The sequence below is a fragment of the Rickettsia endosymbiont of Urophora cardui genome, from assembly GCF_964030725.1.
GTDB lineage: Bacteria > Pseudomonadota > Alphaproteobacteria > Rickettsiales > Rickettsiaceae > Rickettsia.
On the sequence record NZ_CAXIPY010000007.1, the window covers coordinates 461,371 to 519,041 of the forward strand.

The window sequence follows — 57,671 nt, forward strand, 5'->3', positions numbered from 1 at the left end:
AAATTAGACCAACACAGAAATGTATCAGTAAAAATTAACATAACTTATTAATTTTTATTGAAAATCTTAGCAATTTGTTGTCAAAACTCTATCCCATTACAAATGATCAGGATTTGAAGTGTTTTTGGCGGATAGACTAAATACTGCGTCATCATTTGGAAAGATGCGTTTATTCTTAGTAACTTTTCTCAATTGGCTATTCAGCGATTCTATCGCATTTGTAGTGTAAATAATCTTACGAATCTCCTTTGGATATTGCAAGAAAATTATCAAATTATCCCAATTATTATACCAAGATTTAGCTATATGCGGATATTGCTTACTCCATTTTTGATCAAATGACTCAAGAGCTAATTCTGCTTCTTTTTCAGTAGCAGAAGTATAGATTAGTTTCAAATCCGCTGCTAATTGCTTTCTATCTTTATATGATACATATTTGAGGCTATTCCTGATCTGATGGACAATACAAATTTGATGTTCAGTTTTCGGATATACTGATGCAATAGCATCAGACATACCAGTTAGATTATCACTACAAGCAATTAAGATATCTTTTACTCCTCGATTCTTCATTTCAGTAAAATTACCAAGCCAAAATTTAGCTCCTTCATTCTCACTTATCCATAAGCCTAAAATATCCTTTCTGCCAGATAAATCTATTCCTAAAGCTACATATACTGATTTATTAATAATAAGTTTATCTTGTCTTACTTTCACTACTAAACAGTCAAAATATACTATAGGGTATACTGATTCAAGAGGTCTACTCTGCCAAATCTTGACCTCATCTATTACTTCATCTGTAATCCTGCTGATTAGGCTCTCACTGATCTCAGCTCCATATAATTCTTGCAATTGTGTTTTAATCTCTCAGGGTTTAATTCCCCGAAGCTCTGCTTCGTGATATCATAAGAAACAACTAAAACTTTTTTAGATACCTCGTAGCTCTGCTGCGAGGAGCATCATTATCAGACACACTCATACCCTTCGCATATAAGGATATTATCTTTTGGTCTAAGCCATCTATTCTTGTTTGTTTCTTTGAGACTATTATAGGTTCAAATTTACCTTGTCTGTCTCTTGGAACATTTATCTCTATAGTACCATTCTCACTAATCAGATTCTTACTAAAACTACCATTCCTCGCATTCTCAGTTTCAGCTCTATCATACTTGCTATAACCTAAATGTTCTGACATCTCAGCATGCAGTGCTCGCTCTAAAATACCCTTGGTTAATTCCTTAATTAATCCATTCTGACTTAGTACTGTTTTTAAATCTACTCCGCCTTCTATCAGCAAATCTATTGCTTCATTTATTTTTTTATTCTTCTCTATTTGCATTTCTGTTACCTATATTTTTAATTACTTCTAATATAGGCTCAACAAAAATTTACACAATCATTGCAAAAGACTCCTCTTGGAACATTTATCTCTATAGTACCATTCTCACTAATCAGATTCTTACTAAAACTACCATTCCTCGCATTCTCAGTTTCAGCTCTATCATACTTGCTATAACCTAAATGTTCTGACATCTCAGCATGCAGTGCTCGCTCTAAAATACCCTTGGTTAATTCCTTAATTAATCCATTCTGACTTAGTACTGTTTTTAAATCTACTCCACCTTCTATCAGCAAATCTATTGCTTCATTTATTTTTTTATTCTTCTCTATTTGCATTTCTGTTACCTATATTTTTAATTACTTCTAATATGGCTCAACAAAAATTTACACAATCATTGCAAAAGACTCAGTTTAGTACGTAAACCTGGAGCATTTGTTCAATATCAATATTATGAAGCTTTATTCCCACGTGCTATATTTCGTCAGGTATATGACCAGCTTATCTCTATATATCCATATAAAGGGCATAAAATATATCTTAAAATATTACAATTAGCAAAAATGTATGGAGAATTGAATGTAGTTACTGCATTAGAAGTGCTATTAGAAAAGAAGATTGAGCCAATAATTGATCATATTACAGATTTACTAAATAGCCAGACTCAAACTGTTTGTTCAGTAAAAATTAATCAACCAATACTGTCTGAATATGATCAATTACATTGCTTTAAAACAATGGAGGTTGCATGAGTAAACAGATAATAACTCCGCAACCGCTAAATAATTTACTCAAGAACCTTTGCTTACCTACTTTTGCATCGTGCTATAAATCAGTTGCAGAAAGCTTTGAGCAAGAAAAGAAAACATATATAGATTATCTACAGGAGTTAGCCATACGTGAGTTAGAACATAGACAACAACAACGTATTGCCAGATTGCTGAAGCAAGCAAAACTCTCTCGAGATAAGTTATTAAGCAACTTTGATATTAAGCGTATCCCAGGATTATCGCCAACTAAGATCCAATATCTTGCACAAGGAGAATTTATGGATCGCTATGAAAATATACTTATTTTTGGTAATCCTGGCACTGGCAAAAGTCATCTTAGTATAGGTTTAGCACGTGAGTGGTGTCTTGCTGGTAGACGTGTATTATATACAACAGCAGCTAATTTGGTTCAACAATTACTAGAAGCAAAGCTTAGTTTAAAACTTAAGCAAATTATTAAAAAATTCGATTATTTTGAAATATTGATAATTGATGATATATCATATGTACCATATAATCGTGAAGAAACTGATGTTTTATTTACCTTATTAGCTGAACGTTATGAAATGCGTAGTGTATTAATTACTAGCAATTTAGTTTTTGCAAAATGGAATACTATTTTTAAAGATGAAATGACTACGTCAGCAGTTATTGACAGATTGGTTCACCATTCTTCAATTCTTGAACTCAATACTGAAAGTTATAGAATCGCTACAGCTAAAGGCAAAAAATTAACTATAAAATCGGAGGTGTAGAAGTCAAGATTTGATCTTACAGACACTATAAATTTCGTACCTGATTGTCAGTTAAATTTTGACTGTCAGATACATATTCAAGATACAAGATTTCATTATTCTTTTCAACAGCTAATTTCTTACTATCCTTAAAAGTTTGCATAGGAGTTTTACCATAACAATATTTACCAGAATGAGGTCTTTCATTATTGAAATACTCTAGCCAGATATCAAGATCTAATTGTAGGTCATCAAGATTTGTATAAATCTTTTTCCGCATAGCTGTATCAAAGAATTCTTGTTTCATTGTTTTATTAAAACGCTCACACATACCGTTTGTTTGAGGAGAATATGCTTTAGTAGTAGTATGCTCTATACCTTCGATACTTAGAAATAATTCAAAAGCATGATGCTCTATATTCCCCTTATATTCTGACCCACGATCTGTAAGAATACGAAGTATTGGTATCCCTTGAGTCTCATACCATGGTAACACTCGGTCATTAAGCATATCAGCAGCAGTTAAAGCTGTTTTATCAGTATATAGTTTAACATCAGCTACTCTGCTGTAGCTATCAATAAATACCTGAGAATAAACCTTACCTATACCCTTAAAGTTGCCTACATAATATGTATCTTGGCATCCTAGATACCCTGGATGCTGTGTCTCAATTTCTCCATGAGCTTCTTTTTCATTACGACGCTTCTCTAGCACTTGTAATTGTGCCTCAGTAAGCACAATACCATCTTGAGCCATTTTTGCTTCTAATGCTTTAAGTCTTTTACTGATGTTGTTTAAATCATTACGTAACCAAATTGATCTTACTCCCCCAGGTGATACAAGTACACCAGTTTTTTTAAGCTCATTTGATACTCTTAGCTGACCATATGCTGGATATTCTATTGCCATATCTAGTACTGCTTTCTCTACAGCAGGATCAACTCTATTCGCTATTATTGGCTTTCTTCGACTAATTTCATACAACGCTTCTTCGCCACCAGTTTCATACAGTTCTTTAAATCTGTAATAACTATCTCTACTATATCCCATCGCTTTACATGCTGATGATATACTACCAAGGCTCTTAGCTAATTCAAGTAAACCTAATTTTGGTTTTATTATTTTTTGATTTAAGTTCATTCTTTATCTCCATTTAATAATTAATTTATTTTACTAAATGTAAGATATAATCTTGTATCTTAGTATTGTCTTTAGTAAACAACTATAAGATACTTAAGGGCACTTAAGTAAGAAGACTAATATGCCGTATTAAATCTTAGGGCTATGTAACCCTGTAGTTGAGATCAAACAATTAGTCTTCACATACTCATTAAAGATCGGACGGTATTCTTAGGTCTTGAAATTAATCAATGAACCTGTATTTACAAGGTTGATCTTTGGGTATTCTACTTATTATTAACATAGAAGGTCAAATATGAGTAGCATTATTTTGGGTATAGATATTTCTAAAGCAACATTTGACGTAGCTTTATTAAATGATAATAAAATCAAAACCAAAAAGTTTAATAATACTGCAAAAGGCTTTGCTGCACTAAAACAATGGTTAGAAAAAAAGGGAATAGATACTGCTCACGCTTGTATGGAATCAACAGGTGGTTACGAAGTTAGGTTAGCTCAATATCTTTATGATAATACATTTAAAGTTAGTGTCGTAAATCCAGCTCGCATCAAGGGCTTTGCAATGAGCAAGCTTTCAAGAGTTAAAACTGACAAATCTGATTGTGAATTGATAGCTTCTTTTTGCAAGGCTATGCAACCTGATCTTTGGCAACCAACCCCTATACATATTAAAGAATTACAACAATGGGTAAGACGCTTGGATAGTTTGATTGCTAATAAAAATCAAGAAAATAATAGATTGAGCGGAGCAAGTAAAGCAGTTGCCATTAACATTATGATTCATATTGAATTTCTGGATAAGCAAATTAAGGAAGTAGAAGAACTTATCTCTAATCATATTAAAGGACACAAAGACTTACATGATAAAAGTAAACTTCTTGATTCAATCCCTGGTATAGGAGAAAAAACAATAGGAGTGATACTTGCTTTTCTTGTTGTAGAAAATTTTAATTCTGCAAAACAACTAGCTGCGTTTGTTGGTCTTAACCCAAAGCCAAAACAATCAGGCACTTCTGTCCATGGAATAGGAAAAATATCAAAAACAGGAGATGCTAATTTACGTAAAGCTTTTTATATGCCTGCCATAGTTGCTATAAAACATAATCCGATTATTAAGGATTTTAGTCAACGTTTGAGCAATGTTGGAAAATCTAAAATGGTTATAGTGATTGCTGCTATGCGTAAGTTGCTTCACATAATTTATGGTGTTCTTAATAACAAAACATCTTTTAGTGCAAATATAAAAACCCTGTAAAATAAAATTGAGGTAAAATAATGAAAAAGTTGTTGACACTCAAGACGGTATCTCAACTATTACATCGGAGGATAATAATGTAACACTTTAGACAATATTTTTTACTCAAAAATGGGTAATTTTAATATTCGTCATGGGTAATTCTAATGTTCGTTCATCATATATTTTACAAAAATTATCTACTAAATAATATACAGTTATGATACATCTTTTCATGTTGAGTTACTGATCTTTTATTAAAAAAATCTATCATAACTCAACATTAATCTCCTTTAAACCCTTTATCTATAAGCTTTCTATCTATCCCTTATCCTAAATTAGCGTTAATAGAGTATATCTCTGCAGTCTCTTTTATTGTTTTACCATCTGTTAAACTTTTTATTACTCGTATTCTTAAATCGTATGAATATGCCTTTGCCATAAGTTTTTCATTTAGTATAATCCAACTCATACTATAAGTCACTACCTTATCGCATTAAGCTATATATCAAATAATTTACTTTAAATTGTAGAAATATCGCTTTTAAGCTGATAAAAGCCCCAAATATTTAACTTTAAATATAAATTTTTACTTTAGTCAGAAAAATTAGAATTTTTGTCAAAACTTCAGTTGATACCAACGATTGGCATAGATATAGAAGTTTTTAAACAAGCGTTAGTTGGGTATAAAATAGATTAAATTCGTCTTATTTTTCAAGGACCGTTTAATGAAAAAATAAAGATAGGTACTATATATTTATAGGTATAATATGCAAGAGTTAGACCTAGAGCCGTACCAATAACTATAATACGAAATTTTGCAGGGCTAAAAATTAAAGCAACAATTCCGAGAACGATCGCTATTTTTACTATATCTGATGTCGTATAAGCTCTATTATTTATGGCATCAACATTAAAACTTATACTTAAAATCGTTATTATAAATAATAAATTTTTAAACATATTATACCTCAATAGGACCAGTAGTTAAGCCGTTTATAAACTGCTTTAAGTAAGGATTATTACTATTACGCATTTCATCTTTGCTACCATACCACTTAATTTTTCCTTGATAAATCATAGCTATTTCTTTAGCTATTTTTTCAGCACTGATCATATCGTGAGTTATAGTGATTGTAGTTGCACCTAACTCCTCTTGAATTTTTATAATCAGCTCATTAATAACATTCGCCATTATAGGATCAAGCCCAGTTGTTGGCTCATCAAGAAATAAAATTGATGGAGTGCTACAAATTGCGCGTGCAAGTGCTACTCTTTTTTGCATACCTCCTGATAATTCTGATGGATATAGGTCAAGGATTCTAGGGGATAAACCTACTGAGTCAAGTTTCGCTCCAGCAAGATCGTTCTTCTCTTTTTTAGATAATTTGTTAGTATCAAAAGTAATATTATCACGTACATTTAAAGAATCAAAAAGAGCTCCGCCTTGGAATAAAAATCCGATATCTTTCATAATCTCAAATCTTTTTTTGCTTGAGATATTTTGAATTTCTGCACCATCAATAAAGATTTGACCTTGATCAGGTTTAATTAACCCTACTATATTTTTAATTAGGACCGACTTACCGCTACCTGAACCGCCTAAAATAACTAAAGAACTACCTTTTTTTACATCTAAATCTATTCCATCTAATACTTTATGACTATTGAAAGATTTATATAATGACCGAATTTTAATTTTTATTTCTTCTACACTCATATCTTTTTTATACTTTAAAAAATAATTCGGTTATTAAATAGTTACTAATTAGGATTAAAATGGAAGAATTTACTACCGCAGAAGTAGTAGCTCGTCCAACACCTTTAGCTCCTTTACCTGAATAATAACCACTATAGCAGCTTATTATAGAAATAATAAAGCCAAAAACGCCAGCTTTAACAAGACCAGATATTACATCTATTGGCTCTAAATATTGAAAAGTGCTAGTTAAATAAGTGCTACTGTTGAAGTCAAGCTTATACACGCCAACTAAGTGACCTCCCATAACCCCCATTACATCGCCGATTAGAACTAGACAAGGCATAGTAATAATAGCTGCAATTACTCTTGGAAAAACGAGATATTTAATAGAATCAGTAGATAAGGTATATAAAGCATCTACTTGTTCGGTAACTCTCATAGTACCTATTTCCGCTGCAATTGATGCTCCTACTCTTCCTGCTACCATTAACCCCGCAAGCACTGGTCCTAGTTCCCTAGTTAAGGATAGCACCACTACAGTTGCGATAGAACTTTCGGCAGAAAAGCGAGAAAATCCTGTATAACTCTGTAATGCCAATACTGCACCTGAGAAAAAGGTAGTCATGGCGACAACAGGCAAAGAATAAAAGCCGATAAATAATAATTGTTTAATAATTAAATTAAAATATAAAGGTGGTCTTATAATGCTAGTAATGGCAGCTAAGCTAAATATAGAAAATTTGCCGATACTTTGTGCTAGTCTTATGGTACGTTTACCAATAGAATTAGCTATATTTAATAACATCTGTATTATTCTTTTTATATTTTAAATTATTAAGGTTATCTTAGCTGTCATCTCGAGGACAAGCAGGCATTGTTGCATGGCTCGGAAAATGTCCTATATGTCATTCATGCGAAGGCGGGAATCCAGCATAAAGTGAGATAACCTACGCTTTTAATCTCTCAGGGTTTAATTCCCCGAAGCTCTGCTTCGTGATATCATAAGAAACAACTAAAACTTTTTTAGATACCTCGTAGCTCTGCTGCGAGGAGCATCATTTTTAAAAACTCGTTGTATTTATGCTTTTTTTTCTGGATTCCCGCCTCCGCGGGAATGACATTGAAGCCATGCAACAACATCGGACAAGCAATTAGATGACAATAAGGTTATAACATTATCAAGTATAAATTCTCTTATATCTATTACCAAGGCTAGTTAATATCTCATATCCTATAGTACCTATAATATCTGCGATTTTATCAGGAGTGCAATTATTTCCAATAATTTCTACTTCTTGTCCTAGAAAAATATCTGAGGGTGGTAGATCGGTAACATCAATATTGACTAAATCCATTGATATTCGTCCTATTATTGGGACGCTGCGACTATTAATAAATACGGTACCTTGATTACTAAAATTACGACTAAACCCATCAGCATAGCCAAAAGGCAGAGTTGCAATTAAGCTATCACGTTTGGTTGTAAAAGTCATATTATAGCCGATACGACTCCCATATGTCAAATGTTGTAAGTGAATTATAGGTGCTTTTAAGGTTACAGGGTTTTGCATCGGATTGGGTTTGTTACTGCCTAAAGGATTTAAACCATATAAAGCAGCACCAGGTCTTACTAAATTAAAATGATAATCTTTCCCTAAAAATATACCGCCGGAGTTAGCAAGACTTGCTTTAGCATTTGGGAAATATTCTAAATAAGCTTTAAATTTGTTGAGTTGTTCTAAATTATAAGGGTTATCGCTATCCTCAGAAGCTGATAAGTGGCTTATGATATATTCCACATTCAACCCTTTTAACAAATCACGATTATTAATTATCTGCTCTATCTCATTATGGTTTAGCCCAAGGCGATTAATGCCAGTATTAAAATGCAGGTAGCAAGGTAGTAATTGATTTTTTAGATTACTAAATTTTTGCCAAATCTTAATTTGGTTTAAATTATTTAAAACAGGTATTAAATTATATTCTATAAGTTCTAAAGCATCATGTTCAAATACGCCGTTAAGAATAAGAATATTTACTTCATCACCTATAGCTTTACGCAAACTAATGCCCTCATTACTTGAAGCAACAAAGAAATATCGGCAATTTTCTTCTAGCAAGGTTTTAGAAATTTCTATTGCACCGAGTCCATAAGAGTTGGCTTTAACTGCCGCCCCTACTAATAGATTTTTTGCATAACTTACTCCTAAAGGTAATTTGGGCGTCGAGCCTAGACTCGCATCCTCACGTACTAAAGTGTACGCTGCGGTGCGAGGTGAAGTGTTTCCTGCAAATTCCTCTTTATTAGCTACGTTATGCAAAAAATCTACCGAGTTTTCACAAATATTTTTCAACAAACGATAATTAGCTTTTATAGCTGACAAATTTATTTCAAGAGTGCATAAACTCATATTATATTTTTTAACTCTTTTACCAAGATGGGCAATATATGATGAACGAACATTAGAATTACCCATGACGAATATTAAAATTACCCATTTTTGAGTAAAAAATATTGTCTAAAGTGTTACATTATTATCCTCCGATTTTATAGTTAATTTTTTGCCTTTAGCTGTAGCGATTCTATAACTTTCAGTATTGAGTTCAAGAATTGAAGAATGGTGAACCAATCTGTCAATAACTGCTGACGTAGTCATTTCATCTTTAAAAATAGTATTCCATTTTGCAAAAACTAAATGGTAAATTCCAGTATTAATTAAGCCAGATTTATATTTTCTTCCCATACCTCATTGGGTGTTTTATAACCGAGCACTTTTCTTGGTAAATTATTTAAAAAATCCTCAATTTCTTGTAATTGCTTTATTGTTAATTTTTTTATATCTAAAGATTTAGAGTATACTCTGTGCACCATTGAGTTAATCTTCTCTATCAATGGTTTTTGCCATGGAGAATAAGGATTGCAAAAATATACTTTTCGTTCAGATTTTGGCAATAGTTGTTCATGATTGGTAAATTCTTTGCCATTATCTAACGTTATGCTTTTGATTATATGCGACAATTGTTTAAGTTTTTTATTCATGTTACCAATCACATCTTGTGTTCTTTTTGAACGGTTTAAAGTGAGAAACACTTTTTGTGTTCTGATATCCACAAGAGCGCCTATATTACGACTTTGATTACCTTTGTTAAAAGTTAAATCACCTTCTAAATGACCTATTGCTGCTATCTTTCTATTTATCTCTGGTCTTTCAGTAATGGAAACTCGATTTGGTATTGTAATTCTTTTGTTTCTGATTCTTGTACCATGATGCAACCTATTTTTCCTTTTTCTTGCTAAAGATAAATATAATTTTTGCCTTTGTGCTATAGGAGATGTATAAATAAACTGGTATATACTCTCTGTAGAAATATTGACAGTATCTCGTGATAGTTTACGTCTACCTGAAATTATATCTGGTGAAATACCCTGTGTTAACTGCTTTATTATTTCTGCTCGTAAATTATTATCAATATCTAATTTTCTTTTTCTCTTACCTTGCCTTAAACTGCAAGCAAGTGTGTTAGCCCTATCTGGTCTATAATTATGCCTCATTCTCTTGAGTTCATAACATATAGTGCTTTTATCACGGCCAATCTTTGTCCCTATATATCGCGAGCTATAACCACTCTTATTCATTTCGTATATTTTAAATCTTTCATCTATCGTTAAATGAGCCATGATATATCTATATTTAAATGATGCTCCTCGCAGCAGAGCTACGAGGTATCTAAAAAAGTTTTAGTTGTTTCTTATGATATCACGAAGCAGAGCTTCGGGGAATTAAACCCTGAGAGATTAAAAATTGATTATATCTGGCTTAATTAATTATAGAACTTTCCTAACGATGCTACAAGCAATGTATAATTTTTCAGATTCATTATCAGAGGAAGAGCTAAAAGAGAATATGTATTGGCAGTATTTCTGCGGGTGGGAATATATAGAAAAAGACATAGCTATCTCGGAAACTAGTATACGACGGTTTCGTAGTGTATTAGGTGAAGCTGGATATAATGAGATATTATCGGAGTTGATCAGGGTTGGGATAAAAACTAACACAATTAAAAAAAAAGATTTGGAATTAATCATCGCTGATACGACTGTACAAATTAAGAATATCAAACACCCACACGATGTTTATTTAATGGATAAAGCTAGGCTTAGCATAGTAAAGCTTTGCAACAGTTTGGGTATACATTTGAATGAAACATACGCTAGAACCTATAAACGCGATATAGTAAAGCTATGGAAATATAAAGAACATAGTAAAGCCAAGAAGCGTTGGAAAATAATGAAGCATTTAAAAATATTACTGGGTCGTTTGATTAGAGTATGTGAGCGTGAGATCAAAAATAAGCAATTAAACTTGTCTCTCAAAAATCAAGAAGTATTGCAAAAAATAAAACAAATACATAACCAATCTGTTTTAAAAAGAGAAGCTAAAAAGCAATATAAAGAAGATAACAAAGTATTATATAGTTTTCATGCCCCTGAAGTAGAGTGTATAGGAAAGGGAAAACGCAACAAGCCATATGAGTTTGGCAATAAAGTAGCGGTAGTAGTAAGTGGTCGTAGAAATTTTGTTTTATCCGCAAAATCGTTTCATAATAATCCTTATGATGGTCATACATTGCATCAGAGCTTTGAAGCAGTAGAGAGTGTCACTGGAATCAAGATAAAGAAATCATTTGTTGATCTTGGGTATAGTGGTAGCAATGTAAAGGAGAAGAGTAAGGTATATACCCCAAAAACGCGGAAGAAGTTGTTACAAGAGGACAAGTCTATGATCAAGAGACGCAGTGCCATAGAACCAATAATAGGTCACTTAAAGCAATATGGTCGGATGGGTAGAAACTTCTTGAAAGGTATGATAGGAGATATTATCAATCCAATAATCTCTGCTATTGGTTTGAATTTACGATGCATTGCAAATCATTTACAAATCGTGTCTAACTCCACATAAATCAAAAATATCATCATGCAAAAACTAGATGAACGATAAAAAATCGTTAACAATAGCTCCATATCAAAATTAGACCAACACAGAAATGTATCAGTAAAAATTAACATAACTTATTAATTTTTATTGAAAATCTTAGCAATTTGTTGTCAAAACTCTATCCCATTACAAATGATCAGGATTTGAAGTGTTTTTGGCGGATAGACTATTTAAGGTTTTATATCTGACAATTGATTATATTACCAAAAAATGGTCTATGCCTATCCCCAATTGGAATGAAGCTATGGCTCATTTTATGATCAAATTTGATGGTAGGATTTAATGGCTCACGAAATTTACACAATTGATGAAACAGAGCCATTTATGCAACAATAATTCCTATTTCCCAGCTCTTTTACGGTCGTTAGGGTCGAGTAGAGCTTTACGTAAGCGGATAGATTTTGGGGTTACCTCAACTCGCTCATCATCTTGTATATAGCTGATTGCTTGCTCTAAAGTTAAAAGCATTGGCGGGGTTAATTTAATAGCCTCATCTTTACCGGATGCTCTAATGTTGCTTAGCTGTTTAGCCTTAAGCGGATTTACTTCTAAATCGTTATCACGGCTATGTTCACCGATAATCATCCCTCTATATACTTTATCGCCTGGATTGATAAACATTTTTCCCCTATCTTCCAGATTCCATAGAGCGTAAGCAACAGCGTCACCATCGCCGTTAGAGATAAGTGCGCCCTTAGTCCTCCCTGCGATGGTGCCTTTATAATCAGCATAACCATGGAAAATACGGTTCATAATACCAGTACCACGAGTTTCGGTTAAAAACTGACTATGATAACCGATCAAACCTCTTGATGGACCTATAAATGTAACACGGCTTTTGCCGCCACCTGATGGTCTCATATCGGTCATTTCGCATTTTCTAAGCGATAAGGAGCTTACGACCACGCCAACATAATCATCGTCAACGTCAACTTGGATTTCTTCCATAGGTTCTTGTTTATTGCCGTTTTCGCCTGTTTGGAATAATACTTCTGGTCTACTGATTGATAATTCAAAGCCCTCACGACGCATAGTCTCGATTAAGATACCAAGTTGTAACTCTCCACGTCCTGCAACTTGGAAAGCGTTTGATCCAGGTGCTTCGGTTACTTTAAGGGCTACATTACTCTCAAGCTCACGCATCAATCTGCTGCCGATTAAGCTTGATGTAACTTTCGTACCCTCTTTGCCTGCAAGTGGTGAGTCATTAACGCTAAAGGTCATAGATAGAGTTGGTGGATCAATCGGTAGCGATGGCAGTGCTTTAGTTACTTCAGGTGCACATATCGTATCGGCAACGTTAGCATTTTCAGCACCAGCAATGGCAATAATATCACCGGCGGTAGCCTCATCTATAGCAATTCTCTCGAGTCCTCTAAAGGCTAATATTTTAGTGATTCGCCCATTTTCAAGTACTTTATTTTCACGGTTTAGTACTTTAATATTTTGGTTAACCCTAACGCTACCGCTTTGTACTCTGCCAGTTAAAATTCTACCGAAAAAAGGATTGAATTCTCTAGTAGTAACAAGCATAGAAAATGGTGCTTTAGCATCAGCTATAGGAGCGTGTACATGCTTTACTATCAGGTCAAATAAAGGGGCTAGGTCATCTGCTAAATTATCTAAAGGATTTATCGTTTCATCAAAATTTAAGGAAGCTCTGCCTGCTCTACCTGAAGCATAAACTATTTTATCTATGAAATTAAGCTGATCATCATTTGCTTCTAACGCTACAAATAGCTCATATACTTCATCAATAACTTTGTTTATTCTTTGATCGTCTCTATCGATCTTATTGATAACAACGATAGGTTTTAAACCAAGCTTTAAGGCTTTAGAAAGCACAAATTTTGTTTGTGGCATTGGTCCTTCTGATGCATCAACAAGTAGCACAACGCCGTCAACCATGCTAAGTATGCGTTCTACTTCACCGCCAAAGTCAGCGTGTCCTGGTGTGTCTACTATATTGATACGTACATCACCCCACATAAGGGCAGTACATTTGGCAAGTATGGTAATCCCACGTTCACGCTCAAGGTCGTTAGAGTCCATAGCACGTTCGGCTACTTGTTGGTTAGCTCTAAAAGTTCCGCTTTGTTTAAGCATGTTGTCAACAAGCGTGGTTTTCCCATGATCAACGTGGGCAATAATTGCTATATTACGAATAGATGTCATCTTTAAAAATTCTCACAAGTTTACAATAGTTTTCTGCATTATATACTAAAATAGCAAAAATTGGAATAAACTTCTTGTAAAACTCATGAATTCAATTTAAAGAACAATATATATTAACTTTTACAATTCCATTTATGAAGCAAAAAAACTATTACAGGAGTTTCGCACTTAGCAAAAAGTATGTTAATCTAGAGAAAAATAGTTTTAGATAAAAATGACAAGAACAAAATGTAGCAAGGACTTATATAAATCATTTTTACAAGCAAGTAGTGTCAGATATACTAGCAAGGCATTATCTGAAGTGAGTCCAGTAGATCTATCTCACGATAGTGCAAGTCGATGGTTAAAGAGTAAGGATTTTCGTCCTAGCGAAATCTATAAGGAAGTGTCAAAATATATAGATTGGGAAGCACCGTGTTTATTAGTGGGGGATGACACCTTATTATCAAAGCCATACAGTCAGAAGATTGAGCTTGTACGTTATCAATATTCTGGAGCTGTACATGATGTTATACCTGGTATGGGAATGGTAAACTTACTACATTACAATACTAAAATTGCTCAATCTACTCCCGTAGATTATAGAATATATGATAAAGACACTGATGGTAAAACAAAGAATGAGCATTTTTGTGATATGCTTACTTTAGCTAAAGAAAGAGGTCTCAATCCTGATGCCATAGTCATGGATGCTTGGTATAGCGGGTTGGAGAATTTAAAACATATACGTAATTTAGGCTGGCTATGGGTTACCACCCTAAGGAAAAATAGAAAAGTTAATCATAATGTTAGCTTGGAAAGTTTAGAGATACCCGATGAGGGGCTAAAAATTCACCTACGTGGATACGGTTGGGTTACGGTATTTAAGTTTGTGGCAAAGAATGGTCGCATTGATTACATAACAACGAACTTGGAAAATCCCACACGTGAGCAAATAGAGAAAATTGTTAAGGCACGTTGGTCTATAGAGGTTTATCATCGAGAATTAAAACAAACTTGTGGTATTGAACGCTGTCAGGCACGCACGGGCCGAGCTCAAAGAAATCATATTTGCCTTGCAGTATTTGCCTGGCTTGATATGAATAAAAGGAGGATAAATGAAAACATTACTTTATATCAACAAACTTGGGAAGTTATAAAAACATCAATTCAAAACAATATAGCTAACGCGAAAAGGTTTTTACCATAGTTTTTGTATTTACTCACATATTCACCAGATCTAAATCCTATTAAACATTGCTGGACTAACTTTAAAAACTGTTTACATAAAATTATTGATCAATGCCTAAGTTTTTCCTAATATGTGGTAGAAACATTTCCGTGTTAGCTATATCAGATGGCTTTTAACTGATTCGCAACTTTGCTAAGTGCGAAACTCCTGATTATGTCTTGATGTCGACGGAACAATATTTTTCAAGAGTTTGCATAATTCTGAAGTTTTGACAAAAAATTTTTAAATGATGCTCCTCGCAGCAGAGCTACGAGGTATCTAAAAAAGTTTTAGTTGTTTCTTATGATATAGCTAACGCGACTAGAATTATTCCTTAGAATAATGTAAGATAATGATTTTAACTACGGTAGAGATGAAAGCATACAGTCAGGATTTAAGAGATAGGGTAATCAGTCTTCACAAAACCTCTAAATATAGAATAAAAGCAATATCAGACTTATTAGGTATAGAGCGTCATACGATATCAAATTGGATTAGACGTTATAAAGAAAATGGAGACTACAGCTCAAGACAACATCTGCAAAGTGGACGTGATGCTAGGTTTACTAATAAGGAGAATATAATTGAATTTTTAGCAAATAATCCTGATAGCCGAGCTATAGATATAAGAGATGCAGTAGCGCCCGAGCTGCCAATGAGCACATTTTATGACACGCTTCATAGAATGAAAATTACATATAAAAAAAGAGCCAAAATACAAAGGCAGGGATGAAGAAGCTAGAAAACAATTTGTGGAATATATTGATCAAATAGCATCTGATAAACTTGTGTATTGTGACGAAATGGGGGTAAGTAATAATATAACCATGTTGTACGGATGGTCAGAAAGAGGAACAAGAGCTTACTCAGAGCAAGCAGGTTTTGCTACTGAGCGAGTAAATATAGTTGCTGGTTATAATAAGGGCACCAAAGAATTAATTGCTCCGTTAGAGCATTCCGGTTATATTGATAAGCAATTATTTAATCAGTGGGTAGGTGAGCTATTATGCCCATCACTAAAACCTGGACAATGTGTAATAATGGATAATGCGAGTATTCATAAGTCACCGTTGGTAAAGGAATTAATAGAAAAAGCGGGTTGTACTCTTATTTATCTACCGGTCTATTCTCCAGATTTAAATTCTATTGAACACTGTTGGGCTAATTTTAAAAATTACTTGAGAAAAATTATTAAAAACTTTAAAGATTTTCGTGATGCAATAACGGCAGCAATGGTAAAAACCTTCCCGTGTTAGCTATATCACGAAGCAGAGCTTCGGGGAATTAAACCCTGAGAGATTAAAAATTGATTATATCTGGCTTAATTAATTATAGAACTTTCCATCTATTTAAAAGAATTTATTATGCAACACACAAGCGATGATGAACCTATAAAATATAAAGTCAAAGTTAAAGTAAATGATAAGCTTAGAATATCTCAGCGTATGAAAGAAAATGTATCCGAGATAATTTTAGAACCGCATGCTAGAGTAATTATAGAACCTGAAATTGAACTAAGTAATAATACATCTGATCAAATACATATATATACTGTTGATGATAGTGAATATAAGCTTACAGGAGATATACCTTATTCAGCATAATTAGGTGTTCAAATAAAAGTAAGAAGTAAATTTGCTAACCTGCTGCTAAAACCTCAAAACCTTGATTATACCTTGCATCCGCCGTTTGATACGTTCGTACAAATAGCAAAAAATGAAGAGTGGCGCACCCGAGAGGAGTCGAACCCCTAACCTTATGATCCGTAGTCATATACTCTATCCAATTGAGCTACGGGTGCTAAATCCTAAAGAAGCATATATAAAAGCTTATAGTTTGTCAAGAAACACTTCAGGTTAACGATTTATACTCACTCTTTCCAAATAAAACTTCCTCTACTGACTTTTTATTTATTAACTGAAGTTTTGACAAAAAATTTTTATTAAAAAAAGTGGCGAGTGTATCAATCTATAATTTGTATTATATATCAAATAATTTACTTTAAATTGTAGAAATATCGCTTTTAAGCTGATAAAAGCACTAAATATTTAACTTTAAATATAAATTTTTACTTTAGTCAGAAAAATTAGAATTTTTGTCAAAACTTCAGTAGAATGAAAATGACATATAAAAAAAGAGCCAAAATACAAAGGCAGGGATGAAGAAGCTAGAAAACAATTTGTGGAATATATTGATCAAATAGCATCTGATAAACTTGTGTATTGTGACGAAATGGGGGTAAGTAATAATATAAACCTGAATTCTGGATTAGCTAATTTTGAGATATAGCAGGTTTGTTAGGTTTCATACAGTATGCAATTAGGGCGGATAAGATGTAGAAGTTAAGATTTGATCTTACAGACACTATAAATTTTGCCCCTGATTGTCAGTTAAATTTTGACTGTCAGATACATATTCAAGATACAAGATTTCATTATTCTTTTCAACAGCTAATTTCTTACTATCCTTAAAAGTTTGCATAGGAGTTTTTCCATAACAATATTTACCAGAATGAGGTCTTTCATTATTGAAATACTCTAGCCAGATATCAAGATCTAATTGTAGGTCATCAAGAGCTGTATAAATCTTTTTCCGCATAGCTGTATCAAAGAATTCTTGTTTCATGGTTTTATTAAAACGCTCACACATACCGTTTGTTTGAGGAGAATATGCTTTAGTAGTAGTATGCTCTATACCTTCGATACTTAGAAATAATTCAAAAGCATGATGCTCTATATTCCCCTTATATTCTGACCCACGATCTGTCAGAATACGAAGTATTGGTATCCCTTGAGTCTCATACCATGGTAACACTCGGTCATTAAGCATATCAGCAGCAGTTAAAGCTGTTTTATCAGTATATAGTTTAACATCAGCTACTCTGCTGTAGCTATCAATAAATACCTGAGAATAAACCTTACCTATACCCTTAAAGTTGCCTACATATAGCTAACACGGAAATGTTTCTACCACATATTAGGAAAAACTTAGGCATTGATCAATAATTTTATGTAAACAGTTTTTAAAGTTAGTCCAGCAATGTTTAATAGTATTTAGATCTGGTGAATATGTGAGTAAATACAAAAACTATGGTAAAAACCTTTTCGCGTTAGCTATAATATGTATCTTGGCATCCTAGATACCCTGGATGCTGTGTCTCAATTTCTCCATGAGCTTCTTTTTCATTACGACGCTTCTCTAGCACTTGTAATTGTGCCTCAGTAAGCACAACACCATCTTGAGCCATTTTTGCTTCTAATGCTTTAAGTCTTTTACTGATGTTGTTTAAATCATTACGTAACCAAATTGATCTTACTCCCCCAGGTGATACAAGTACACCTGTCTTTTTAAGCTCATTTGATACTCTTAGCTGACCATATGCTGGATATTCTATTGCCATATCTAGTACTGCTTTCTCTACAGCAGGATCAACTCTATTCGCTATTATTGGCTTTCTTCGACTAATTTCATACAACGCTTCTTCGCCACCAGTTTCATACAGTTCTTTAAATCTGTAATAACTATCTCTACTATATCCCATCGCTTTACATGCTGATGATATACTACCAAGGCTCTTAGCTAATTCAAGTAAACCTAATTTTGGTTTTATTATTTTTTGATTTAAGTTCATTCTTTATCTCCATTTAATAATTAATTTATTTTACTAAATGTAAGATATAATCTTGTATCTTAGTATTGTCTTTAGTAAACAACTATAAGATACTTAAGGGCACTTAAGTAAGAAGACTAATATGCCGTATTAAATCTTAGGGCTATGTAACCCTGTAGTTGAGATCAAACAATTAGTCTTCACATACTCATTAAAGATCGGACGGTATTCTTAGGTCTTGAAATTAATCAATGAACCTGTATTTACAAGGTTGATCTTTGGGTATTCTACTTATTATTAACATAGAAGGTCAAATATGAGTAGCATTATTTTGGGTATAGATATTTCTAAAGCAACATTTGACGTAGCTTTATTAAATGATAATAAAATCAAAACCAAAAAGTTTAATAATACTGCAAAAGGCTTTGCTACACTAAAACAATGGTTAGAAAAAAAGGGAATAGATACTGCTCACGCTTGTATGGAATCAACAGGTGGTTACGAAGTTAGGTTAGCTCAATATCTTTATGATAATACATTTAAAGTTAGTGTCGTAAATCCAGCTCGCATCAAGGGCTTTGCAATGAGCAAGCTTTCAAGAGTTAAAACTGACAAATCTGATTGTGAATTGATAGCTTCTTTTTGCAAGGCTATGCAACCTGATCTTTGGCAACCAACCCCTATACATATTAAAGAATTACAACAATGGGTAAGACGCTTGGATAGTTTGATTGCTAATAAAAATCAAGAAAATAATAGATTGAGCGGAGCAAGTAAAGCAGTTGCCATTAACATTATGATTCATATTGAATTTCTGGATAAGCAAATTAAGGAAGTAGAAGAACTTATCTCTAATCATATTAAAGGACACAAAGACTTACATGATAAAAGTAAACTTCTTGATTCAATCCCTGGTATAGGAGAAAAAACAATAGGAGTGATACTTGCTTTTCTTGTTGTAGAAAATTTTAATTCTGCAAAACAACTAGCTGCGTTTGTTGGTCTTAACCCAAAGCCAAAACAATCAGGCACTTCTGTCCATGGAATAGGAAAAATATCAAAAACAGGAGATGCTAATTTACGTAAAGCTTTTTATATGCCTGCCATAGTTGCTATAAAACATAATCCGATTATTAAGGATTTTAGTCAACGTTTGAGCAATGTTGGAAAATCTAAAATGGTTATAGTGATTGCTGCTATGCGTAAGTTGCTTCACATAATTTATGGTGTTCTTAATAACAAAACATCTTTTAGTGCAAATATAAAAACCCTGTAAAATAAAATTGAGGTAAAATAATGAAAAAGTTGTTGACACTCAAGACGGTATCTCAACTATTACAGATAAGATATGTACAAAGGCATTCCAAATTGATCTATGTCTTGTATGTTCGATCTCGAAAGCACCCTTCAGCACACTAAATACTGTTTCGATAATTGAGCGTTTGCGTAATAATATTTTTTCAAATAATGGCATAAGTTTATTCTTCATTTTCTTCTTTATGCCAGTTACTAACTTGATTCCTTTGCTGTATAGATCATCAAAGAGCTCCTGTTTGATATAACCCTTATCGCCAAACAATAATCCCGTGATATGTTTGGTGATTATCGAAACCGGCGCTCTATCATCTACATTACCAGGCGTTAGTTTTAGACCTTGAATCTCACCTTTTTCGTTAATAACCAAATGTAATTTTAGACCAAAAACCAACTTTTTGTTGTTTTACCCAAAGCAGCAATACCGGCAAAGACTTTATTACGAGAGATTCTTTTTCGATGACAAACCTCTAAAGATGTGGCGTCAATATAAGAAACTCCCGTAGATTGAGCTGCCTGCATATACCATTCAAGTAATAAAACTAAATAACTCAGAACTCTTGGTTTTAGAGCTATAAAACGAGTATATGATGGAAGAGTTACAAAGTCTGATTTATATAATTGTAGATAGGACATATAAAAATATTTAAAGTTTTTACAAGGTGATTGATGGTATAAAAGCACTATTGTTAACAGCTCAGAATGGCTTTGTTGCATAAATAAGCTTTTGAATATACTGCCCCTAACCCCGCAATGCTAGCCTAGCCAACAGGCACAGAGATAGGTTTACCAATTTCAAACATTTTGTTTAATAAGTGGCATTTAATAGACATTTCTTTTGTCATATTTTGATCATGTCTTGATAGAAACTTACTACCAAAAGAAGTTTTAAATCGAAAGAACGTGTTCTCTACACGCTCCCTTCTACCATAATTATTCTTTACCCTCCATGCTTGGTATCCTTTGTTTTGTTGATATATAACAGCTGCATCTCTCTCAGTTTTATCCCTAAGCGATTGAACTTTTACTGAAGAGTTTGGGGGTCTAATAACTGGTTTTATCTTCTTCTTTCTCAACAATTGATATGTAGATTCACCGTCATACCCTCGATCTCCCAGAAAATCCTTGGCTCTGACATTAGCTATTAGTAGTCCAATCTGTGATCTATCATCTATAGTATGCTCTGTGGTACTATCGGCAAGTATCATACCTTGATCTTCTATAACGATATGTAGCTTTTTCCATATGCGACGCTTATATTGCTTACCATGCTTATTTTCTAGCCATTCGTTCCCTGTGTAGGCTTGTATCCCTGTACTATCCATTGAAATACAACTAAATTCTTTATCTTGATTTCCATGTAAATACCTAAGATCTAATGACTTCATACGCTTACTTAATGTTGTATAGTCTGGACATCTAATAGATAAACCCGATATTTCAAAGAGCCAGTTTATAAAGCCTTGGGTTTGGCGTAACTTAAGACCGAATAAGCATCTGATCTTCAAACACTGTAATATAGCGTGATCACTATAGCGTCTAGGTCTTCCTCGTTTCATTTCCTCTCTGTAATCAGCATACCAGCCAATCGCCAAATCACTGGCAATCATAAAATCTATGCGACCCCTATTGCGTAAAAAATTATTATATTCTGACCAATTCGTTATTTTATATTTAGAATACTTGCGTGATTTACTAAAAGGGGCTTTCTTCCGAGATCTCATATAATCTGGATTATTTTTTAATTCAGGACATCTTACCAGATTATCACCACTCTTGCTCTACAAATTTTATTTATGCAACAAAGCCGCTCAGAATAGCTTATTTCAGGCTTTCTTGTAGGGTTTTTATTAATTAATGGTAGAAATGATTTATTAATCCACTGCTCGCTAATTTTACAAAAATCATCGACAAAACAAAATAATGCAGTAATATCTTTCTTCATGGGGATACTCTTGTTTTTTTGCTAAAAATTATATAGAGTATCTTCTATCCCTTGTAAATACTTACTTCCAAACCTAGATTAATCCAGAATTCAGGTTATAACCATGTTGTACAGATGGTCAGAAAGAGGAACAAGAGCTTACTCAGAGCAAGCAGGTTTTGCTACTGAGCGAGTAAATATAGTTGCTGGTTATAATAAGGGCACCAAAGAATTAATTGCTCCGTTAGAGCATTCCGGTTATATTGATAAGCAATTATTTAATCAGTGGGTAGGTGAGCTATTATGCCCATCACTAAAACCTGGACAATGTGTAATAATGGATAATGCGAGTATTCATAAGTCACCGTTGGTAAAGGAATTAATAGAAAAAGCGGGTTGTACTCTTATTTATCTACCGGTCTATTCTCCAGATTTAAATTCTATTGAACACTGTTGGGCTAATTTTAAAAATTACTTGAGAAAAATTATTAAAAACTTTAAAGATTTTCGTGATGCAATAACGGCAGCAATGGTAAAAACCTTCCCGTGTTAGCTATATATGGAAAGATATGAAATTAGATAGTTTACTGAAGTTTTGACAAAAAATTTTTAATAAATTCGCAGAACTAAATTTGCCTATCCCCGAGGCAAGCCTACGGGGTATTTACGGCAAATTTTCCTGCGGACCGTCCTGCTTTGATTCAAATAATCGTGGCAAGCCACGGGGAATTTAACCCAACAGGGATTAAAAAAAGTGGCGAGTGTATCAATCTATAATTTGTATTATATATCAAATAATTTACTTTAAATTGTAGAAATATCGCTTTTAAGCTGATAACAGCACTAAATATTTAACTTTAAATATAAATTTTTACTTTAGTCAGAAAAATTAGAATTTTTGTCAAAACTTCAGTAGTTTAGAATATCAAGCTAAATTACGGGATGAATGGATACTCGATGAACTTGAAAATAACATATATACTGCTAATAAATGAAATAGATAGACGAAGTTTTATTTGGAAAAGAGCAAGGCGTCTTGAAGCTGAGAACCGCAGCGTACGTTTAGTACGTGAGGATTATCAGCAAAAGACAACGACGTCAATTTTTCAAATAAAACGAGTATAAACATGTACCAAACAAATTTTGGATTTAAGAAAATAGAAGCAAACGAAAAACAATCGCTTGTAAATAGCGTTTTTTCTAACGTTGCTGATAAATACGACTTAATGAATGATCTTATGAGCTTTGGAATGCATCGCGTATGGAAAGATGAGTTTATTAGACAAATCCCCAATCTTAACTCTAATATATTAGATGTTGCTAGTGGTAGCGGTGATATTGCTTTAAAATTAGCTAAAAAAGCACGAGATAGAGGCAGCAATATATCCTTAACTTTAAGCGATATTAATGAAGAGATGCTAAGGCAGGCTAAGAAAAAATCAATTGATCTAAACCTATTGCAGAATCTTAAATTTACTGTAGCAACTGCCGAAGAATTGCCATTTCCTGATAATAGCTTTGACTATTATACCATTGCATTTGGGATTCGAAACGTTCCTGATATTAATAAAGCTCTAAAAGAAGCTTATAGAGTTTTAAAACCGATGGGTAAGTTTATCTGTCTTGAATTTTCTAAGGTAAAAGAAAGTTTATGGCAAGATTTCTACAAATTCTATTCGTTTAATGTTATCCCTAAAATCGGTCAAATAATTACCGGCAATAAAGAAGCCTATGACTATTTAGTCGAGAGTATAGATTTATTTCCATCGCAAGACGAGTTCAGAATAATGATTAAAGAGGCAGGCTTTGAAGAAATTAACTATAAAAACCTAAGCGGCGGCATTGTTGCCATTCATAGTACATATAAGTTATGATTTGTAATTTTTTTAATTTATTACGTATTTTTCATATCATTAGCAAAAAACAAATTTTGACTAATACAGATGACGTTAAAATACCGGTATATTTAAAGTTTATCGGTTATATATTAGCATTATTTTTTGCTCCATTATCATTATTTAGAAAATCAAAAGAAGATTACGGCAAACGCTTAATAGACACTTTAAGCAGCCTTGGACCGATTTATATAAAATTCGGGCAGACGCTTTCCACTAGACCCGATTTAGTAGGAGCACAAATAGCAGATTACTTAAGATTGTTGCAGGATAAATTACCACCATTTGATAGTAAGGTGGCAAGGTGGATAATAGAGAGGGAATTTTTATGTCATCCCCGTGAAAACGGGGATCCAGAAAAAAAATTACTGGATTCCCGCCTCCGCGGGAATGACATAGAGGAAAGCGGGATGACAACAATATTCAGCCACTTTCACGATACCCCCATAGCGGCGGCTTCGATCTCGCAGGTGCATAAGGCACAGCTCGCAACAGGTGAGTATGTGGCGGTAAAAATACTGCGTCCTAATATTCATAAAAAATATAATAGGGATATCAGGCTATTATATTTCCTTGCAAAAATCGCCTCAAAATTCTCAAAAGCAAAAAGGCTAAAACCGCTTAAGGTAGTTGATAAATTTCATGAAACTATGAAATTTGAGCTTGATTTACGCCTCGAGGCTGCTGCTGCTTCAGAGCTTGCTGATAATATGCGTAAAGATCATAATGTAATAATCCCTAAAATATATTGGGATTTAACATCAGAAAATGTACTAACTACGCAATGGTTAGATGGCACTTCCATATATGATACTCCACTATTAAAAGAAATGGGGCTAGAGCCTGCAAAAATAGCCCAAAACTTTGCCGTAACGTTCTTTAACCAAGCTTATAGAGATGGCTTTTTCCATGCTGATTTACACCCGGGGAATATTTTAGTAGACAAGCAAGGTAATCTCATTCTACTTGATTTCGGTATTATGGGTAGACTAAAAGAAAAGGATCGTTTGGCGGTTGCCGAAAGCTTATTTGGTTTTTTAAATCGTGATTATAAATTAGTTGCCCAAGTACATCTAAGAGCTGGTTACGTTCCTATTAATACCGATTTAGATTTATTTGCCCAAAGTTGCAGAGCTGTTACCGAACCGGTTGTGGGTACACCTACTAAAAATATTTCAGTTGGTAAGTTGCTTGCTCATTTATTTAAAATCACCGAGGATTTTGGTATGGAAGTGCAGCCGGATCTATTATTATTACAAAAAACTTTAATAATGGTTGAAGGGATAGGCAGACAATTAGACGGAAATGTTAATATGTGGCAACTTGCCGAACCCTGGATTAAAAAATGGGCTATCAAAAACCTTAGCCCTGAAGCAAAAATATTACGTCTAGTAAAGCATCATTTAGAAAAATTATATGATAAAGTAGATGAATTAGACTAAAAATCTTGTAATTATTTTGCTAAAGTTATATTGTAAATTCAAATTCATATTATGAAATTGCAAGGATGATAGAAAGAAATTATTACTTAGAATACATCAAAGATTCTTTTGATATATTCCCTATATGTGCCATTCTTGGACCAAGACAGTGCGGGAAAACTACCTTAGCACATAGCTATATCAAGCAACTTAATGATAAAGATTATTTTTTTGCTTTAGAAGATCCATCCCATTTAGATCAGCTTAAAAATCCTAAAGCAACTTTAGACCCACTAGATGGATTAATAGTTATCGATGAAATTCAAAGGCAGCCGGAACTTTTTCCTTATTTACGTGTTCTTGCTGATTATTCAAATAAAAAATTCTTAATTTTAGGCAGTGCATCAGGTGGTAAATTCCAGTATTAATTAAGCCAGATTTATATTTTCTTCCCATACCTCATTGGGTGTTTTATAACCGAGCACTTTTCTTGGTAAATTATTTAAAAAATCCTCAATTTCTTGTAATTGCTTTATTGTTAATTTTTTTATATCTAAAGATTTAGAGTATACTCTGTGCACCATTGAGTTAATCTTCTCTATCAATGGTTTTTGCCATGGAGAATAAGGATTGCAAAAATATACTTTTCGTTCAGATTTTGGCAATAGTTGTTCATGATTGGTAAATTCTTTGCCATTATCTAACGTTATGCTTTTGATTATATGCGACAATTGTTTAAGTTTTTTATTCATGTTACCAATCACATCTTGTGTTCTTTTTGAACGGTTTAAAGTGAGAAACACTTTTTGTGTTCTGATATCCACAAGAGCGCCTATATTACGACTTTGATTACCTTTGTTAAAAGTTAAATCACCTTCTAAATGACCTATTGCTGCTATCTTTCTATTTATCTCTGGTCTTTCAGTAATGGAAACTCGATTTGGTATTGTAATTCTTTTGTTTCTGATTCTTGTACCATGATGCAACCTATTTTTCCTTTTTCTTGCTAAAGATAAATATAATTTTTGCCTTTGTGCTATAGGAGATGTATAAATAAACTGGTATATACTCTCTGTAGAAATATTGACAGTATCTCGTGATAGTTTACGTCTACCTGAAATTATATCTGGTGAAATACCCTGTGTTAACTGCTTTATTATTTCTGCTCGTAAATTATTATCAATATCTAATTTTCTTTTTCTCTTACCTTGCCTTAAACTGCAAGCAAGTGTGTTAGCCCTATCTGGTCTATAATTATGCCTCATTCTCTTGAGTTCATAACATATAGTGCTTTTATCACGGCCAATCTTTGTCCCTATATATCGCGAGCTATAACCACTCTTATTCATTTCGTATATTTTAAATCTTTCATCTATCGTTAAATGAGCCATGATATATCTATATTTAAATGATGCTCCTCGCAGCAGAGCTACGAGGTATCTAAAAAAGTTTTAGTTGTTTCTTGTGATATCACGAAGCAGAGCTTCGGGGAATTAAACCCTGAGAGATTAAAAATTGATTATATCTGGCTTAATTAATTATAGAACTTTCCCTCATTTAACGATAGATGAAAGATTTAAAATATACGAAATGAATAAGAGTGGTTATAGCTCGCGATATATAGGGACAAAGATTGGCCGTGATAAAAGCACTATATGTTATGAACTCAAGAGAATGAGGCATAATTATAGACCAGATAGGGCTAACACACTTGCTTGCAGTTTAAGGCAAGGTAAGAGAAAAAGAAAATTAGATATTGATAATAATTTACGAGCAGAAATAATAAAGCAGTTAACACAGGGTATTTCACCAGATATAATTTCAGGTAGACGTAAACTATCACGAGATACTGTCAATATTTCTACAGAGAGTATATACCAGTTTATTTATACATCTCCTATAGCACAAAGGCAAAAATTATATTTATCTTTAGCAAGAAAAAGGAAAAATAGGTTGCATCATGGTACAAGAATCAGAAACAAAAGAATTACAATACCAAATCGAGTTTCCATTACTGAAAGACCAGAGATAAATAGAAAGATAGCAGCAATAGGTCATTTAGAAGGTGATTTAACTTTTAACAAAGGTAATCAAAGTCGTAATATAGGCGCTCTTGTGGATATCAGAACACAAAAAGTGTTTCTCACTTTAAACCGTTCAAAAAGAACACAAGATGTGATTGGTAACATGAATAAAAAACTTAAACAATTGTCGCATATAATCAAAAGCATAACGTTAGATAATGGCAAAGAATTTACCAATCATGAACAACTATTGCCAAAATCTGAACGAAAAGTATATTTTTGCAATCCTTATTCTCCATGGCAAAAACCATTCAGGAGTTTCGCACTTAGCAAAATTGTGTATTAGTTAGAAGCCATTTAATGTTGTTCTGAATTGATGTTTTTATAACTTCCCAAGTTTGTTGATATAAAGTAATGTTTTCATTTATCCTCGAGTCTTTTGCAATGATTGTGTAAATTTTTGTTGAGCCTATATTAGAAGTAATTAAAAATATAGGTAACAGAAATGCAAATAGAGAAGAATAAAAAAATAAATGAAGCAATAGATTTGCTGATAGAAGGCGGAGTAGATTTAAAAACAGTACTAAGTCAGAATGGATTAATTAAGGAATTAACCAAGGGTATTTTAGAGCGAGCACTGCATGCTGAGATGTCAGAACATTTAGGTTATAGCAAGTATGATAGAGCTGAAACTGAGAATGCGAGGAATGGTAGTTTTAGTAAGAATCTGATTAGTGAGAATGGTACTATAGAGCTAAATGTTCCAAGAGACAGACAAGGTAAATTTGAACCTATAATAGTCTCAAAGAAACAAACAAGAATAGATGGCTTAGACCAAAAGATAATATCCTTATATGCGAAGGGTATGAGTGTGTCTGATATTAAAACACAATTGCAAGAATTATATGGAGCTGAGATCAGTGAGAGCCTAATCAGCAGGATTACAGATGAAGTAATAGATGAGGTCAAGATTTGGCAGAGTAGACCTCTTGAATCAGTATACCCTATAGTATATTTTGACTGTTTAGTAGTGAAAGTAAGACAAGATAAACTTATTATTAATAAATCAGTATATGTAGCTTTAGGAATAGATTTATCTGGCAGAAAGGATATTTTAGGCTTATGGATAAGTGAGAATGAAGGAGCTAAATTTTGGCTTGGTAATTTTACTGAAATGAAGAATCGAGGAGTAAAAGATATCTTAATTGCTTGTAGTGATAATCTAACTGGTATGTCTGATGCTATTGCATCAGTATATCCGAAAACTGAACATCAAATTTGTATTGTCCATCAGATCAGGAATAGCCTCAAATATGTATCATATAAAGATAGAAAGCAATTAGCAGCGGATTTGAAACTAATCTATACTTCTGCTACTGAAAAAGAAGCAGAATTAGCTCTTGAGTCATTTGATCAAAAATGGAGTAAGCAATATCCGCATATAGCTAAATCTTGGTATAATAATTGGGATAATTTGATAATTTTCTTGCAATATCCAAAGGAGATTCGTAAGATTATTTACACTACAAATGCGATAGAATCGCTGAATAGCCAATTGAGAAAAGTTACTAAGAATAAACGCATCTTTCCAAATGATGACGCAGTATTTAAAGTTTTATATCTGACAATTGATTATATTACCAAAAAATGGTCTATGCCTATCCCCAATTGGAATGAAGCTATGGCTCATTTTATGATCAAATTTGATGGTAGAATTTAATGGTTCACGAAATTTACACAATTGATGAGACAGAGCCTTATCCTCCTTTTGTTCATATCAAGCCAGGCCAATACAGCAAGGCAAATATGATTTCTTTGAGCTCGACCCGTGCGTGCCTGACAGCATTCAATACCACAAGTTTGTTTCAATTCTCGATGATAAACTTCTATAGACCAACGCGCCTTAACAATTTTCTCTATTTGCTCACGTGTAGGATTCTCTAAATTAGTTGTTATGTAATCAATGCGACCATTTTTTGCCACAAACTTAAATACCGTAACCCAACCGTATCCACGTAGGTGAATTTTTAGCCCTTCATCGGGAATCTCTAAAGTTTCCAAGCTAACATTACGATTAACTTTTCTATTTTTTCTTAGGTTGGTAACCCATATCCAACCTAAATTACGTATATGTTTTAAATTATCCAAACCACTATACCAAGCATCCATAACTATAGCATCAGGCTTGATACCTCTTTCTTTAGCTAAAGTAAGCATATCACAAAAATGCTCGTTCTTTGTTTTACCATCAGTTTCTTTATCATATATTCTATAATCTACAGGAGTAGATTGATCAATTTGAGTATTGTAATGCAGTAAGTTTACCATTCCTATACCAGGTATAACATCATGTACAGCCCCAGAATATTGATAATTTACAAGCTCGATCCTCTTACTGTATTGCTTTGACAATAAGGTGTCATCTCCCACTAATAAACAAGGATCTTCCAGATCAATATATTTTGACACTTTGCTATAGATTTCGCTAGGGCGAAAATCCTTACTCTTTAACCATCGACTTGCACTATCGTGCGATAGATCTAATGGACTTACTTCAGATAATGCTTTGCTAGTATATCTTACACTACTTGCTTGTAAGAATGATTTATATAAATCTTTGCTACATTTTGATCTTGTCATTTTTATCTAAAACTATTTTTCTCTAGATTAGCATATTATTTGCTAAGTGCGAAACTCCTGCCATTGATAGAGAAGATTAACTCAATGGTGCACAGAGTATACTCTAAATCTTGAGATATAAAAAAATTAACAATAAAGCAATTACAAGAAATTGAGGATTTTTTAAATAATTTACCAAGAAAAGTGCTCGGTTATAAAACACCCAATGAGGTATGGGAAGAAAATATAAATCTGGCTTAATTAATACTGGAATTTACCACGTACATATGTTTATCTCATATAAGCCGCAAATATCTCTTAGCAAGTTAGTACAGTATTTAAAAGGCATTAGCTCAAGAATTTTATTGCAAGAATTTACTCATTTACGAAAACAATTTTGGGGCAATCATTTGTGGGCTAGGGGCTATATGGCAGTCAGTTCAGGTAATATAACTGATGAAATGATACAGCACTATATTGATGAACAGGAAGGTGAACCTGTGAATGATGATCGATTTCTAATCGATTCCACTTTATAACCCCTCAGCTTATAGCTGAGGGTTGTTTAGTTACTTCTAATATAGGCTCAACAAAAATTTACACAATCATTGCAAAAGACTCATCAAATCTTAACTTCTACACTTTTTTTGATTTTATCAACTAGATTTATTATGAATTTTTAAGATTAGAGAATTTGTTAGCCTTTGGCGGCACTTCTTCTTTAGTAACGAGTGTTGCTGGCGATCCATCTAAGTTAAAACGCTGAGCACCTTCAACAAGAAGTTTTTTATATCTGTAATCAGCACAATATCTTCTAAAAAATCTCTTAATTTGTTGTTGTGAGAAATTATCTTGCTCTAGTACTATAACTTCCTTACTGATACCTATCGCAAGAGGTTTAGAAGGGATAGAGAAGCATAGAGGGTATTTTGATTGCAGTAATTTTAAGATTTGTTTTGATTCATCTTTCCATCGTACCAGTTTCGCTTTAAGGGCTTCTTTTTGCGCTGCGGCTAAAGCCTTGGCTTTGTCTGATTTAATTTGTTCTTTAGCTATTTTAGCCTCTTGGTCTTTATTGCGACTCACACTAGGTTTTACTGATTTAGCTCCAGTTAATTTAGCACTCTCGAGCTTTGGTTCTTGTGCTACTACTTGCTTATCGAAGACTACTACTTGTTTTTTAAGAATTGGCGTAACAACACTTACTGGTACTTTAAGCTTTAATGTAGATTTTGCTGTTTGCATAAAATTTGACTAGCTATTTTTTAGTGTATTTATTTCATCAATTGAAAGACCAGTGACTTTAGCGATAAAGTCAGTATCAGAGCCAGCAGCAATCATATTTTTAGCTACTTCCATAGTTTTTTTAGCTTCCCCAATCTGCATGCCTTTAGCTTCCCCAATCTGCATGCCTTTAGCTTCCCCAATCTGCATGCCTTGTTGTATACCTTTTTCTACACCTTGTTGTTCCCAGTGGTGAGCAAGACTAGTCATAAGTTTTTCTCCTTGTTCGGTATTAAGACGACTTTTAAGTATTTTTTCTAATTCTATTTTATCAGATTTTTCAATTTTAATCAATGTATAGGTTAATATCAGCTCTAGGTAATCAATACCGATATTCAGTTTGGCAAATTCAGGTAATAGATCAGCTACCTCATACCATCTTTTAAGTAGGTCTCTTTCATGAATATGTTTCATGAAGAATTGCAGTATTCCTGCCCAAGCTTTTTGCTTTAATTCCTCATCAGGAATATCATGGACATTAATTACTTGGTGGTCTTGAGTCCAAATATCTTGCATTAGTTCTTTATGCTGGCATAGATCCCAAATATTCTTCGGAGCATTATATTTCTTTTTGCCATTATAAAACACTAGTGGATACACAAAAGGTAAGTGTTTAGATTTAGGATTAAGAGTTAAATGCCTTGCTGCAATATCCGTCATATACTTAAAGAGCCTAAAAGCCATGAAGTGATCAGGAGTACTTTGATGCTCTAGTAGAACCCAAAGATATCCAGTATCATCTTTAAACTTAGCTGAGAACAGAATATCAGATATAGAGTGTTTTAGATCTGCTTCAACAAAGCTTTCCTTTTCCATCTTAAGAGTATGCGAAGAGAACATAGCTTTAATCTCTTTTGGCAGATGCATTTCAAAGAACTCTTTAGCGACTATTGGGTTCTCTAGAGCCTTACGAATAAGAGCATCATGCCTTGGACGCTCAGAAGAACCATCATTGCTAGAAACACTGGCATCATCACCAGTAGCACTAGCATCGCTGTTTGCACTTAAATCTTCTGCCTTGTTAATACTAATATCTTTTTTGTTCATTGTGTTGGTTATATTGCGTTGCTAACAGTTCTCGAAACATCTGTACTATTTTTAGCTTTTTTAACAAGCTTAGGTTTGTTTATTATAGACGGTATTTCTGTTTTAGTCACTAGCGTTGCTGGTGTTCCATCAAGGTTGTACCTTTGAGTTCCTTATTAAACTCTGCATATTCTATGAAAAGGTAAATGTTCGTGTATTAGGCTTACTAAATGCTGAGCAGAACATGAAAGTATCCAAAATCCAACGAATACAGGCGTGGCATAGTTAGTAGGGATTTTTAATCTTTACCTACTAACTGTGTTAAAGCTTGTTGTAAACTAGATGTAAAGCTTTCATATTCCTTTTGTAATGCATATGCTTTAACAGATAAGAAGTATGTGCAATATGGTTTAGCTCTCTCATGCATATCAGATTTATGAGATAGATATAATTCATTAGTACTGCCTAATACTTCAATATAAATATTTTTCCCATTAGAGGAAGAAATAATAAAATCTGGCCTATATTTATTTTTGTTGTCATCTTGAAGACATATTAATGGTTTTTCAATAATTAAATCTTTTAGGCCATGTGTTAATCTCTCAGGGTTTAATCTCTCAGGGTTTAATTCCCCGAAGCTCTGCTTCGTGATATCATAAGAAACAACTAAAACTTTTTTAGATACCTCGTAGCTCTGCTGCGAGGAGCATCATTTAAATATAGATATATCATGGCTCATTTAACGATAGATGAAAGATTTAAAATATACGAAATGAATAAGAGTGGTTATAGCTCGCGATATATAGGGACAAAGATTGGCCGTGATAAAAGCACTATATGTTATGAACTCAAGAGAATGAGGCATAATTATAGACCAGATAGGGCTAACACACTTGCTTGCAGTTTAAGGCAAGGTAAGAGAAAAAGAAAATTAGATATTGATAATAATTTACGAGCAGAAATAATAAAGCAGTTAACACAGGGTATTTCACCAGATATAATTTCAGGTAGACGTAAACTATCACGAGATACTGTCAATATTTCTACAGAGAGTATATACCAGTTTATTTATACATCTCCTATAGCACAAAGGCAAAAATTATATTTATCTTTAGCAAGAAAAAGGAAAAATAGGTTGCATCATGGTACAAGAATCAGAAACAAAAGAATTACAATACCAAATCGAGTTTCCATTACTGAAAGACCAGAGATAAATAGAAAGATAGCAGCAATAGGTCATTTAGAAGGTGATTTAACTTTTAACAAAGGTAATCAAAGTCGTAATATATAGCTCACACGGAAATGTTTCTACCACAGATTAGGAAAAACTTAGGCATTGATCAATAATTTTACGTAAACAGTTTTTAAAGTTAGTCCAGCAATGTTTAATAGGATTTAGATCTGGTGAATATGTGAGTAAATACAAAAACTATGGTAAAAACCTTTCCGCGTTAGCTATAGGCGCTCTTGTGGATATCAGAACACAAAAAGTGTTTCTCACTTTAAACCGTTCAAAAAGAACACAAGATGTGATTGGTAACCTGAATAAAAAACTTAAACAATTGTCGCATATAATCAAAAGCATAACGTTAGATAATGGCAAAGAATTTACCAATCATGAACAACTATTGCCAAAATCTGAACGAAAAGTATATTTTTGCAATCCTTATTCTCTCCATGGCAAAAACCATTGATAGAGAAGATTAACTCAATGGTGCACAGAGTATACTCTAAATCTTTAGATATAAAAAAATTAACAATAAAGCAATTACAAGAAATTGAGGATTTTTTAAATAATTTACCAAGAAAAGTGCTCGGTTATAAAACACCCAATGAGGTATGGGAAGAAAATATAAATCTGGCTTAATTAATACTGGAATTTACCAATTATATGGAGCTGAGATCAGTGAGAGCCTAATCAGCAGGATTACAGATGAAGTAATAGATGAGGTCAAGATTTGGCAGAGTAGACCTCTTGAATCAGTATACCCTATAGTATATTTTGACTGTTTAGTAGTGAAAGTAAGACAAGATAAACTTATTATTAATAAATCAGTATATGTAGCTTTAGGAATAGATTTATCTGGCAGAAAGGATATTTTAGGCTTATGGATAAGTGAGAATGAAGGAGCTAAATTTTGGCTTGGTAATTTTACTGAAATGAAGCATCGAGGAGTAAAAGATATCTTAATTGCTTGTAGTGATAATCTAACTGGTATGTCTGATGCTATTGCATCAGTATATCCGAAAACTGAACATCAAATTTGTATTGTCCATCAGATCAGGAATAGCCTCAAATATGTATCATATAAAGATAGAAAGCAATTAGCAGCGGATTTGAAACTAATCTATACTTCTGCTACTGAAAAAGAAGCAGAATTAGCTCTTGAGTCATTTGATCAAAAATGGAGTAAGCAATATCCGCATATAGCTAAATCTTGGTATAATAATTGGGATAATTTGATAATTTGGTAAATTCCAGTATTAATTAAGCCAGATTTATATTTTCTTCCCATACCTCATTGGGTGTTTTATAACCGAGCACTTTTCTTGGTAAATTATTTAAAAAATCCTCAATTTCTTGTAATTGCTTTATTGTTAATTTTTTTATATCTAAAGATTTAGAGTATACTCTGTGCACCATTGAGTTAATCTTCTCTATCAATGGTTTTTGCCATGGAGAATAAGGATTGCAAAAATATACTTTTCGTTCAGATTTTGGCAATAGTTGTTCATGATTGGTAAATTCTTTGCCATTATCTAACGTTATGCTTTTGATTATATGCGACAATTGTTTAAGTTTTTTATTCATGTTACCAATCACATCTTGTGTTCTTTTTGAACGGTTTAAAGTGAGAAACACTTTTTGTGTTCTGATATCCACAAGAGCGCCTATATTACGACTTTGATTACCTTTGTTAAAAGTTAAATCACCTTCTAAATGACCTATTGCTGCTATCTTTCTATTTATCTCTGGTCTTTCAGTAATGGAAACTCGATTTGGTATTGTAATTCTTTTGTTTCTGATTCTTGTACCATGATGCAACCTATTTTTCCTTTTTCTTGCTAAAGATAAATATAATTTTTGCCTTTGTGCTATAGGAGATGTATAAATAAACTGGTATATACTCTCTGTAGAAATATTGACAGTATCTCGTGATAGTTTACGTCTACCTGAAATTATATCTGGTGAAATACCCTGTGTTAACTGCTTTATTATTTCTGCTCGTAAATTATTATCAATATCTAATTTTCTTTTTCTCTTACCTTGCCTTAAACTGCAAGCAAGTGTGTTAGCCCTATCTGGTCTATAATTATGCCTCATTCTCTTGAGTTCATAACATATAGTGCTTTTATCACGGCCAATCTTTGTCCCTATATATCGCGAGCTATAACCACTCTTATTCATTTCGTATATTTTAAATCTCAGGAGTTTCGCACTTAGCAAAAAGTATGTTAATCTAGAGAAAAATAGTTTTAGATAAAAATGACAAGAACAAAATGTAGCAAGGACTTATATAAATCATTTTTACAAGCAAGTAGTGTCAGATATACTAGCAAGGCATTATCTGAAGTGAGTCCAGTAGATCTATCTCACGATAGTGCAAGTCGATGGTTAAAGAGTAAGGATTTTCGTCCTAGCGAAATCTATAAGGAAGTGTCAAAATATATAGATTGGGAAGCACCGTGTTTATTAGTGGGGGATGACACCTTATTATCAAAGCAATACAGTCAGAAGATTGAGCTTGTACGTTATCAATATTCTGGAGCTGTACATGATGTTATACCTGGTATAGGAATGGTAAACTTACTACATTACAATACTAAAATTGCTCAATCTACTCCCGTAGATTATAGAATATATGATAAAGACACTGATGGTAAAACAAAGAATGAGCATTTTTGTGATATGCTTACTTTAGCTAAAGAAAGAGGTCTCAATCCTGATGCCATAGTCATGGATGCTTGGTATAGCGGGTTGAAGAATTTAAAACATATACGTAATTTAGGCTGGCTATGGGTTACCACCCTAAGGAAAAATAGAAAAGTTAATCATAATGTTAGCTTGGAAAGTTTAGAGATACCCGATGAGGGGCTAAAAATTCACCTACGTGGATACGGTTGGGTTACGGTATTTAAGTTTGTGGCAAAGAATGGTCGCATTGATTACATAACAACGAACTTGGACAATCCCACACGTGAGCAAATAGAGAAAATTGTTAAGGCACGTTGGTCTATAGAGGTTTATCATCGAGAATTAAAACAAACTTGTGGTATTGAACGCTGTCAGGCACGCACGGGCCGAGCTCAAAGAAATCATATTTGCCTTGCAGTATTTGCCTGGCTTGATATGAATAAAAGGAGGATAAATGAAAACATTACTTTATATCAACAAACTTGGGAAGTTATAAAAACATCAATTCAAAACAATATCAGATGGCTTTTAACTGATTCGCAACTTTGCTAAGTGCGAAACTCCTGAATCTTTCATCTATCGTTAAATGAGCCATGATATATCTATATTTAAATGATGCTCCTCGCAGCAGAGCTACGAGGTATCTAAAAAAGTTTTAGTTGTTTCTTATGATATCACGAAGCAGAGCTTCGGGGAATTAAACCCTGAGAGATTAATAACCTGAATTCTGGATTAGCTAATTTTGAGATATAGCAGGTTTGTTAGGTTTCATACAGTATGCAATTAGGGCGGATAAGATATGTACAAAGGCATTCCAAATTGATCTATGTCTTGTATGTTCGATCTCGAAAGCACCCTTCAGCACACTAAATACTGTTTCGATAATTGAGCGTTTGCGTAATAATATTTTTTCAAATAATGGCATAAGTTTATTCTTCATTTTCTTCTTTATGCCAGTTACTAACTTGATTCCTTTGCTGTATAGATCATCAAAGAGCTCCTGTTTGATATAACCCTTATCGCCAAACAATAATCCCGTGATATGTTTGGTGATTATCGAAACCGGCGCTCTATCATCTACATTACCAGGCGTTAGTTTTAGACCTTGAATCTCACCTTTTTCGTTAATCTCTCAGGGTTTAATTCCCCGAAGCTCTGCTTCGTGATATACTACTTGAATGGAAGAAAGCAGTTATATACATAAGAGTCATAATGTCACAGTACTAATATATCATTTAGTAACGCCGGCAAAGTATAGAAGAGTAATACAGGAGTTTCGCACTTAGCAAATAATATGCTAATCTAGAGAAAAATAGTTTTAGATAAAAATGACAAGATCAAAATGTAGCAAAGATTTATATAAATCATTCTTACAAGCAAGTAGTGTAAGATATACTAGCAAAGCATTATCTGAAGTAAGTCCATTAGATCTATCGCACGATAGTGCAAGTCGATGGTTAAAGAGTAAGGATTTTCGCCCTAGCGAAATCTATAGCAAAGTGTCAAAATATATTGATCTGGAAGATCCTTGTTTATTAGTGGGAGATGACACCTTATTGTCAAAGCAATACAGTAAGAGGATCGAGCTTGTAAATTATCAATATTCTGGGGCTGTACATGATGTTATACCTGGTATAGGAATGGTAAACTTACTGCATTACAATACTCAAATTGATCAATCTACTCCTGTAGATTATAGAATATATGATAAAGAAACTGATGGTAAAACAAAGAACGAGCATTTTTGTGATATGCTTACTTTAGCTAAAGAAAGAGGTATCAAGCCTGATGCTATAGTTATGGATGCTTGGTATAGTGGTTTGGATAATTTAAAACATATACGTAATTTAGGTTGGATATGGGTTACCAACCTAAGAAAAAATAGAAAAGTTAATCGTAATGTTAGCTTGGAAACTTTAGAGATTCCCGATGAAGGGCTAAAAATTCACCTACGTGGATACGGTTGGGTTACGGTATTTAAGTTTGTGGCAAAAAATGGTCGCATTGATTACATAACAACTAATTTAGAGAATCCTACACGTGAGCAAATAGAGAAAATTGTTAAGGCGCGTTGGTCTATAGAAGTTTATCATCGAGAATTGAAACAAACTTGTGGTATTGAATGCTGTCAGGCACGCACGGGTCGAGCTCAAAGAAATCATATTTGCCTTGCTGTATTGGCCTGGCTTGATATGAACAAAAGGAGGATAAATGAAAACATTACTTTATATCAACAAACTTGGGAAGTTATAAAAACATCAATTCAGAACAACATTAAATGGCTTCTAACTAATACACAATTTTGCTAAGTGCGAAACTCCTGTAATATTCAATCCACTGAAGTTTTTACAAAAAATTTTTATTAAAAAAAGTGGCGAGTGTATCAATCTATAATTTGTATTATATATCAAATAATTTACTTTAAATTGTAGAAATATCGCTTTTAAGCTGATAAAAGCGCTAAATATTTAACTTTAAATATAAATTTTTACTTTAGTCAGAAAAATTAGAATTTTTGTCAAAACTTCAGAATCAAGAACTAGATGATTATTTGTGTAAAATTTGTGAGCACATAGAAGGTCGTTATGAAATTAGATTTTTAGAAATAGGAGTAGATAAAGATCACGTACATTTTTTATTACAGTCAATACCAATGTATAGCCAAACAAAAATAACTCAAATCATAAAAAGTATTACTTCTAAGAAAATGTTTGAGAAATATCCAAATCTTAAAGAAAAATTATGGGGAAGTGAGTTTTGGAGTAAAGGATATTTTATGAGCACAGTAGGTAAACATGGTGATGAGCAGAAATTACGTAATTATGTACAGAATCAAGGTTCAGGCAAACCTTCTTATAAAGCATTTCAACAAAAACAGTTAAAGCTTTTTGGATAGATACCTCGTAGCTCTGCTGCGAGGAGCGTCATTATCGCTTAAGTTTAGTATTAAAAATAAGTGATAAAGGTAAGAGGCAATTTTTACCTTTATCACAGAATTTATTTACCAACAGCATTTATTCAAAAAATTCATAAAATCTTCTTTTATAACAAGCTTTCTTTCGCAATATCCAGGTTTATATTTTGCATTCTCTTTATCTGTTTTACTGAATTTTTGTCAAAACTTCAGTGAAATTCTATATATTAAAAATCCCTTGACTACGCTTAATTCCTATAATATCCTGTAATTTACCATTAAATCCCAAAATAACCCAAATAATACCAATGAATATATTTTTATCGAAATTTATCAATAATAATATTGATAAAAAGGGTAGGGTATCAGTGCCAGCGAATTACCGAGCGGTATTAGGGAAAGAAGCATTTAATGGGATAATTGCTTATCCGTCTATTAGAAATAATTGTATAGAAGCTTGCGGTATCTCCCATATTGAGAAGCTAAGACAGATGATTGAGTCACTTGATCCATACTCTGAGGAGCGTGATGCTTTTGAGACTATAATATTTGGTGAAGCTGTACAGCTTTCATTTGATGGGGAGGGCAGAGTGATATTGCCTGCATCTTTAATGCAGCATGCAGGTATTAAAGATCAAGTATGTTTTGTAGGTAAAGGTGTGATTTTTGAGATTTGGCAACCGCAGAATTTCAAGGATTATTTAGCTTCTGCTCAAAAGCTTGCCCACGAGAAACGTTTAACTTTAAGGAATACGAATTGATGCAACAGCTTCATATATCCGTAATGTTAAACGAGATGCTGAAGTTTTTAGCACCAAAAGCTGGTGAATCCTACTTAGATTGCACGTTTGGAGCAGGGGGATATAGTAAAGCGTTATTAGAAAACTGTGATTGTTCTGTCACAGCTTTGGATCGTGATCCAAATGTCATTAAGAAAGCCGAAGAGGTAAAACATAATTATAAAGATAGATTTGATTTTGTAGAAACAAATTTTGGTAATTGTGTTGCAAAGCTCGAATCAAAAAAATTTGACGGCATAGTGCTTGATTTAGGCGTTTCTTCTATGCAACTTGATATTGCCGAAAGAGGATTTGCATTTTTACATGACGGACCTTTAGATATGCGTATGAGCGGGCAGGGGCTTAGTGCCGAAGAGTTTATAAATACCGCAGAAGAAAAAGAGCTTGCGGATATAATTTATAAATATGGAGATGAGACTTTTTCCCGAAGAATTGCTAAGAAAATTGTAGAAGTAAGAAAAGCCGCAAGGATTGATAGTACCGAAAAATTAGCTGATATAGTGCGTAGCTGCATAGGTTTTAGAAAAGGTAAAATTGATCCTGCAACTAAGACTTTTCAAGCCATCAGGATTTATATAAATAACGAGCTTGGAGAGCTTGAGCAGTTCTTAGCGAATGTAAAAAATATACTAAAAAAAGATGGTCGTTTAGTTATTGTTTCGTTTCATTCGTTAGAAGACAGAATAGTTAAGAATTTTTTCAAAGAAAATTCAGAAAAGCCAGTAGCAAGGTCAAAATACGCTAAAGAAGATGTTATGTTGAACCCGGATAAATGGCTTAAAATTATTACTAATAAAGCGGAAATACCATCAGATAAAGAGATATCTCTAAATGTAAGGGCAAGATCAGCAAAATTAAGAGCAGCGAAGAAAATATAATTATGAGTATAAAGAAATTTCATTATTTAGTATTGCTAGTAATAATTATAGCAGTTTGCAGTTTGTTTACCATTAAGGAACGAGTTTCAACTATTGATTATCAATTAAGTAGTGTTTTAAAACAAATAAATAGTGAAAATAATAATATTCATATTTTGAAAGCAGAAAAAGCTTATCTCATCTCGCCAGCAAGGTTAAAAAATCTTGCAACTGCTTATTTAGAATTACAAACGGTGAAACCTTGTCAAATGGTAAGAGATCCATTATCACCGATTACTGCCTCAAATATTAGATTTGATCAAGATATTAATATTTTTAAAAGCAATAATAATCGGAGACATAAGAGAATTACAAATAATAAATATATACAGACAGTTTCAAGTCGGGAGAAGTAAGTGTCATATGTCATTCCCGCGTAGGCGGGAATCCAGAAAAAAGCCTAAATACAGTAAGTTTTTAATACTAAAAGTTCGATTTATCTCGCTTTATGCTGGATTCCCGCCTACACGGGAATGACATTAATCTGCTTGAAACAAAACAAATGGAAAGTTCTATAATTAATCTCTCAGGGTTTAATTCCCCGAAGCTCTGCTTCGTGATATCATAAGAAACAACTAAAACTTTTTTAGATACCTCGTAGCTCTGCTGCGAGGAGCATCATTTAAATATAGATATATCATGGCTCATTTAACGATAGATGAAAGATTTAAAATATACGAAATGAATAAGAGTGGTTATAGCTCGCGATATATAGGGACAAAGATTGGCCGTGATAAAAGCACTATATGTTATGAACTCAAGAGAATGAGGCATAATTATAGACCAGATAGGGCTAACACACTTGCTTGCAGTTTAAGGCAAGGTAAGAGAAAAAGAAAATTAGATATTGATAATAATTTACGAGCAGAAATAATAAAGCAGTTAACACAGGGTATTTCACCAGATATAATTTCAGGTAGACGTAAACTATCACGAGATACTGTCAATATTTCTACAGAGAGTATATACCAGTTTATTTATACATCTCCTATAGCACAAAGGCAAAAATTATATTTATCTTTAGCAAGAAAAAGGAAAAATAGGTTGCATCATGGTACAAGAATCAGAAACAAAAGAATTACAATACCAAATCGAGTTTCCATTACTGAAAGACCAGAGATAAATAGAAAGATAGCAGCAATAGGTCATTTAGAAGGTGATTTAACTTTTAACAAAGGTAATCAAAGTCGTAATATAGGCGCTCTTGTGGATATCAGAACACAAAAAGTGTTTCTCACTTTAAACCGTTCAAAAAGAACACAAGATGTGATTGGTAACATGAATAAAAAACTTAAACAATTGTCGCATATAATCAAAAGCATAACGTTAGATAATGGCAAAGAATTTACCAATCATGAACAACTATTGCCAAAATCTGAACGAAAAGTATATTTTTGCAATCCTTATTCTCCATGGCAAAAACCATTGATAGAGAAGATTAACTCAATGGTGCACAGAGTATACTCTAAATCTTTAGATATAAAAAAATTAACAATAAAGCAATTACAAGAAATTGAGGATTTTTTAAATAATTTACCAAGAAAAGTGCTCGGTTATAAAACACCCAATGAGGTATGGGAAGAAAATATAAATCTGGCTTAATTAATACTGGAATTTACCAATTAATATGAAACAGATTTTAGAAAAGTGGAAACCTGATATTAAAAGTTTAATATTTTGGAATGTTTGTAGTAAAAATACAAAAATCCGATTATTGATAGTTATTGGTGCTTTTTCTGTTCTTTTCTGTACTTTATCTTACAGGCTTATAATAGTTGCTACTCATGTTTATGATAAAAACCTCCACGCTCTAAAAAAGAGTAGCCAGTTTAGAAAAGAAATAGTTGATCGTAACGATAATTTGCTTGCTGTAAATTTGCCATCTGCATCATTATTTGCCAATCCGCAAATAGTAATTGATCCCGAAAATGCCGTAAAAAAAATAGCTGAGATTCTGCACGATATCAACAAGGCTAAGCTACTTGCTGATCTTAAATCCAATAAAAGTTTTATATGGGTTAAAAGGGATTTATTGCCTAGTCAGCAAGAAAGAATAATGAGTCTTGGGTTGCTTGGTTTTGATTTTGAAGAAGAACAAAAGCGTATTTACACATTTTCTAACTTATCATCTCATATTGTGGGCTATGTTGGTAGAGATATGGTGGGGCTTAGCGGACTCGAACTTGCTTATGATAAATATTTAACTAATTCCGATCTTGATTTGAATAAGCCAGGAAAACAGAAAGAGCCGCTTAAATTATCGATTGATATTAGATTGCAAAGTATCTTGAGCGAAGAAATCGACAAGACCTTAAAGCAATTTAGTGCCATAGGAGCGGTGGGTATTATTGCTAATCCTAATAATGGTGAGATTCTAGCTTTAGTTAGTAAACCGGATTTTGATCCTCATTATCCAAGTGCTGCAAAGCCTCAACAGCTTTTTAATATGGCAAGCCTTGGAATTTATGAAATAGGTTCGGTGTTTAAGTCTTTGACTATGGCAGTTGGTTTTGACACTGGTGCGATAAATATGAATGATGCTTATGATATAAGCTATATGAAAGTCGGTGGTTTTCAGATTAAGGATTATACCCCAAGACAAGGGTGGCATAGTGTACCGGATATTTTTCTGCATTCTTCAAATATTGGTGTAAGTCAGATTATGCTTGAGGTAGGTAAAAATAATTTCAGGAAATATTTAAAGAAATTAGGTTTACTAGATCAAGTGCAAATAGAATTGCCGGAGCGAGGTACTCCTCTTTTCCCTTCAGAAAAAAGATGGAATGAATTAACTAGTGCTACTATGTCTTATGGTTATGGCATTTCAATTAGTCCTTTACATTTTGTTAGGGCAATGCTACCTGTTGTAAATGGTGGTATTTTATACGATCTTACTTTGTTAAAAAGAGATGATGAAAAAGTTGAGGGGACAAGAGTATTTAGTGAAAATACTTCAAAGCAAATGAGGCAGCTATTTAGAACTGTGGTAAAAGATGGGACAGGTAAAAGGGCAGAAGTGAAAGGGTATTTGATTGGCGGAAAAACCGGTACTGCTGAGAAATTATCAAGTAATGCTGGTAAAAAGAAATATCTTAAAAATAGCCGTACTACTTCATTTTTGGGATTACTGCCAGCCTCAAAGCCTGAATATGTTATCTATATTATGATTGACGAGCCAAAACCTACTAAAGAAACGTTTGGCTTTGCAACAGCTGGTTGGACCGCTGCACCTACTGCCGGAAGAGTGCTTGAACGCATGATATCGCTGTACGGCTTAGAGCCAGTAGAGCAAATAGGAGAGGTGGTGGAGTAAAGTAAGCGTCATTGCGAGTAGGCATTGCTGCATGGATCATTTTCCTCTGTCATCCCGTGGCGGCATTGTTGCGTAGATCGGAAAACGCCCTCGGTGTCATGCCGTGGCTTGACCACGGCATCCAGAAAATAATAAAAAATACTAATTTTATTAGTATTTTTAACTGGATCCCGTGAATAAATCATGGGGTGACAGGGGGAAACAATCCACGCGGGCAATGCCCTCTCGCAATGACGGGGAAACTGAAGCCGAGTCTAATAAATAGTCTATCCGCCAAAAACACTTCAAATCCTGATCATTTGTAATGGGATAGAGTTTTGACAACAAATTGCTAAGATTTTCAATAAAAATTAATAAGTTATGTTAATTTTTACTGATACATTTCTGTGTTGGTCTAATTTTGATATGGAGCTATTGTTAACGATTTTTTATCGTTCATCTAGTTTTTGCATGATGATATTTTTGATTTATGTGGAGTTAGACACGATTTGTAAATGATTTGCAATGCATCGTAAATTCAAACCAATAGCAGAGATTATTGGATTGATAATATCTCCTATCATACCTTTCAAGAAGTTTCTACCCATCCGACCATATTGCTTTAAGTGACCTATTATTGGTTCTATGGCACTGCGTCTCTTGATCATAGACTTGTCCTCTTGTAACAACTTCTTCCGCGTTTTTGGGGTATATACCTTACTCTTCTCCTTTACATTGCTACCACTATACCCAAGATCAACAAATGATTTCTTTATCTTGATTCCAGTGACACTCTCTACTGCTTCAAAGCTCTGATGCAATGTATGACCATCATAAGGATTATTATGAAACGATTTTGCGGATAAAACAAAATTTCTACGACCACTTACTACTACCGCTACTTTATTGCCAAACTCATATGGCTTGTTGCGTTTTCCCTTTCCTATACACTCTACTTCAGGGGCATGAAAACTATATAATACTTTGTTATCTTCTTTATATTGCTTTTTAGCTTCTCTTTTTAAAACAGATTGGTTATGTATTTGTTTTATTTTTTGCAATACTTCTTGATTTTTGAGAGACAAGTTTAATTGCTTATTTTTGATCTCACGCTCACATACTCTAATCAAACGACCCAGTAATATTTTTAAATGCTTCATTATTTTCCAACGCTTCTTGGCTTTACTATGTTCTTTATATTTCCATAGCTTTACTATATCGCGTTTATAGGTTCTAGCGTATGTTTCATTCAAATGTATACCCAAACTGTTGCAAAGCTTTACTATGCTAAGCCTAGCTTTATCCATTAAATAAACATCGTGTGGGTGTTTGATATTCTTAATTTGTACAGTCGTATCAGCGATGATTAATTCCAAATCTTTTTTTTTAATTGTGTTAGTTTTTATCCCAACCCTGATCAACTCCGATAATATCTCATTATATCCAGCTTCACCTAATACACTACGAAACCGTCGTATACTAGTTTCCGAGATAGCTATGTCTTTTTCTATATATTCCCACCCGCAGAAATACTGCCAATACATATTCTCTTTTAGCTCTTCCTCTGATAATGAATCTGAAAAATTATACATTGCTTGTAGCATCGTTATGCCAAGCATCACTCTATGACATTTTCTATTTCTACCAAATTTCTTAATACAAACATTTTTTGATAACCACTCTTCGAGCCTAGACCAATTTATTAATTCTCTTAATTTATATAGCTTATTATTTGGGTTTAATTCTTCTTTTAATTTATAACCAAACAGTTTCCCTTGTTCTTGCGATTTGATAATGTTGTCTATTGGCATTGACTGAAATCCATAAGGTTTATGACCATATTTTATCATTTTCTTACGGATTGTTGTATTACTTCTTGTCTTAAAACCATATTATCTATAAGGCTTGTAGAGTTTTGGCGGACGGACTTAATAAGTGGCATTTAATAGACATTTCTTTTGTCATATTTTGATCATGTCTTGATAGAAACTTACTACCAAAAGAAGTTTTAAATCGAAAGAACGTGTTCTCTACACGCTCCCTTCTACCATAATTATTCTTTACCCTCCATGCTTGGTATCCTTTGTTTTGTTGATATATAACAGCTGCATCTCTCTCAGTTTTATCCCTAAGCGATTGAACTTTTACTGAAGAGTTTGGGGGTCTAATAACTGGTTTTATCTTCTTCTTTCTCAACAATTGATATGTAGATTCACCGTCATACCCTCGATCTCCCAGAAAATCCTTGGCTCTGACATTAGCTATTAGTAGTCCAATCTGTGATCTATCATCTATAGTATGCTCTGTGGTACTATCGGCAAGTATCATACCTTGATCTTCTATAACGATATGTAGCTTTTTCCATATGCGACGCTTATATTGCTTACCATGCTTATTTTCTAGCCATTCGTTCCCTGTGTAGGCTTGTATCCCTGTACTATCCATTGAAATACAACTAAATTCTTTATCTTGATTTCCATGTAAATACCTAAGATCTAATGACTTCATACGCTTACTTAATGTTGTATAGTCTGGACATCTAATAGATAAACCCGATATTTCAAAGAGCCAGTTTATAAAGCCTTGGGTTTGGCGTAACTTAAGACCGAATAAGCATCTGATCTTCAAACACTGTAATATAGCGTGATCACTATAGCGTCTAGGTCTTCCTCGTTTCATTTCCTCTCTGTAATCAGCATACCAGCCAATCGCCAAATCACTGGCAATCATAAAATCTATGCGACCCCTATTGCGTAAAAAATTATTATATTCTGACCAATTCGTTATTTTATATTTAGAATACTTGCGTGATTTACTAAAAGGGGCTTTCTTCCGAGATCTCATATAATCTGGATTATTTTTTAATTCAGGACATCTTACCAGATTATCACCACTCTTGCTCTACAAATTTTATTTATGCAACAAAGCCAAGCATCACTCTATGACATTTTCTATTTCTACCAAATTTCTTAATACAAACATTTTTTGATAACCACTCTTCGAGCCTAGACCAATTTATTAATTCTCTTAATTTATATAGCTTATTATTTGGGTTTAATTCTTCTTTTAATTTATAACCAAACAGTTTCCCTTGTTCTTGCGATTTGATAATGTTGTCTATTGGCATTGACTGAAATCCATAAGGTTTATGACCATATTTTATCATTTTCTTACGGATTGTTGTATTACTTCTTGTCTTAAAACCATATTATCTATAAGGCTTGTAGAGTTTTGGCGGACGGACTAAATATTTGGCTCTGTCTCATCAATTGTGTAAATTTCGTGAACCATTAAATTCTACCATCAAATTTGATCATAAAATGAGCCATAGCTTCATTCCAATTGGGGATAGGCATAGACCATTTTTTGGTAATATAATCAATTGTCAGATATAAAACCTTAAATAGTCCGTCCGCCAAAACTCTACAAGCCTTATAGATAATATGGTTTTAAGACAAGAAGTAATACAACAATCCGTAAGAAAATGATAAAATATGGTCATAAACCTTATGGATTTCAGTCAATGCCAATAGACAACATTATCAAATCGCAAGAACAAGGGAAACTGTTTGGTTATAAATTAAAAGCAGGAGTTTCGCACTTAGCAAAATTGTGTATTAGTTAGAAGCCATTTAATGTTGTTCTGAATTGATGTTTTTATAACTTCCCAAGTTTGTTGATATAAAGTAATGTTTTCATTTATCCTCCTTTTGTTCATATCAAGCCAGGCCAATACAGCAAGGCAAATATGATTTCTTTGAGCTCGACCCGTGCGTGCCTGACAGCATTCAATACCACAAGTTTGTTTCAATTCTCGATGATAAACTTCTATAGACCAACGCGCCTTAACAATTTTCTCTATTTGCTCACGTGTAGGATTCTCTAAATTAGTTGTTATGTACAGGAGTTTCGCACTTAGCAAAGTTGCGAATCAGTTAAAAGCCATCTGATATTGTTTTGAATTGATGTTTTTATAACTTCCCAAGTTTGTTGATATAAAGTAATGTTTTCATTTATCCTCCTTTTATTCATATCAAGCCAGGCAAATACTGCAAGGCAAATATGATTTCTTTGAGCTCGGCCCGTGCGTGCCTGACAGCGTTCAATACCACAAGTTTGTTTTAATTCTCGATGATAAACCTCTATAGACCAACGTGCCTTAACAATTTTCTCTATTTGCTCACGTGTGGGATTTTCCAAGTTCGTTGTTATGTAATCAATGCGACCATTCTTTGCCACAAACTTAAATACCGTAACCCAACCGTATCCACGTAGGTGAATTTTTAGCCCCTCATCGGGTATCTCTAAACTTTCCAAGCTAACATTATGATTAACTTTTCTATTTTTCCTTAGGGTGGTAACCCATAGCCAGCCTAAATTACGTATATGTTTTAAATTCTCCAACCCGCTATACCAAGCATCCATGACTATGGCATCAGGATTGAGACCTCTTTCTTTAGCTAAAGTAAGCATATCACAAAAATGCTCATTCTTTGTTTTACCATCAGTGTCTTTATCATATATTCTATAATCTACGGGAGTAGATTGAGCAATTTTAGTATTGTAATGTAGTAAGTTTACCATTCCTATACCAGGTATAACATCATGTACAGCTCCAGAATATTGATAACGTACAAGCTCAATCTTCTGACTGTATTGCTTTGATAATAAGGTGTCATCCCCCACTAATAAACACGGTGCTTCCCAATCTATATATTTTGACACTTCCTTATAGATTTCGCTAGGACGAAAATCCTTACTCTTTAACCATCGACTTGCACTATCGTGAGATAGATCTACTGGACTCACTTCAGATAATGCCTTGCTAGTATATCTGACACTACTTGCTTGTAAAAATGATTTATATAAGTCCTTGCTACATTTTGTTCTTGTCATTTTTATCTAAAACTATTTTTCTCTAGATTAACATACTTTTTGCTAAGTGCGAAACTCCTGAAGATATCTTTTACTCCTCGATTCTTCATTTCAGTAAAATTACCAAGCCAAAATTTAGCTCCTTCATTCTCACTTATCCATAAGCCTAAAATATCCTTTCTGCCAGATAAATCTATTCCTAAAGCTACATATACTGATTTATTAATAATAAGTTTATCTTGTCTTACTTTCACTACTAAACAGTCAAAATATACTATAGGGTATACTGATTCAAGAGGTCTACTCTGCCAAATCTTGACCTCATCTATTACTTCATCTGTAATCCTGCTGATTAGGCTCTCACTGATCTCAGCTCCATATAATTCTTGCAATTGTGTTTTAATATCAGACACACTCATACCCTTCGCATATAAGGGGTAAATTCCAGTATTAATTAAGCCAGATTTATATTTTCTTCCCATACCTCATTGGGTGTTTTATAACCGAGCACTTTTCTTGGTAAATTATTTAAAAAATCCTCAATTTCTTGTAATTGCTTTATTGTTAATTTTTTTATATCTAAAGATTTAGAGTATACTCTGTGCACCATTGAGTTAATCTTCTCTATCAATGGTTTTTGCCATGGAGAATAAGGATTGCAAAAATATACTTTTCGTTCAGATTTTGGCAATAGTTGTTCATGATTGGTAAATTCTTTGCCATTATCTAACGTTATGCTTTTGATTATATGCGACAATTGTTTAAGTTTTTTATTCATGTTACCAATCACATCTTGTGTTCTTTTTGAACGGTTTAAAGTGAGAAACACTTTTTGTGTTCTGATATCCACAAGAGCGCCTATATTACGACTTTGATTACCTTTGTTAAAAGTTAAATCACCTTCTAAATGACCTATTGCTGCTATCTTTCTATTTATCTCTGGTCTTTCAGTAATGGAAACTCGATTTGGTATTGTAATTCTTTTGTTTCTGATTCTTGTACCATGATGCAACCTATTTTTCCTTTTTCTTGCTAAAGATAAATATAATTTTTGCCTTTGTGCTATAGGAGATGTATAAATAAACTGGTATATACTCTCTGTAGAAATATTGACAGTATCTCGTGATAGTTTACGTCTACCTGAAATTATATCTGGTGAAATACCCTGTGTTAACTGCTTTATTATTTCTGCTCGTAAATTATTATCAATATCTAATTTTCTTTTTCTCTTACCTTGCCTTAAACTGCAAGCAAGTGTGTTAGCCCTATCTGGTCTATAATTATGCCTCATTCTCTTGAGTTCATAACATATAGTGCTTTTATCACGGCCAATCTTTGTCCCTATATATCGCGAGCTATAACCACTCTTATTCATTTCGTATATTTTAAATCTTTCATCTATCGTTAAATGAGCCATGATATATCTATATTTAAATGATGCTCCTCGCAGCAGAGCTACGAGGTATCTAAAAAAGTTTTAGTTGTTTCTTATGATATCACGAAGCAGAGCTTCGGGGAATTAAACCCTGAGAGATTAAAAATTGATTATATCTGGCTTAATTAATTATAGAACTTTCCCATCAGTTACAAGAGATGCATCCATAGAATTTGACAGTTTATAGCTCAATATGGCCTTGCTATGCCAATCTATAATAGCTGCCATATACATAAAGCCACCATTAGTTCTAATGTAAGTAATGTCACCACTCCAAACCTCATTCACATTAGGCACATACACTTGCTTTGTTGAGCCAGATTTAGTCCAATATTGATCAAGTAAGTAGCTATAGATCTTATGCTCACTATCGTTTCGAGAAGTAGATTTTTTCTTATGTGGGTAAATAGCTTCTATACCCATCATCCTCATATATTTCAGTACTCGATCTTTACCGACAATAAAACCATCTTCTAGTAACTGTTGATGAATATAGCGATAACCAAATTCAGGATTATCTGTATATATTTCATCTATTCTATTTAAAATACTTAATTTATTTATACTCATCTCCTTGGATTTATAGTAGGCTGTAGATCGACTAATCTTTAATAGTTCACACTGTCTTGATTTTGAGAGTTGATTTAGCTTGGAGTGTACAAGACTCTTTTTATTTGATAAATCCAAGCTTTTGAGCTTTCCCACGGCCCAGTCCCTCTCAACTGTGATTCTACCAAGAGCTTTAGCAAGTTCATCATTTTGCTCTTGTAAATGATTTATTTGTTCTTGATATTCACTCAAAACTTTAGCTGGTTCAAAAGCTAATGCCGCATTACCTAAAAACTGTTTTTTCCAATTTTGAATTGTTTTAACACTTATTGCATATTTTGAAGCTAACTGACCAAGTGTCGACTCCTCTTTTATTAATTCTAATACTATCCCCGTTTTTTCTGAAGCACTGAAAATTTTTACTTTATTTTTCTTCATCTTTCCTCTTAAGTTTATTGCTATTTATTCTAACTTATTGCGGAAACACACTCCTTCATTTTTTTGTCCAATTTTTTCATGTATGGACCTCCTGTAGAATGCAAGAAAAAAATAACATCAATAATAAAAACAAACAAATGCAGTCATGTATCCGGCTTATAGCTGATAAATCAACCTAATTTATTCTACAGCCCTGATGGAATTCGCTGGCTTACAAACTATATACTTATCAGTCCATCGGCTTCTAAAAGAGCCACTGAAAAACGCAGTTTTTTTGTAAGCTAAGGTTTGTCTTATTTACCATCAATATTAATTATCTCAAGCATATTTCGGGTTGGAATCTCTTACATATTGTTTTGCTTTTACCTATTCATTATATAAATCACCATTTATTTTACTTATAAGTGCTATGCTACACACTCTTTAGCTACAAACTTTACTCTCTACATAATCATCTCCTGATCTTATAGCTAACGCGAAAAGGTTTTTACCATAGTTTTTGTATTTACTCACATATTCACCAGATCTAAATCCTATTAAACATTGCTGGACTAACTTTAAAAACTGTTTACATAAAATTATTGATCAATGCCTAAGTTTTTCCTAATATGTGGTAGAAACATTTCCGTGTTAGCTATAGTACAGCAAACACCACTCTTGCCAACTTATTAGCTATGGCAACTGTCGTTTTATTATGGCTACTTCGCTCAGATAAATTAAACATCCATTTCGTAAATTGGCTAAAATCTTTTTTAGATTTCTGTTCTTCCGATGTAAATCTTATCTTGGCATTTAGTACAGCTCTAGCCCCTTGAATTAATAAAGTGCGTAAGTATACATCACCTCGCTTGCTAATTCCCAGCAGCTTATCCTTCCCACCACTTGAATGTTGTCTTGGCACTAATCCTAGCCATGCCGATAATTGCCTGCCATTCTCAAAACTTGTAGCATTACCTATTGATGCTATTAAAGCAGTAGCAGTAATTAAACCAAGACCAGGTATAGCTCTTAATCGTTGATATTGAGTTAGGTTACTTGCTATCATTGTTAATCGTTTTTCTATCTCTTTTATTTTTCTGTTATTATCTAAGAATTCTTCTTTTAGTTCACTAAATGTTTGATAACTTAACTGGCTTAATTTCCCTGCATCTAAAATCTCAATTAATTTTGTGATAACCTTATTAATGCCTTGAGGAACAATAAAACCAAACTCATGTAGTAGCCCCCTAATTTCATTAGCAAGTGCTGTACGATTTTTTACCAATCTCTCTCTTACCCTATGTATTGATAAAATTTCTTGTTGCTCTATAGTTTTAATTGCAACAAATCTCATATTAGGTCTTGTCACGGCTTCACATATCGCTTCAGCATCTGCTTGATCATTTTTATTAGTTTTAACATATGGTTTGACAAATTGCGGTGCCATTAGTTTTACTTCATGCCCTAATTTAGTTATTTCTCTTGCCCAATAACTAGAACCACCACAAGCTTCCATCCCTACTAAACATTGTGGTAAATTAGCCATAAATGTCAAAACCTGATCTCTCATCAATTTTTTCTTTAATACTGTCTTGCCATTTTTATCTACACCATGAATTTGAAAAATTCTTTTTGCAATATCTATACCAATTGTAGTAACCTCCATATGGACCTCCTTAATTGTTGTTTTAATATGTTAAATATTAACCCTAGAAGATTAGCAACTGCTTTTCATTCTCTATATCAGGAGGTCCATACCATTAGTCCATTATAGAGGTCAAGATTTGGCAGAGTAGACCTCTTGAATCAGTATACCCTATAGTATATTTTGACTGTTTAGTAGTGAAAGTAAGACAAGATAAACTTATTATTAATAAATCAGTATATGTAGCTTTAGGAATAGATTTATCTGGCAGAAAGGATATTTTAGGCTTATGGATAAGTGAGAATGAAGGAGCTAAATTTTGGCTTGGTAATTTTACTGAAATGAAGAATCGAGGAGTAAAAGATATCTTAATTGCGTGTAGTGATAATCTAACTGGTATGTCTGATGCTATTGCATCAGTATATCCGAAAACTGAACATCAAATTTGTATTGTCCATCAGATCAGGAATAGCCTCAAATATGTATCATATAAAGATAGAAAGCAATTAGCAGCGGATTTGAAACTAATCTATACTTCTGCTACTGAAAAAGAAGCAGAATTAGCTCTTGAGTCATTTGATCAAAAATGGAGTAAGCAATATCCGCATATAGCTAAATCTTGGTATAATAATTGGGATAATTTGATAATTTTCTTGCAATATCCAAAGGAGATTCGTAAGATTATTTACACTACAAATGCGATAGAATCGCTGAATAGCCAATTGAGAAAAGTTACTAAGAATAAACGCATCTTTCCAAATGATGACGCAGTATTTAAAGTTTTATATCTGACAATTGATTATATTACCAAAAAATGGTCTATGCCTATCCCCAATTGGAATGAAGCTATGGCTCATTTTATGATCAAATTTGATGGTAGAATTTAATGGTGCACGAAATTTACACAATTGATGAGACAGAGCCAGGTGAACCTGTGAATGATGATCGATTTCTAATCGATTCCACTTTATAACCCCTCAGCTTATAGCTGAGGGTTGTTTAGTTCAGGACATCTTACCAGATTATCACCACTCTTTCTCTACAAATCTTATTTATGCAACACAGCCCATTAACTCCGCATCTTCTACATTCTTTTCAATACTAGGGATATAGTGATTATATACCAGTCTCTGCACATACTCACAATCTAGACTATCTTTATCACGTATCTCTTCTATTGTATCATACTCTTTACCACCGCATTTTTTACTCAAAAATAAATACCCTAACAATAAATTGCCTGGCTGGGTTAACAAATCATAATGCATTGTATTGACTACATTTGATGCTTGATGATTATCTATGCATGGATTTGATATCTGTTCTATTTTAGATCCTATCCATAATAAATTATTACTTAATACATTATGTTTGTTGATTGCAACTAAATTCTCGTTATTGTATGACGGTGTATCCACTACTGTATTATCATCTTTAATCCACCAAATCTTTAGTTGTTCTATGTGATGTGTACTAATATTTTTAATATATGATATAGTGTCTATAATCCAGTTCATGATACCATAATCTAATGGCTTTATGATACCTGCAGCACTACTACTCTTGCCATACTCACAATCTTTCATATTGTCATCATCACGTATTATTAGTATATTTTTTAATTTTAAATCACTACGTTTTGTACGCGACCATTGGGACTCATGACAAAATGCTTCAATGTTTGTATGTGGTGTTGACATATTATTCAGTAATTGACAACTGAGCTCATCATGGCCCGTTAAATGAATTTCTTGTACAAAGCGGTGAGTATCTATCCAATCGGCTAAATATCTGATGCCCTGTACTGTGATATTAGTATTATGTAAATCTATTAACTTGATTAAATGCTGACACTCTAAACCATTAAACAAATATTTTAATCCTTGATCATTGATATCATTTACATCAATCCTTAGTTGCTCTACTGAATGCGTTTTTAACCAATCTACTAAATATTTTATCCCATAATTTGTGATACCTGTATTGCTAAGTACAAGACTTGTCATAGCATAATGATTATCTAAACCCTTCAGTAAATAATATAATCCTACATCGGTAATATTATTATTATATAAATTAATATTAGTGATAGCCATGTGTTCTCTCAACCAAGTTACCAGACCTTGCATATCTTGGCTTGTTAAACCATTACTATCAAGATATAAAGTACTAATATAATGATCATCCTGTGCATGTTCTATAAAACACTTAAGTCCTTTATTGCCAATATGGCGATTAACCATAACAGTATTATTATTGCGAACAGTGAAAAGATGATGATGCACTTCTTGCTCTTGAATATCTTCATAAAAGACCATAACATACCTCATTTTTAATATAACTGCATAAATTAGTATCAACTTTGTAATTATTGCGACTGTGCGTACCAACAATTATCCAATGCTTTGAACTACGCACATACCAAACATTGGTTACATCACCCTCATAAATTATGGTTATCATAATAATTTATTCATTACAAGAACTTACGCAAAAATAATAGCAAGACTTACGCTATGTTATAGCTAACGCGACTAGAATTATTCCTTAGAATAATGTAAGATAATGATTTTAACTACGGTAGAGATGAAAGCATACAGTCAGGATTTAAGAGATAGGGTAATCAGTCTTCACAAAACCTCTAAATATAGAATAAAAGCAATATCAGACTTATTAGGTATAGAGCGTCATGGCTTTGTTGCATAAATAAAATTTGTAGAGCAAGAGTGGTGATAATCTGGTAAGATGTCCTGAATTAAAAAATAATCCAGATTATATGAGATCTCGGAAGAAAGCCCCTTTTAGTAAATCACGCAAGTATTCTAAATATAAAATAACGAATTGGTCAGAATATAATAATTTTTTACGCAATAGGGGTCGCATAGATTTTATGATTGCCAGTGATTTGGCGATTGGCTGGTATGCTGATTACAGAGAGGAAATGAAACGAGGAAGACCTAGACGCTATAGTGATCACGCTATATTACAGTGTTTGAAGATCAGATGCTTATTCGGTCTTAAGTTACGCCAAACCCAAGGCTTTATAAACTGGCTCTTTGAAATATCGGGTTTATCTATTAGATGTCCAGACTATACAACATTAAGTAAGCGTATGAAGTCATTAGATCTTAGGTATTTACATGGAAATCAAGATAAAGAATTTAGTTGTATTTCAATGGATAGTACAGGGATACAAGCCTACACAGGGAACGAATGGCTAGAAAATAAGCATGGTAAGCAATATAAGCGTCGCATATGGAAAAAGCTACATATCGTTATAGAAGATCAAGGTATGATACTTGCCGATAGTACCACAGAGCATACTATAGATGATAGATCACAGATTGGACTACTAATAGCTAATGTCAGAGCCAAGGATTTTCTGGGAGATCGAGGGTATGACGGTGAATCTACATATCAATTGTTGAGAAAGAAGAAGATAAAACCAGTTATTAGACCCCCAAACTCTTCAGTAAAAGTTCAATCGCTTAGGGATAAAACTGAGAGAGATGCAGCTGTTATATATCAACAAAACAAAGGATACCAAGCATGGAGGGTAAAGAATAATGATGGTAGAAGGGAGCGTGTAGAGAACACGTTCTTTCGATTTAAAACTTCTTTTGGTAGTAAGTTTCTATCAAGACATGATCAAAATATGACAAAAGAAATGTCTATTAAATGCCACTTATTAAACAAAATGTTTGAAATTGGTAAACCTATCTCTGTGCCTGTTGGCTAGGCTAGCATTGCGGGGTTAGGGGCAGTATATTCAAAAGCTTATTTATGCAACAAAGCCACCCCGCACCAATCTATACTAAGTAAACAGTAAAGAAGAAGCGAGTAATAGGATACACTAATTATACTAGAAATGTCACCATTTCGTATAATTAGAAAAGCCTGCAGCAAGCTCTCATTGAATAAAAACAGAATGTAAAAACTAGTACAAAAGATAGAGCAAAGTTGTTTATACAAATTTCAAAACGAAAAAACACCAACAAAAAGACAAGGAATGAGCAAGAAAAAAGAGATCAAATTAAGAGTAAGTGAAGATTTGTATAATAGTCTTAAAGCGACTATGTCTAATTGTGGCGTATCAGTAAATAGAAGGATAGTAGAGTTGTTAAAACAACAAATAAACATTACAGACCAACCGTTACTGACAGAAAAACAAAATAAAACTATACAAAAGATCATAGAAAAAAGAATAAGACTGACCGAAGATGAGGTGCACATACTTCAGCAATACGCACAAGAAAACGGATGGAAATTAACCCAAGAAATAAGATATCGCATAATAGGTAGCCTAAGCAGAAAAGGTAAAATAAGCGGTGAAGAGCTACGAGAAATAAGAGAGAATAGAAATGCAATTAATGCATTAGGACGTAATATTAATAGAATAATTAGAGAGGGTCGTATAGTAGATCAAGAAGGTAAAAATGTATGTAAAGATTTATTAGGTCATATACTCAAATTAAATAAGCAAATAGAG

Annotated in this window: 49 protein-coding genes, 1 tRNA gene and 20 pseudogenes (1 of these 70 running past the window's edge); 35 read left to right on the forward strand and 35 right to left on the reverse strand. The window is 33.3% G+C overall.

From position 1 onward, the window contains the following. Nucleotides 1-96: 96 nt before the first annotated feature. Both AAHI98_RS18880 and AAHI98_RS16445 read right to left on the reverse strand, forming a co-directional pair. Nucleotides 97-1,342, reverse strand: a pseudogene (locus AAHI98_RS18880) (IS256 family transposase). 74 nt (nucleotides 1,343-1,416) lie between these two features. Beyond that, nucleotides 1,417-1,674 (reverse strand): annotated as a pseudogene (locus tag AAHI98_RS16445) (transposase); the annotation flags it as partial. Nucleotides 1,675-1,917: 243 nt separating this feature from the next. On the opposite strand from AAHI98_RS16445, the gene AAHI98_RS16450 reads away from it, so the two are divergent. Both AAHI98_RS16450 and istB read left to right on the forward strand, forming a co-directional pair. Beyond that, the gene (locus tag AAHI98_RS16450; RefSeq protein ID WP_342224661.1) at nucleotides 1,918-2,094 is read left to right on the forward strand and encodes a hypothetical protein; all 177 of its coding nucleotides are present in this window, start codon (nucleotides 1,918-1,920) and stop codon (nucleotides 2,092-2,094) included. Then, a complete protein-coding gene (gene istB / locus AAHI98_RS16455; RefSeq protein WP_342226503.1) occupies nucleotides 2,091-2,867 on the forward strand; it encodes an IS21-like element helper ATPase IstB in 777 nt (258 codons plus the stop codon). The genes AAHI98_RS16450 and istB overlap by 4 nt, the downstream gene beginning before the upstream one ends. A 25-nt stretch (nucleotides 2,868-2,892) precedes the next feature. On the opposite strand, the gene AAHI98_RS16460 is transcribed toward istB, so the two are convergent. Continuing rightward, nucleotides 2,893-3,987: an IS481 family transposase gene (locus tag AAHI98_RS16460; RefSeq protein WP_342225236.1), complete on the reverse strand. Its 1,095-nt coding sequence runs from the start codon at nucleotides 3,985-3,987 to the stop codon at nucleotides 2,893-2,895. Nucleotides 3,988-4,282: 295 nt separating this feature from the next. Here AAHI98_RS16460 and AAHI98_RS16465 point away from each other — a divergent pair, with 295 nt between their 5' ends. Beyond that, nucleotides 4,283-5,242 carry a transposase gene (locus AAHI98_RS16465; protein WP_342224639.1) on the forward strand — a complete coding sequence of 320 codons (960 nt, stop codon included), beginning with the start codon at nucleotides 4,283-4,285 and terminating at the stop codon, nucleotides 5,240-5,242. A 126-nt stretch (nucleotides 5,243-5,368) separates the two neighbouring features. On the opposite strand, the pseudogene AAHI98_RS18885 reads toward AAHI98_RS16465, so the two are convergent. The 7 genes and pseudogenes from AAHI98_RS18885 to AAHI98_RS16495 all read right to left on the reverse strand — a co-directional run. Next, nucleotides 5,369-5,458: pseudogene (locus AAHI98_RS18885) on the reverse strand (IS982 family transposase); the annotation flags it as partial. A 477-nt stretch (nucleotides 5,459-5,935) separates the two neighbouring features. After that, nucleotides 5,936-6,184: a DUF5510 family protein gene (locus AAHI98_RS16470; RefSeq protein WP_342226504.1), complete on the reverse strand. Its 249-nt coding sequence runs from the start codon at nucleotides 6,182-6,184 to the stop codon at nucleotides 5,936-5,938. A 1-nt stretch (nucleotide 6,185) separates the two neighbouring features. Further along, nucleotides 6,186-6,941 (reverse strand): ABC transporter ATP-binding protein, encoded by a 756-nt coding sequence (locus AAHI98_RS16475; RefSeq protein ID WP_341788520.1) that lies wholly within the window; start codon nucleotides 6,939-6,941, stop codon nucleotides 6,186-6,188. Nucleotides 6,942-6,948: 7 nt separating this feature from the next. Beyond that, entirely contained in the window at nucleotides 6,949-7,728 is a 780-nt protein-coding gene (locus AAHI98_RS16480) for an MlaE family ABC transporter permease (RefSeq protein WP_342226505.1), read from the reverse strand. Nucleotides 7,729-8,101: 373 nt separating this feature from the next. Further along, nucleotides 8,102-9,334: an alanine racemase gene (locus AAHI98_RS16485; protein ID WP_342226684.1), complete on the reverse strand. Its 1,233-nt coding sequence runs from the start codon at nucleotides 9,332-9,334 to the stop codon at nucleotides 8,102-8,104. Nucleotides 9,335-9,442: 108 nt separating this feature from the next. Further along, on the reverse strand, nucleotides 9,443-9,667 hold the full coding sequence (locus tag AAHI98_RS16490) for an ATP-binding protein (protein ID WP_342226506.1): 225 nt from the start codon (nucleotides 9,665-9,667) through the stop codon (nucleotides 9,443-9,445). After that, entirely contained in the window at nucleotides 9,640-10,602 is a 963-nt protein-coding gene (locus tag AAHI98_RS16495; RefSeq protein ID WP_342224646.1) for an IS30 family transposase, read from the reverse strand. Before AAHI98_RS16495 ends, AAHI98_RS16490 begins: the two co-directional genes overlap by 28 nt. 124 nt (nucleotides 10,603-10,726) lie before the next feature. Between AAHI98_RS16495 and AAHI98_RS16500 the strand changes: the two genes are divergently transcribed. Both AAHI98_RS16500 and AAHI98_RS16505 read left to right on the forward strand, forming a co-directional pair. Continuing rightward, a complete protein-coding gene (locus tag AAHI98_RS16500; RefSeq protein WP_342226507.1) occupies nucleotides 10,727-11,884 on the forward strand; it encodes an IS5 family transposase in 1,158 nt (385 codons plus the stop codon). A 190-nt stretch (nucleotides 11,885-12,074) separates the two neighbouring features. After that, nucleotides 12,075-12,203, forward strand: a complete 129-nt coding sequence (locus AAHI98_RS16505) for a hypothetical protein (protein WP_342225304.1) — start codon at nucleotides 12,075-12,077, stop codon at nucleotides 12,201-12,203. A 56-nt stretch (nucleotides 12,204-12,259) separates the two neighbouring features. On the opposite strand, the gene typA is transcribed toward AAHI98_RS16505, so the two are convergent. Beyond that, complete coding sequence (gene typA / locus AAHI98_RS16510; RefSeq protein ID WP_342226508.1) at nucleotides 12,260-14,095, reverse strand: translational GTPase TypA; 1,836 nt, start codon at nucleotides 14,093-14,095, stop codon at nucleotides 12,260-12,262. Between the two features lie 214 nt (nucleotides 14,096-14,309). Between typA and AAHI98_RS16515 the strand changes: the two genes are divergently transcribed. The 4 genes from AAHI98_RS16515 (at nucleotide 14,310) to AAHI98_RS16530 (ending at nucleotide 16,909) form a co-directional block, all read left to right on the forward strand. After that, nucleotides 14,310-15,284, forward strand: coding sequence for an IS701 family transposase (locus AAHI98_RS16515; protein ID WP_342226509.1), 975 nt, complete (start codon nucleotides 14,310-14,312; stop codon nucleotides 15,282-15,284). A gap of 373 nt (nucleotides 15,285-15,657) precedes the next feature. Continuing rightward, nucleotides 15,658-16,038, forward strand: a complete 381-nt coding sequence (locus AAHI98_RS16520; protein ID WP_342224696.1) for an IS630 transposase-related protein — start codon at nucleotides 15,658-15,660, stop codon at nucleotides 16,036-16,038. Nucleotides 16,039-16,057: 19 nt separating this feature from the next. Further along, complete coding sequence (locus AAHI98_RS16525; RefSeq protein ID WP_342224695.1) at nucleotides 16,058-16,561, forward strand: IS630 family transposase; 504 nt, start codon at nucleotides 16,058-16,060, stop codon at nucleotides 16,559-16,561. A 108-nt stretch (nucleotides 16,562-16,669) separates the two neighbouring features. After that, nucleotides 16,670-16,909: a hypothetical protein gene (locus AAHI98_RS16530; RefSeq protein ID WP_342226510.1), complete on the forward strand. Its 240-nt coding sequence runs from the start codon at nucleotides 16,670-16,672 to the stop codon at nucleotides 16,907-16,909. A 120-nt stretch (nucleotides 16,910-17,029) separates the two neighbouring features. On the opposite strand, the gene AAHI98_RS16535 is transcribed toward AAHI98_RS16530, so the two are convergent. The 3 genes and pseudogenes from AAHI98_RS16535 to AAHI98_RS16545 all read right to left on the reverse strand — a co-directional run. After that, a tRNA-Arg gene (locus AAHI98_RS16535) sits at nucleotides 17,030-17,106 on the reverse strand. 563 nt (nucleotides 17,107-17,669) lie between these two features. After that, a pseudogene (locus tag AAHI98_RS16540) lies at nucleotides 17,670-18,251 on the reverse strand (integrase core domain-containing protein); the annotation flags it as partial. 172 nt (nucleotides 18,252-18,423) lie between these two features. Beyond that, a pseudogene (locus tag AAHI98_RS16545) lies at nucleotides 18,424-18,936 on the reverse strand (helix-turn-helix domain-containing protein); the annotation flags it as partial. A 295-nt stretch (nucleotides 18,937-19,231) separates the two neighbouring features. Here AAHI98_RS16545 and AAHI98_RS16550 point away from each other — a divergent pair. Next, entirely contained in the window at nucleotides 19,232-20,191 is a 960-nt protein-coding gene (locus tag AAHI98_RS16550) for a transposase (protein ID WP_342226511.1), read from the forward strand. Between the two features lie 39 nt (nucleotides 20,192-20,230). Here the strand turns inward: AAHI98_RS16550 and AAHI98_RS16555 are convergent. The 3 genes and pseudogenes from AAHI98_RS16555 to AAHI98_RS18890 all read right to left on the reverse strand — a co-directional run. Further along, nucleotides 20,231-20,937, reverse strand: a pseudogene (locus AAHI98_RS16555) (IS982 family transposase); the annotation flags it as partial. 53 nt (nucleotides 20,938-20,990) lie between these two features. Continuing rightward, the gene (locus AAHI98_RS16560) at nucleotides 20,991-21,953 is read right to left on the reverse strand and encodes an IS5 family transposase (RefSeq protein WP_342224734.1); all 963 of its coding nucleotides are present in this window, start codon (nucleotides 21,951-21,953) and stop codon (nucleotides 20,991-20,993) included. A gap of 71 nt (nucleotides 21,954-22,024) precedes the next feature. Then, nucleotides 22,025-22,174 (reverse strand): annotated as a pseudogene (locus AAHI98_RS18890) (IS982 family transposase); the annotation flags it as partial. 103 nt (nucleotides 22,175-22,277) lie between these two features. Between AAHI98_RS18890 and AAHI98_RS16565 the strand changes: the two are divergent. The 4 genes from AAHI98_RS16565 to AAHI98_RS16580 all read left to right on the forward strand — a co-directional run bounded on the left by AAHI98_RS16565 (nucleotide 22,278) and on the right by AAHI98_RS16580 (nucleotide 25,897). After that, the gene (locus AAHI98_RS16565; protein ID WP_342226512.1) at nucleotides 22,278-22,706 is read left to right on the forward strand and encodes an IS630 family transposase; all 429 of its coding nucleotides are present in this window, start codon (nucleotides 22,278-22,280) and stop codon (nucleotides 22,704-22,706) included. Nucleotides 22,707-23,280: 574 nt separating this feature from the next. Beyond that, nucleotides 23,281-24,027 (forward strand): bifunctional demethylmenaquinone methyltransferase/2-methoxy-6-polyprenyl-1,4-benzoquinol methylase UbiE, encoded by a 747-nt coding sequence (ubiE, locus tag AAHI98_RS16570; protein WP_342226513.1) that lies wholly within the window; start codon nucleotides 23,281-23,283, stop codon nucleotides 24,025-24,027. Further along, nucleotides 24,024-25,490, forward strand: coding sequence for a 2-polyprenylphenol 6-hydroxylase (ubiB, locus tag AAHI98_RS16575; protein WP_342226514.1), 1,467 nt, complete (start codon nucleotides 24,024-24,026; stop codon nucleotides 25,488-25,490). The genes ubiE and ubiB overlap by 4 nt, the downstream gene beginning before the upstream one ends. Nucleotides 25,491-25,555: 65 nt before the next feature. Further along, nucleotides 25,556-25,897: an AAA family ATPase gene (locus tag AAHI98_RS16580; protein WP_342226515.1), complete on the forward strand. Its 342-nt coding sequence runs from the start codon at nucleotides 25,556-25,558 to the stop codon at nucleotides 25,895-25,897. Here AAHI98_RS16580 and AAHI98_RS16585 read toward each other — a convergent pair whose 3' ends face one another. After that, a complete protein-coding gene (locus AAHI98_RS16585) occupies nucleotides 25,898-26,860 on the reverse strand; it encodes an IS30 family transposase (protein ID WP_342224646.1) in 963 nt (320 codons plus the stop codon). It abuts the gene before it with no gap. Nucleotides 26,861-26,990: 130 nt separating this feature from the next. Between AAHI98_RS16585 and AAHI98_RS16590 the strand changes: the two are divergent. After that, nucleotides 26,991-27,803, forward strand: a pseudogene (locus AAHI98_RS16590) (IS30 family transposase); the annotation flags it as partial. Between the two features lie 16 nt (nucleotides 27,804-27,819). On the opposite strand, the pseudogene AAHI98_RS18895 reads toward AAHI98_RS16590, so the two are convergent. Then, nucleotides 27,820-27,924 (reverse strand): annotated as a pseudogene (locus AAHI98_RS18895) (IS701 family transposase); the annotation flags it as partial. A gap of 74 nt (nucleotides 27,925-27,998) precedes the next feature. Here AAHI98_RS18895 and AAHI98_RS16595 point away from each other — a divergent pair. Further along, on the forward strand, nucleotides 27,999-29,213 hold the full coding sequence (locus tag AAHI98_RS16595) for an IS256 family transposase (protein ID WP_342224662.1): 1,215 nt from the start codon (nucleotides 27,999-28,001) through the stop codon (nucleotides 29,211-29,213). Here AAHI98_RS16595 and AAHI98_RS16600 read toward each other — a convergent pair. After that, nucleotides 29,210-30,133 (reverse strand): IS701 family transposase, encoded by a 924-nt coding sequence (locus AAHI98_RS16600; RefSeq protein ID WP_342226517.1) that lies wholly within the window; start codon nucleotides 30,131-30,133, stop codon nucleotides 29,210-29,212. The genes AAHI98_RS16595 and AAHI98_RS16600 overlap by 4 nt on opposite strands. 60 nt (nucleotides 30,134-30,193) lie before the next feature. Between AAHI98_RS16600 and AAHI98_RS18900 the strand changes: the two are divergent. Together AAHI98_RS18900 and tnpA (AAHI98_RS16605) are read left to right on the forward strand one after the other, a co-directional pair. After that, nucleotides 30,194-30,373 (forward strand): annotated as a pseudogene (locus AAHI98_RS18900) (IS30 family transposase); the annotation flags it as partial. A 17-nt stretch (nucleotides 30,374-30,390) separates the two neighbouring features. Further along, nucleotides 30,391-30,651 (forward strand): annotated as a pseudogene (gene tnpA, locus AAHI98_RS16605) (IS200/IS605 family transposase); the annotation flags it as partial. Between the two features lie 130 nt (nucleotides 30,652-30,781). Here the strand turns inward: tnpA (AAHI98_RS16605) and AAHI98_RS16610 are convergent. Together AAHI98_RS16610 and AAHI98_RS16615 are read right to left on the reverse strand one after the other, a co-directional pair. Further along, on the reverse strand, nucleotides 30,782-31,357 hold the full coding sequence (locus AAHI98_RS16610; protein WP_342226519.1) for a ProQ/FINO family protein: 576 nt from the start codon (nucleotides 31,355-31,357) through the stop codon (nucleotides 30,782-30,784). Nucleotides 31,358-31,366: 9 nt separating this feature from the next. Continuing rightward, nucleotides 31,367-32,443 carry an Rpn family recombination-promoting nuclease/putative transposase gene (locus AAHI98_RS16615; protein WP_342226520.1) on the reverse strand — a complete coding sequence of 359 codons (1,077 nt, stop codon included), beginning with the start codon at nucleotides 32,441-32,443 and terminating at the stop codon, nucleotides 31,367-31,369. 709 nt (nucleotides 32,444-33,152) lie between these two features. Between AAHI98_RS16615 and AAHI98_RS16620 the strand changes: the two are divergent. The 3 pseudogenes from AAHI98_RS16620 to AAHI98_RS16635 all read left to right on the forward strand — a co-directional run. Beyond that, nucleotides 33,153-33,707: pseudogene (locus AAHI98_RS16620) on the forward strand (IS30 family transposase); the annotation flags it as partial. A gap of 172 nt (nucleotides 33,708-33,879) precedes the next feature. Then, a pseudogene (locus AAHI98_RS18905) lies at nucleotides 33,880-34,289 on the forward strand (IS30 family transposase); the annotation flags it as partial. 11 nt (nucleotides 34,290-34,300) lie between these two features. Next, nucleotides 34,301-34,894: pseudogene (locus AAHI98_RS16635) on the forward strand (IS256 family transposase); the annotation flags it as partial. Nucleotides 34,895-34,910: 16 nt separating this feature from the next. Here the strand turns inward: AAHI98_RS16635 and AAHI98_RS16640 are convergent. Continuing rightward, complete coding sequence (locus AAHI98_RS16640) at nucleotides 34,911-35,870, reverse strand: IS30 family transposase (protein ID WP_342226524.1); 960 nt, start codon at nucleotides 35,868-35,870, stop codon at nucleotides 34,911-34,913. A 39-nt stretch (nucleotides 35,871-35,909) separates the two neighbouring features. On the opposite strand from AAHI98_RS16640, the gene AAHI98_RS16645 reads away from it, so the two are divergent. Further along, nucleotides 35,910-36,890: an IS701 family transposase gene (locus AAHI98_RS16645; protein ID WP_342224818.1), complete on the forward strand. Its 981-nt coding sequence runs from the start codon at nucleotides 35,910-35,912 to the stop codon at nucleotides 36,888-36,890. Between the two features lie 184 nt (nucleotides 36,891-37,074). Here the strand turns inward: AAHI98_RS16645 and AAHI98_RS16650 are convergent. Further along, nucleotides 37,075-37,467, reverse strand: a pseudogene (locus AAHI98_RS16650) (IS982 family transposase); the annotation flags it as partial. A gap of 49 nt (nucleotides 37,468-37,516) precedes the next feature. Here AAHI98_RS16650 and AAHI98_RS16655 point away from each other — a divergent pair. The 8 genes and pseudogenes from AAHI98_RS16655 to AAHI98_RS16690 all read left to right on the forward strand — a co-directional run. Beyond that, nucleotides 37,517-37,606, forward strand: a pseudogene (locus AAHI98_RS16655) (IS200/IS605 family transposase); the annotation flags it as partial. A 60-nt stretch (nucleotides 37,607-37,666) separates the two neighbouring features. Further along, nucleotides 37,667-38,647 (forward strand): IS701 family transposase, encoded by a 981-nt coding sequence (locus tag AAHI98_RS16660; protein ID WP_342224656.1) that lies wholly within the window; start codon nucleotides 37,667-37,669, stop codon nucleotides 38,645-38,647. Nucleotides 38,648-38,853: 206 nt separating this feature from the next. After that, nucleotides 38,854-39,234 (forward strand): IS200/IS605 family transposase, encoded by a 381-nt coding sequence (gene tnpA, locus AAHI98_RS16665; protein WP_342226525.1) that lies wholly within the window; start codon nucleotides 38,854-38,856, stop codon nucleotides 39,232-39,234. A gap of 326 nt (nucleotides 39,235-39,560) precedes the next feature. Next, entirely contained in the window at nucleotides 39,561-40,013 is a 453-nt protein-coding gene (gene mraZ / locus AAHI98_RS16670; RefSeq protein ID WP_342226526.1) for a division/cell wall cluster transcriptional repressor MraZ, read from the forward strand. Next, nucleotides 40,013-40,930, forward strand: coding sequence for a 16S rRNA (cytosine(1402)-N(4))-methyltransferase RsmH (gene rsmH / locus AAHI98_RS16675; RefSeq protein WP_342226527.1), 918 nt, complete (start codon nucleotides 40,013-40,015; stop codon nucleotides 40,928-40,930). Before mraZ ends, rsmH begins: the two co-directional genes overlap by 1 nt. A 2-nt stretch (nucleotides 40,931-40,932) precedes the next feature. Continuing rightward, nucleotides 40,933-41,325, forward strand: coding sequence for a cell division protein FtsL (gene ftsL, locus AAHI98_RS16680; protein ID WP_342226528.1), 393 nt, complete (start codon nucleotides 40,933-40,935; stop codon nucleotides 41,323-41,325). Nucleotides 41,326-41,608: 283 nt separating this feature from the next. Beyond that, on the forward strand, nucleotides 41,609-42,571 hold the full coding sequence (locus AAHI98_RS16685) for an IS30 family transposase (protein ID WP_342224646.1): 963 nt from the start codon (nucleotides 41,609-41,611) through the stop codon (nucleotides 42,569-42,571). 25 nt (nucleotides 42,572-42,596) lie between these two features. After that, a complete protein-coding gene (locus AAHI98_RS16690; protein ID WP_342226529.1) occupies nucleotides 42,597-44,282 on the forward strand; it encodes a peptidoglycan D,D-transpeptidase FtsI family protein in 1,686 nt (561 codons plus the stop codon). 467 nt (nucleotides 44,283-44,749) lie between these two features. Here the strand turns inward: AAHI98_RS16690 and AAHI98_RS16695 are convergent, their stop codons facing one another. The 4 genes and pseudogenes from AAHI98_RS16695 to AAHI98_RS16710 form a co-directional block, all read right to left on the reverse strand. Then, a complete protein-coding gene (locus AAHI98_RS16695) occupies nucleotides 44,750-46,111 on the reverse strand; it encodes an IS5 family transposase (protein WP_342224717.1) in 1,362 nt (453 codons plus the stop codon). Between the two features lie 46 nt (nucleotides 46,112-46,157). Further along, nucleotides 46,158-47,105 carry an IS5 family transposase gene (locus AAHI98_RS16700; protein ID WP_342226530.1) on the reverse strand — a complete coding sequence of 316 codons (948 nt, stop codon included), beginning with the start codon at nucleotides 47,103-47,105 and terminating at the stop codon, nucleotides 46,158-46,160. A 70-nt stretch (nucleotides 47,106-47,175) separates the two neighbouring features. Beyond that, nucleotides 47,176-47,427, reverse strand: coding sequence for a hypothetical protein (locus AAHI98_RS16705; protein WP_342226531.1), 252 nt, complete (start codon nucleotides 47,425-47,427; stop codon nucleotides 47,176-47,178). Between the two features lie 124 nt (nucleotides 47,428-47,551). Further along, nucleotides 47,552-47,674: pseudogene (locus AAHI98_RS16710) on the reverse strand (IS256 family transposase); the annotation flags it as partial. A 71-nt stretch (nucleotides 47,675-47,745) separates the two neighbouring features. Between AAHI98_RS16710 and AAHI98_RS16715 the strand changes: the two are divergent. Then, nucleotides 47,746-47,886, forward strand: a complete 141-nt coding sequence (locus AAHI98_RS16715) for a hypothetical protein (protein WP_342226532.1) — start codon at nucleotides 47,746-47,748, stop codon at nucleotides 47,884-47,886. Here AAHI98_RS16715 and AAHI98_RS16720 read toward each other — a convergent pair. The 6 genes and pseudogenes from AAHI98_RS16720 to AAHI98_RS16745 all read right to left on the reverse strand — a co-directional run. Continuing rightward, nucleotides 47,863-48,165, reverse strand: a pseudogene (locus tag AAHI98_RS16720) (transposase); the annotation flags it as partial. The gene AAHI98_RS16715 and the pseudogene AAHI98_RS16720 overlap by 24 nt on opposite strands. A gap of 11 nt (nucleotides 48,166-48,176) precedes the next feature. Beyond that, nucleotides 48,177-49,157, reverse strand: a complete 981-nt coding sequence (locus tag AAHI98_RS16725; RefSeq protein WP_342224659.1) for an IS701 family transposase — start codon at nucleotides 49,155-49,157, stop codon at nucleotides 48,177-48,179. A 2-nt stretch (nucleotides 49,158-49,159) separates the two neighbouring features. Continuing rightward, nucleotides 49,160-49,579, reverse strand: a pseudogene (locus AAHI98_RS16730) (IS256 family transposase); the annotation flags it as partial. A gap of 11 nt (nucleotides 49,580-49,590) precedes the next feature. Continuing rightward, nucleotides 49,591-50,553, reverse strand: a complete 963-nt coding sequence (locus AAHI98_RS16735; protein WP_342224646.1) for an IS30 family transposase — start codon at nucleotides 50,551-50,553, stop codon at nucleotides 49,591-49,593. 147 nt (nucleotides 50,554-50,700) lie between these two features. Beyond that, nucleotides 50,701-51,558 carry an IS3 family transposase gene (locus tag AAHI98_RS16740; RefSeq protein WP_342226534.1) on the reverse strand — a complete coding sequence of 286 codons (858 nt, stop codon included), beginning with the start codon at nucleotides 51,556-51,558 and terminating at the stop codon, nucleotides 50,701-50,703. A gap of 634 nt (nucleotides 51,559-52,192) precedes the next feature. Next, the gene (locus tag AAHI98_RS16745; protein WP_410526267.1) at nucleotides 52,193-53,203 is read right to left on the reverse strand and encodes an IS110 family RNA-guided transposase; all 1,011 of its coding nucleotides are present in this window, start codon (nucleotides 53,201-53,203) and stop codon (nucleotides 52,193-52,195) included. Nucleotides 53,204-53,310: 107 nt separating this feature from the next. Here AAHI98_RS16745 and AAHI98_RS16750 point away from each other — a divergent pair. Further along, a pseudogene (locus tag AAHI98_RS16750) lies at nucleotides 53,311-54,069 on the forward strand (IS256 family transposase); the annotation flags it as partial. A 165-nt stretch (nucleotides 54,070-54,234) separates the two neighbouring features. Here the strand turns inward: AAHI98_RS16750 and AAHI98_RS16755 are convergent. Then, nucleotides 54,235-55,500, reverse strand: a complete 1,266-nt coding sequence (locus AAHI98_RS16755) for a leucine-rich repeat domain-containing protein (RefSeq protein ID WP_342226535.1) — start codon at nucleotides 55,498-55,500, stop codon at nucleotides 54,235-54,237. 247 nt (nucleotides 55,501-55,747) lie between these two features. Between AAHI98_RS16755 and AAHI98_RS16760 the strand changes: the two genes are divergently transcribed. From AAHI98_RS16760 to AAHI98_RS16770, 3 genes are all read left to right on the forward strand, one after another. Further along, entirely contained in the window at nucleotides 55,748-55,888 is a 141-nt protein-coding gene (locus tag AAHI98_RS16760; RefSeq protein WP_342226536.1) for a hypothetical protein, read from the forward strand. Nucleotides 55,889-55,958: 70 nt separating this feature from the next. Beyond that, nucleotides 55,959-56,921 (forward strand): IS5 family transposase, encoded by a 963-nt coding sequence (locus AAHI98_RS16765; protein WP_342226537.1) that lies wholly within the window; start codon nucleotides 55,959-55,961, stop codon nucleotides 56,919-56,921. A 270-nt stretch (nucleotides 56,922-57,191) separates the two neighbouring features. Beyond that, nucleotides 57,192-57,671: the 5' portion of a hypothetical protein gene (locus AAHI98_RS16770; protein WP_342226538.1), read on the forward strand. Its footprint extends 54 nt past the window's final position; the window shows 480 of its 534 coding nt (coding positions 1-480); its start codon is at nucleotides 57,192-57,194; its stop codon lies off the right edge, out of view.

What these genes read in the sequence shown, in the direction of transcription:
- AAHI98_RS16695 (WP_342224717.1), bottom strand. Translation starts at nt 46,111, where the DNA reads ATGATAAAATATGGTCATAAACCTTATGGATTTCAGTCAATGCCAATA.
- AAHI98_RS16480 (WP_342226505.1), bottom strand. Translation starts at nt 7,728, where the DNA reads ATGTTATTAAATATAGCTAATTCTATTGGTAAACGTACCATAAGACTA.
- AAHI98_RS16515 (WP_342226509.1), top strand. Translation starts at nt 14,310, where the DNA reads ATGACAAGAACAAAATGTAGCAAGGACTTATATAAATCATTTTTACAA.
- AAHI98_RS16530 (WP_342226510.1), top strand. Translation starts at nt 16,670, where the DNA reads ATGCAACACACAAGCGATGATGAACCTATAAAATATAAAGTCAAAGTT.
- AAHI98_RS16585 (WP_342224646.1), bottom strand. Translation starts at nt 26,860, where the DNA reads ATGGCTCATTTAACGATAGATGAAAGATTTAAAATATACGAAATGAAT.
- AAHI98_RS16700 (WP_342226530.1), bottom strand. Translation starts at nt 47,105, where the DNA reads ATGAGATCTCGGAAGAAAGCCCCTTTTAGTAAATCACGCAAGTATTCT.
- AAHI98_RS16490 (WP_342226506.1), bottom strand. Translation starts at nt 9,667, where the DNA reads ATGGGAAGAAAATATAAATCTGGCTTAATTAATACTGGAATTTACCAT.
- AAHI98_RS16660 (WP_342224656.1), top strand. Translation starts at nt 37,667, where the DNA reads ATGACAAGATCAAAATGTAGCAAAGATTTATATAAATCATTCTTACAA.
- AAHI98_RS16610 (WP_342226519.1), bottom strand. Translation starts at nt 31,357, where the DNA reads ATGCAAACAGCAAAATCTACATTAAAGCTTAAAGTACCAGTAAGTGTT.
- ubiE (WP_342226513.1), top strand. Translation starts at nt 23,281, where the DNA reads ATGTACCAAACAAATTTTGGATTTAAGAAAATAGAAGCAAACGAAAAA.
- AAHI98_RS16595 (WP_342224662.1), top strand. Translation starts at nt 27,999, where the DNA reads ATGCAAATAGAGAAGAATAAAAAAATAAATGAAGCAATAGATTTGCTG.
- AAHI98_RS16560 (WP_342224734.1), bottom strand. Translation starts at nt 21,953, where the DNA reads ATGAGATCTCGGAAGAAAGCCCCTTTTAGTAAATCACGCAAGTATTCT.
- AAHI98_RS16765 (WP_342226537.1), top strand. Translation starts at nt 55,959, where the DNA reads ATGAGATCTCGGAAGAAAGCCCCTTTTAGTAAATCACGCAAGTATTCT.
- AAHI98_RS16760 (WP_342226536.1), top strand. Translation starts at nt 55,748, where the DNA reads ATGATTTTAACTACGGTAGAGATGAAAGCATACAGTCAGGATTTAAGA.
- mraZ (WP_342226526.1), top strand. Translation starts at nt 39,561, where the DNA reads ATGAATATATTTTTATCGAAATTTATCAATAATAATATTGATAAAAAG.
- AAHI98_RS16475 (WP_341788520.1), bottom strand. Translation starts at nt 6,941, where the DNA reads ATGAGTGTAGAAGAAATAAAAATTAAAATTCGGTCATTATATAAATCT.
- AAHI98_RS16485 (WP_342226684.1), bottom strand. Translation starts at nt 9,334, where the DNA reads ATGAGTTTATGCACTCTTGAAATAAATTTGTCAGCTATAAAAGCTAAT.
- AAHI98_RS16725 (WP_342224659.1), bottom strand. Translation starts at nt 49,157, where the DNA reads ATGACAAGAACAAAATGTAGCAAGGACTTATATAAATCATTTTTACAA.
- rsmH (WP_342226527.1), top strand. Translation starts at nt 40,013, where the DNA reads ATGCAACAGCTTCATATATCCGTAATGTTAAACGAGATGCTGAAGTTT.
- istB (WP_342226503.1), top strand. Translation starts at nt 2,091, where the DNA reads ATGAGTAAACAGATAATAACTCCGCAACCGCTAAATAATTTACTCAAG.
- AAHI98_RS16520 (WP_342224696.1), top strand. Translation starts at nt 15,658, where the DNA reads ATGATTTTAACTACGGTAGAGATGAAAGCATACAGTCAGGATTTAAGA.
- AAHI98_RS16565 (WP_342226512.1), top strand. Translation starts at nt 22,278, where the DNA reads ATGTTGTACAGATGGTCAGAAAGAGGAACAAGAGCTTACTCAGAGCAA.
- AAHI98_RS16615 (WP_342226520.1), bottom strand. Translation starts at nt 32,443, where the DNA reads ATGAACAAAAAAGATATTAGTATTAACAAGGCAGAAGATTTAAGTGCA.
- AAHI98_RS16745 (WP_410526267.1), bottom strand. Translation starts at nt 53,203, where the DNA reads ATGGAGGTTACTACAATTGGTATAGATATTGCAAAAAGAATTTTTCAA.
- AAHI98_RS16755 (WP_342226535.1), bottom strand. Translation starts at nt 55,500, where the DNA reads ATGGTCTTTTATGAAGATATTCAAGAGCAAGAAGTGCATCATCATCTT.
- AAHI98_RS16495 (WP_342224646.1), bottom strand. Translation starts at nt 10,602, where the DNA reads ATGGCTCATTTAACGATAGATGAAAGATTTAAAATATACGAAATGAAT.
- AAHI98_RS16580 (WP_342226515.1), top strand. Translation starts at nt 25,556, where the DNA reads ATGATAGAAAGAAATTATTACTTAGAATACATCAAAGATTCTTTTGAT.
- typA (WP_342226508.1), bottom strand. Translation starts at nt 14,095, where the DNA reads ATGACATCTATTCGTAATATAGCAATTATTGCCCACGTTGATCATGGG.
- AAHI98_RS16740 (WP_342226534.1), bottom strand. Translation starts at nt 51,558, where the DNA reads ATGAAGAAAAATAAAGTAAAAATTTTCAGTGCTTCAGAAAAAACGGGG.
- AAHI98_RS16600 (WP_342226517.1), bottom strand. Translation starts at nt 30,133, where the DNA reads ATGACAAGATCAAAATGTAGCAAAGATTTATATAAATCATTCTTACAA.
- AAHI98_RS16550 (WP_342226511.1), top strand. Translation starts at nt 19,232, where the DNA reads ATGAGTAGCATTATTTTGGGTATAGATATTTCTAAAGCAACATTTGAC.
- AAHI98_RS16465 (WP_342224639.1), top strand. Translation starts at nt 4,283, where the DNA reads ATGAGTAGCATTATTTTGGGTATAGATATTTCTAAAGCAACATTTGAC.
- ubiB (WP_342226514.1), top strand. Translation starts at nt 24,024, where the DNA reads ATGATTTGTAATTTTTTTAATTTATTACGTATTTTTCATATCATTAGC.
- ftsL (WP_342226528.1), top strand. Translation starts at nt 40,933, where the DNA reads ATGAGTATAAAGAAATTTCATTATTTAGTATTGCTAGTAATAATTATA.
- AAHI98_RS16690 (WP_342226529.1), top strand. Translation starts at nt 42,597, where the DNA reads ATGAAACAGATTTTAGAAAAGTGGAAACCTGATATTAAAAGTTTAATA.
- AAHI98_RS16645 (WP_342224818.1), top strand. Translation starts at nt 35,910, where the DNA reads ATGACAAGAACAAAATGTAGCAAGGACTTATATAAATCATTTTTACAA.
- AAHI98_RS16735 (WP_342224646.1), bottom strand. Translation starts at nt 50,553, where the DNA reads ATGGCTCATTTAACGATAGATGAAAGATTTAAAATATACGAAATGAAT.
- AAHI98_RS16705 (WP_342226531.1), bottom strand. Translation starts at nt 47,427, where the DNA reads ATGATAAAATATGGTCATAAACCTTATGGATTTCAGTCAATGCCAATA.
- AAHI98_RS16460 (WP_342225236.1), bottom strand. Translation starts at nt 3,987, where the DNA reads ATGAACTTAAATCAAAAAATAATAAAACCAAAATTAGGTTTACTTGAA.
- AAHI98_RS16685 (WP_342224646.1), top strand. Translation starts at nt 41,609, where the DNA reads ATGGCTCATTTAACGATAGATGAAAGATTTAAAATATACGAAATGAAT.
- AAHI98_RS16470 (WP_342226504.1), bottom strand. Translation starts at nt 6,184, where the DNA reads ATGTTTAAAAATTTATTATTTATAATAACGATTTTAAGTATAAGTTTT.
- AAHI98_RS16715 (WP_342226532.1), top strand. Translation starts at nt 47,746, where the DNA reads ATGATAAAATATGGTCATAAACCTTATGGATTTCAGTCAATGCCAATA.